We start from the raw sequence: 57,671 nt of genomic DNA, 5'->3' as shown, positions 1-57,671 counted from the left end.
ACGGCTTGAAAATCACCTTTGGAAGAGGCTGGAAATCCAGCCTCCATTCGATCCACACCTAATCGTTCTAGCTGTTTGGCAATTTCTAATTTTTCTAGCTGATTAAGGTTTACACCTGGGGATTGTTCACCGTCTCTCAATGTGGTATCAAAAATTTTAATTTGTGACATGCACTTTCACATCCTTTTGTTTATTTTGAGTTGCTTGCAAAGGCTGTTTAACAAAAGGCATTAACTCTCGTAACTCCTTCCCTACTTTTTCAATTGGATGCTGGTTTTCTTTCACATTAATTGCGTTGAATTGTGGTCGATTTACTTGATTTTCGAGAATCCACTGCTTCGCAAACGTACCTGTTTGCACGTCGTTAAGAATCTCCTTCATACGCTCTTTTGTCTCTTCATTAATTACACGTGGTCCTGACACAAAGTCTCCCCATTGTGCAGTATCAGAGATGGAATAACGCATATTCTCCAGCCCACCTTCATAGAGAAGGTCAACAATTAATTTCATTTCATGCAGACATTCAAAGTATGCAACCTCTGGTTGATATCCTGCTTCGGTTAACGTTTCGAAACCTGCTTTGACGAGACTTGTTAGTCCTCCGCAAAGTACTGCCTGCTCGCCGAATAAGTCCGTTTCCGTCTCTTCTTGGAAGGATGTTTCTAAAATACCAGCTCGTGCTGCTCCAATACCTTGCGCGTAAGCAAGTGCAATGTCAGTAGCATTACCCGATACATCTTGGAACACACCATAAAGTGCCGGAACCCCCGCTCCTTCTTCATACGTTCTGCGTACAAGATGCCCTGGACCTTTAGGTGCGACTAAGAAGACATCCACGTTCGCTGGAGGAACAATTTGATTAAAATGAATATTAAATCCATGTGCAAATGCGATCGCATTTCCAGCTTGTAAATTAGCTTCAATACTCTCTTTATAAACTGCTGTCTGTTTTTCATCCGGTAATAAAATCATCACTACATCCGATTGCTTCACCGCATCTGCTACAGATAATACAGTAAAACCATCTTCTTCTGCTTTCGCTTGTGATTTACCAGGACGTAGACCAACGACAACATCATAGCCGCTTTCTTTTAAGTTAAGGGCATGTGCATGACCTTGTGACCCATAACCAATGACAGCAATTTTCTTATCCTTTAGAACCTCTGTTTTTACATCTTTTTCATAAAGTACTTTTGACATAATATATTCCTCCTCAAAATTATTAATTAAATAGTAAATGAATTTAATTCAGTAACTTGATTGGGCTGCTGCCCGCGTAAAAAGGCAGTTACTCCTGTTTTGGTTAACTCTTTGATTCCGTAGGGGCGAAGTAGCGCAATTAACGCTTCTACTTTATCTGGTCTGCCTGTTACTTGTATTGTCAGACTATCTCTACTTACATCAATAACAGTTGCGCGAAAAGGAGTTATTATCCCTTGAATTTCTGCGCGAAGCTGGCCACTTCCACCTACCTTAATCAGTGCTAATTCTCTTGCTACAATAGCTTTTTCTGTGATATCTGAAACCTTCAGGACGTCGATCTGTTTATTTAACTGTTTCGTTAATTGCTCCAGTTTTTGATGATCACTAACCTCAACTACAAAAGTCATTTTGGAAAGCCCTTCTGTTTCTGATGCACCAACCGAGATACTTTCAATATTGAATTGCCGTTTATGGAGCATGCCGGTAATTCGATTCAGCACCCCACTTCGATCTTGTACCGTAGCGGTAATGATACGCCTCATTTGCTCACCCCAATCATTTCATGAATCCCTTTTCCAGGAGCAATCATTGGATATACACATGTTTGTTGAACTACTTGACAATCAACGACGACAGGCCCGTCAAAACCAATTGCTTCCTCCAGCACTTCCTGAACATCTTCCTCCTTATTCACCCTCATTCCTCTTATGCCATAACTATCGGCTAACTTCACAAAGTCTGGATTTTGGACAAATAAAGATTCAGAATAACGTTCTTCATAAAAGCTCTCCTGCCATTGTCGAACCATCCCTAATGCTTGATTATTTACGATTAAAATCTTGATTGGAAGATTCCGTTCTTTTACGACTGCCAACTCTTGCGCAGTCATTTGGAACCCACCATCCCCCACAACCGATACAACTAATTCACCTGGCGCCCCTAACTGTGCACCAATCGCCGCAGGGAACCCAAAGCCCATTGTTCCTAGCCCTCCGGATGTAACCCAGCGATTTGGTTTTTCAAACGAATAAAATTGTGCTGCCCACATTTGGTGCTGCCCAACATCTGTTGTTACAATCGCTTCTCCATCCGTGATCTGGTGTACACGTTCCAGTAGCCATTGCGGGGAAATCTGTTGATCCGATCGTTCATACCAAAGCGGATAATCCTGCTTATATCGAGCTAACCGCTCCTTCCACACTAGTTGGTCACCAAGTTCTACGGATCTCTTCAGTAACGCTTCTAATGCTTCTTTTGCGTCTGCAACAACCGGGATTTCCGTCTGAACGTTTTTTCCAATTTCTGCAGGATCAATATCAATGTGAGCAACTTTGGCATGCGGTGCAAAATGTTTAAGATTACCAGTTAATCGATCATCAAAACGAGCTCCGATGTTAATTAATAGGTCACATTCGTACAATCCCATATTTGCTGCATACGTTCCATGCATTCCAGCCATTCCAAGCGATAGTTGATGCGAGCCTGGGAAACACCCCAGTCCCAACAATGTATTGGTAACTGGTAAATGATATTTCTCTGCAAATTCAATTAATTCATTCGTGGCTTTTGCAAAAATCACCCCTGCACCAGCTAATACAATCGGTTTCTTGGCACGACTTAATGCATCTGTTAGTTTAATAATTTGTAAAGGGTTCGGTGTTTTATTAGGTTGATATCCCGGTAATTCGAAATGACTTCCATAGACCGCTGTCGAAAGCTCAGCTGAGATATTCTTTGGAATATCCACGACAACCGGTCCTGGTCTGCCAGTTGAAGCAACATGAAATGCTTCTTTTACAATCCCTGGAAGTTCGGATAATTGATTGACCTGATAATTGTATTTTGTAATTGGTGTTGTAATCCCCATAACATCCGCCTCTTGAAAAGCGTCCGTGCCTATAACACTACTTGCCACTTGACCGGTAAATATGACGATAGGCAATGAATCCATCATAGCGTCTGTAATACCAGTAACTAGATTCGTTGCTCCAGGACCAGAAGTTGCAATTACAACCCCGGGTTTACCCGTAACACGAGCATAACCTTCAGCTGCGTGAATGGACCCTTGTTCATGACGAGAAAGCACATGTTCAAACTGAGCATTAGAACGATAAATCGCATCATAGATTGGTAATACAGCACCACCGGGATAACCAAAAATCGTATCGACCTCAGCTTCGACTAATGCGTTAATTAATACATCCGCACCTGTCATTACTTTCTTTGCACTTTCCAATTCATGCTTTGCCTCAACCTTCACTGCTGCATGCCTCCTTTAGTAATCATTTGTATAGAAAATCCTCGTTCTCATGGAACCTAAGGATCATTCAACCTTTTTTCATAAGTTTTTGCTGAAATAAAAAAGACGCCTTCTATCCCATAACTGCACATTCGTTTACAGTGATTGGGGAGAAAAGCGTCTTCTTTTCACGGTACCACCCAGGTTTTTAGTATCCTCGCGAACACTAACTCAACAAGACCAATATATTGGTCTCAATTGATAACAGGTACAGGTAAGCAGTACCTGGCCGGCCTATTAAGTAAACTGTTCAGTCCGGCACTCAGAGATGATGTCAGAATATAGTGTACTTCCGGGCTCACAGCAACCCCGGATCTCTGCAAATACACAAGTTATATTCCTTTTTTCCCGTCATAGCGTTATTTTTATAAAATTGTGAACTTTTTATTTTCATTGTTCTTACAGTCAATTAGGCGCTGTTAAAATTAATAAGTTAATATTGCCGTTAATCATATACCGTTTTCGAACAAGAGTCAACAGATATTTTTAAGTTTTTTGATATTTTTGATTTGCGAATTATTTTGGATGCGCTTACATATTTAGTGTGCATAGCATCTTTGTCTTTATTACATTTTCTTTACAAACCGATATATTGATTTAAACACCTAGTTTTATTATATTTATTAACTTTTTCACTTCGTAATATATCAGTTATTATTTTTTGTTATTTAAACCAATTTACTACAATTAATATATTGATATACAAAAAGGGCCTCTTACCTAGATAAGCCCCTTTTTGTAACCACTATTCTATTTATTTAAGTAATCCGTTACTGCACCAACGGATGAACAAGCAACATTATGTGCGTATTTACCTAACACTCCTTTTCTGTATAAAGGTGGAGCAATCCAGTCTTGTTTTCTTCGTTCCAATTCAGTTTCTGAAATCTCAAAGAAAATTTCCTTCTTTGTTGAATCAATCGTTACAAGGTCTCCCTCTCGTAAAAAGGCAATTGGCCCGCCGGATTGGGCCTCTGGAGCAATATGCCCAACTACTAAACCATGAGTCCCTCCAGAGAATCTACCATCGGTTAATAGAGCTACTTTTTCTCCTAAGCCCTTGCCAACTAGAATGGAAGAAATAGATAACATTTCCGGCATGCCAGGACCACCCTTTGGTCCTACATAACGAATAACAAGCACATCACCTTTATTAATCTGATTATTCATGACTGCTGCTGTAGCCTCTGTTTCCGTGTCAAAAACCCTTGCAGGACCTGTATGCCGACTCACCTTAACACCAGAGACCTTTGCTACCGCTCCTCGAGGAGCAAGATTACCCTTTAGTACGATCAATGGGCCATCTTCTCTTTTTGGCTTATCAAAAGGCATGATAATGTCTTGACCTTCTAATAATGACGGGGCATTTGCTAAGTTCTCCGCTAACGTTTTGCCAGTTACAGTTAGACAGTCCCCATGTAAGTATCCAGCTTCGTATAACAACTTCATAACTGCTTGTACCCCGCCAACACGATGAAGATCTTGCATAACATATTTACCACTTGGTTTTAAATCAGCTAAATGTGGTGTTTTCTCTTGGATACGATTAAAGTCGTCAATCGTTATATCTACTTCAATTGCATGTGCAATTGCTAATAAATGTAAGATTGCATTGGTTGATCCACCCAAAGCCATAACGACGGTAATGGCATTTTCAAAAGCTTCTTTCGTCATGATATCTTTCGGGTAGATACCTTTTTCTAATAATTGATAGACTGCTTGTCCAGCTTTGGAACAATCTTCTGCTTTTGCAGCTGACTCCGCCGGATTTGATGAGCTTCCAGGTAAACTCATTCCAATTGCTTCCATTGCCGATGCCATGGTGTTCGCTGTATACATTCCTCCACAAGCACCTGCGCCTGGGCAAGCATGACATTCGATTGATCGTAATTCACTATCATTGATATCGCCATTATTATGTCTTCCAACACCTTCAAATACAGACACAATATCAATATCTTTTCCATTTACAGAGCCTGGGGCAATCGTACCACCATAAACAAATACAGCTGGTACATCAGCATTTGCTATAGCGATCATACAGCCTGGAATATTTTTATCACAGGCACCAATTGCAACAAAACCATCTAAATTTTCTGCACCAACCACTGTTTCAATCGAGTCACCGATTAAATCCCTGCTTGGTAAGGAGTACCTCATACCTTGCGTTCCCATTGATATCCCATCAGAAACGGTAATTGTATTAAAAATTAAAGGAACACCGCCAGCTTCCCGTGCTCCTTTCTTTGCCTGTACAGCCAAATCATCAATATGTATGTTACATGGGGTAACTTCACTCCATGTACTAGCTATTCCAATCATCGGCTTTTGAAAATCTTCATCTGTTACTCCTACAGCCCTCAGCATGGCACGATTCGGGGCCTTCATTGTCCCTTCACTAAATACTTTACTCTTTATCCGTAAATCTTTTCCCACTGGATTTCCCACCTTTCTTTCGAATTATTATATGCCTAATTATCGAATAGTTCAATGAATTTATTTAATTGGTATTAATTAAAATTTACCACCTCATATAGTTAGAGGGACAAAAAAGGCTTAACGCCATGGATTAGCGTAAGCCTTTTGTTATATGGATATGATCATGCCCTTTTTACACACCCAACCTGGACACAAGTATGGAAAACTGGTGATAACAAAGTACTAGGGGCAATAATTATATAAGTATATGATTAGCTTCATTTTATTCGCTCATCAATTTGTAAGATCCACTTTGATATCATCTCCCCAGCTGCTTGTTGTCTGCTTAATCTTGGGCCTTGACCACTCCATAAATGCATCCATTCTGGTCGATTTTGGTTAGCTGCTTCTCTACGTATCTCTTTCGTCAATGCATTTTGAATTGGATAGCTTGGTAGGTCTTTCTCATATGCTGCCATCTCTGTTATAAATTGATTCTTTATTCCTCTTGCTGGCTTGCCGCTGAAGGCGGAAGTAATTACTGGCTGTTCTTCTGTCGTATGTAAGATCGCTTCTTTATGTTGTTTTTTTGCACCGCTTTCTAGGCAAGTCAGAAAAGCAGTACCCATTTGTACAGCTTGAGCACCCAAAGTAAGTGCTGCCAATATACCTCGACCATCCATTATTCCACCTGCTGCAATAACTGGAATAGATACCTGGTCAACAGCTTGAGGTACAAGTGCCATCGTTCCAATCATCGCATCCTCAAATTCCCCTAAAAATGTTCCACGATGACCTCCTGCTTCACTCCCTTGCATAACCACCATATCCATCCCGTTTACTTCGTTTATCATTGCTTCTTGTACAGTAGTTGCTGTACCAATTAATAACAAATGATGTTGTTTGAGTTTTTGAATGGTTTCTTTATCAGGTACGCCAAATGTAAAACTGCAAATTGGTACCCCTTCTTGTAAAAGAATCTCTAATTGTTTTTCATAATTCGATGAGGAAGGTTGCTTCACTTCTGGTTTGGTTAGTTGTAATGCTTCTCGATAAGGTCGTAACCATTCATTTGCTTGGTTAATAGCTTCTGTATCCACATTCGGAATTTCCGGGATGAATAGATTTACCGCAAAAGGTTGATCTGTAAGTTGTTTAATTTGTTTAATCGCTTGTTGCATCGTTTCTGGAGTCATATATCCTGCCCCTAATGTACCAAGTGCACCACTATTCGAAACAGCAGCTACTAACTCGGGGGTGGTAACACCTCCTGCCATTCCAGCCTGTATGATGGGATACTGGACACCTAGCTTCTTCGTTATTTCACTCCTATACCACATCCATTTCTCCTCCTCTATACATGTGCTTTCCTTTTCCTATTCAGACATATCCTTCATCTCATTATAACGATAAATCCAGGGACGATGAAGTCTTCTTTTTCGATTAACGTAACACAAATATGGAGATAGCCAAATAAATAGCCTCCCGATAATCGGAGGCTATTTATCATACCTGACCCTATTGATCAATCAAAACGATCTGGATTTGAACCACTTCGTTCATTTATATTTAGATTAGTTATTTGCTTCATTTCTTCTTTTGTTAAAGTGAAATCAAAAATCGATGCATTTTCAATTATACGATGTTCTTTTGTTGATTTAGGTATCGTAATAACCTCATTCTGAATATCCCACCGTAAGATAACTTGTGCAGCGGTTTTATTATATTTTTCACCTATTTGTTTTAATACAGGTTCATCAACCAAGCCACCTCTTTTAAGTGGAGACCATGCCTCTAATTGAATGTCATGCTTTTTACAGAAAGCATGGAGAGCTTGTTGAGTTAAATGTGGATGATATTCTACTTGATTTACAGCTGGTTTAATCATGCAACCATCCATTAAATTTTCTAAATGATGTTGATGGAAATTGCTAACACCAATGGCCCTGATTTTCCCCTCTTTATAGAGCTCCTCCATTGCCATCCAAGTGTCCTTGTATAACCCCTTTACTGGCCAATGGATAAGATAAAGATCCAAAAACTCTAAACCTAACCTTTCCATACTATGATGAAAAGCTTTTCTCGTATTCCCATATCCTTGTTGATCATTCCAAACCTTTGTTGTGATAAACAATTCCTCTCTCGGAATACCTGATTCTTGAATCGCTTCACCGACACCCGTTTCATTATCATAGAACGAAGCCGTGTCAATACTGCGATAGCCATGTATAATTGCGTTTTTGACTACATCCTTTACTGTACTTCCATCTTCTACTTTATACACACCTAAACCAAACCCAGGCATTTTCACATTATTATTTAGAGTTATCGTATCTTGCAAATGCTTCATCATATATTCAATCCTCCATTAGTTTTGCTACTTATATTTTAAAGGAAAACATTCATCGTTAAAATGAATAAGTCTATAACGCGATGTGTAGCGTGTTCAGAAACCGGGTACAGTAAATGGTATTAAAGGGTGTGAAACATGTTACCAGAATTATTTCATTCAAATTTATTTATTCTTGCAGTATCGATTATCCTTATCATTAGTATCCTAGGTATTCAATTTTCTGCACGTATCAATTCACCATCTTTGGTCTTTTTTATTATCATCGGCATGATACTTGGAAGTGACACGATTGATGTCTTTGATTTTCGTGATCCGGAAATCGCTCAACTTATTGGAATGATGGCATTAGTTATTATTCTATTTGTTCTTGCTCTATTCCTATGCTTGCTGACTTACAACACAGTCAATTGTATTTCAATATTATTTTCTTTATTGTATTAACTTCTACAGTTATTCAAGGAACAACGATTCCATTATTCGCCAAAAAATTAGGACTATCGCAACCAGTTGGTACAAACCCATTGCATACCTTAGACCTACTATCTGTTGGCAAAAAGGAACTTAGTATCATTGAATATCAAGTTGGTGAACAAAATAAAATTAATGGACAAGTCATTGCAACGATTTCCTCCTGCAGCAAATATTATTATCATTCTAAGAGACGGTGAGACGATTTCACCTACTGCAAAGACCAAACTGTTCCAAGGTGATGTCCTTTATATCTTGGCGCCCGATAATAATAGAGAAGATCTTGATCTTGTGTTACGAGAAGAAAACTAACGAGGCTGTGATGATATAATTAGCTAAGAATATGCAGGTGACTGAAGCAAAAGGTGACTGTGGCCGTGCCCGCGGAAGGCAGACACCTGTAGTCTAAGTCAAACGTATAATAGTCAGGCAGATCATCCATCATTAGGTGATTTGCCTGACTTCTTTCTTTATTACCAGGATTTTGTCCCAACCTCATCTGTTTAAACAAAGATGGACCACAAGAGGAATGTGATAATAAATGCAACCAATCCTTGGAATAATGTTGCAGCTGTTTGTGCTTTGTAGGCTTGTGTTACCGTCATCCCACTAAATTCCTTAACGACCCAGAAATAACTGTCATTCACATGGGAAACAACCATCGCCCCAGCTCCAACGGCCATTACTACTAAAGCAAGTGGAACAGCACCCGTAATCCCCAAATCAGGTAAAAGTGGAGCAATTAATGTAGATGTAATGACAATTGCCGCAGTCGATGAACCCTGTGCCGATTTTAAAGCAGCAGCAATTAAAAATGGAATAATTAGAAACATCGCGCCTGTCCATAACGTGTTTTGACCAAAACTCTGAATATAATCTGCAATTGGTGTGGTGCTAATGACTGTTCCAAATGCACCACCAGCACCGGTTATCAGTAATATTGGAGCCGCTTCTTTAATGCCGATGCCTATCCATTCTGTTAATGTTTCTTCATCATATGAGGGCAGCAGTGCAAAGGCAAATAGTACCCCAACCAATAATGCAACCACCGGTGAACCAAGAAATAAGAAGATAGATGCTAATGTACCATTCCAACCAGCAAATGTTATAATCGAGCTTAATCCAATTAAGATAATCGGTACAATAATTGGAGCAAACGACTTTGCGGCAGAAGGCATCTCGCCAAATGCCTTCACAATAGCCTCATAATCATATGCCTCTTCTTCTTTATCTTCTCCCTCTACTTTCATCTTTGTGCCAACTTTGATTGCCCAAAGATAGCCGGTAAAAATCACCGGAATAACCACAATAATGCCAATGAGAATAATCGTACCCAAATACGCTTCTGCACCAATATTACCAGCTGCCGCAATTGGTCCTGGAGTCGGTGGTACTAAAGTATGCGTAGCAAATAAGCCCGTTGATAAAGCAATAGTCATGGAGGTGACCGCAACCTTTGCTTTTTTTGCCAGTGCTTTTTTTAAAGAAGATAAAATAACAAACCCTGAATCACAAAATACCGGAATACTAACAATCCCGCCAATTAGACTCATTGCCATCTGCGGTCGTTTTTCGCCAACAATTCGCAATACAACTTCAGCCATTCGTAAGGCAGCACCTGACTTTTCTAATATCACACCAATGATTGTTCCGAAGATAATGACCAGACCAATACTGCTCATTAATCCACCAAATCCACTATTCACAGCTTCAACTACATCTGATAATGGAAGACCTGCAACAATGCCAATTGCAAAAGCTGCGATTAGTAAAGATAAAAAGGGATGAAGTTTCATCTTTGCTGTAGCAAAAATAACAAATAAAACACCCAGAATAATAACAAAAATAAGTCCTAATCCTTCCACGTTGTTCCTCTCCTTCTCTCTGATGTTTGTTAGCGTTTTCAATTGTTACATTATTATATTATCATCCATTCTGTATATAGACCAATGGAAGTTTTAATCTTCATCTTTCCGTAAGCATAACAAAAGCACCATCGATAAATCCGATGGTGCTCTCCATTAGCTATGTTTGTGACTGTGTATTGTTTCCAGATACTTCGTTTCTGATTTGGTGTGATCATGTACATCACAATAATATACGATTGTCTCAACCTTTTGAGATATTTGGCATGTGCGCTTGTGTTTCATAAAATTTTTCCAATATGTAAATTCATGGGTACCTGTATCAATAATATTCGTATCTCTACTATATTCTTGCCAATTATGCGACTTGTTGGAATCATCTTCCGTCGTCTCTGTATGAGCAAGTGCAATAGTTGGTAGGCCTAAAAGCAATAGAGCTAAGCCTATAATAACCAGTCTTTTCCGCATGCCATCACCACTTTATTGTAAATTCTTTGCTTGCTATTTAGTTTTAACAATAAAATCAATATTATTCCTATATAGCATGTAAATGTTTTTAAGAAATATTTTGTTTAACACCTGACTTAATAAAATCTTCATTTTTCGTATAAATCGTTAGTCCGGTAGTGTTCTTGGTGTAAGTCGGAAAAAAGATACTTGCTATATATCCAAAAATGCAGGAAGAAAAGAACGCCATCACACTTACCGCAAATGGTGAAAAACTAGTCTGTTGAATAAAGTAGGATGTAATTGCACTTAATATTAGACCAATAAGTACCCCGGGAGCATTTGCTCTTTTTGTAAAAATCCCAAGAGCAAATATTCCGGCAATTGGAACTCCAAATAATCCAGTCATTGCCAAAAAGAGATTCCATGTTTCCGCTTGATTTGTAGATACCAGGTAAAGCGCAGCACTCATACCAAGAATTCCGGTAATGATTATAACAAGTCTTGCTAGTACCACATCATTAAGCCTCCATGTTTTGTCAAAAAAACGTTGTTTAAAGTCGACAGTTATACAGGCAGAGATACTATTTAAACTCGATGATATCGTCGACTGACATGCCGCAAAAATCGCTGCAATTAATAATCCAGCAACACCAACTGGTAAGGTTGTTACGATGAAGTAAGGAACAATCGCAGAAGTATTAAAACCTTCTGGAAGCGCCTCCACATTTGAATAATAACTAAAAAGAACTGTACCCATTCCATAGAATATTGGAATTGTGATTAATGCTAAAATACCATTTGTCCATAATGACCGATTCGTTTCTTTTATTGATTTTGTTGTTTGATAACGTTGAACAACATCTTGACTAGCGGTGTATTGATGTAAATTATTAAAAATTGATCCGATAAAAATAATAGGAATTGCGGCTGCAGCTGCTCCAAATTTAAAATTATCCGTAGTTATTAATTTATCATTGACCAATGCATCGTTTATTACAGTTGACCATCCACCATTGATCGTTAATATACCAAGGACTAAAACTAAAATTGCTCCTCCAAGTAATAAAATCCCTTGAATGACATCGCTCCAAATAACACCTTCCATTCCACCTAAAAAGGTATAAATAATACAGAGTCCACCAACCACAGAAGCGATTACAATTGGATTAATACTAGAAACGGATGTAATTGCAAGCGTAGGCAGATAAATAACAATTGCTACCCTACCTATATGATAAAGCACAAATAATAGACTGCCGACCACCCGTAACGAAGGTCCAAAACGCTCTTCTAAATATTCATAAGCCGTCGTTACGTTGAGTTTTCTAAAAAACGGAATATAAAAATAGATGAGTATTGGTATAATCGCAAAAATTGCAAGATTACCAGCAGCATACGACCAATCACTTAAAAAAGCTTGTTCCGGCGTTGACATAAACGTAATAGCACTTAATGTTGTAGCGTAAATACTAAATCCTGCTGCCCAGGCAGGAATTTTTCCACTTGCTGTAAAAAAAGCATCCGTATTTTTTCCTGAGCGTTTTGTAAAATATACTCCCACACCAAGCATAGCAACTAGATAAACAATTAATACGATCCAATTTACTGCTCCTAAACCTACCTTATCCATTTCGAGTTCCCCCTTGTTTCATTTTTACGGTGCTGCCGCAGCAACACACGCCTAAGCAGCACCGTTTCTGACATCTTATAGATTAAATGTACTTACTAACTTCTTCACTTCTGCTCGTTTCTCAAAGTTGAATGCTTCAAATGGTTTTTTACAGACTCCGGCATCGATACCCGTAATTTTTAAAATTTCTTTCAGTGTTTGATACAAACCTAAATCTAAAATTCTCTCTATTAAATCATTTGTTATATGTTGTATTTCATATGCTTTTGAAACTTGATCTTCTTGACAAAGTGTAAGTATTTGTTTTGCACGTTTTCCATTAATATTAAATGTGCTTCCTATTGCACCATCAATTCCTGAAATGGCACCATAAATTAACATCTCATCAAATCCCGAGTAAATCAGCTTGTTTGGGTACTTTTTTCTTAGACGCTCTAATAAATAGAAATTCCCATCTGTAAATTTAACCCCTATTACGTTCTCGTTTTGGAAAAGTGCTTCAAATTGATCCAATGACATCGAAATACCTGTTAAAGCAGGAATAGCATAAATAATCATATTATTCTTCGTTTCATTGATAATTGTTTCATAGTAATATTTTATCTCATCGAATGAAAACTTATAATAAAATGGAGTAACAGCCGATAAGCTGTCATAGCCTAAATCTGTCGCATATTTCCCTAACGCAACAGCTTCATTTAAATTAATCGACCCTACTTGAGCTATCAGCTTTACTTTCCCTTTATTTTCTTCACTCACTATTCGAAACACTTCTTTTTTTTGCTCGGTAGACATCATAAAATTCTCTCCAGAACTACCATTCACATATAATCCATCCACTTTTTGTTTATCAATATTTTGTCTAATGATCTCACGTAATCCTTGCTCTTTTATGTCTCCGCTTTCATCAAATGGTACGAGTAGAGCAGAAAATATTCCCTTCATGTTGTCCCCTCCGATAATGTATTGATTTATAAACTTAATCAAGTTATAATATGGTCAGACCAATTTTAGTTAAACTCATCATAATTTCCTTATCCATAAAAGTCAACCCTTTTTCGTAAGGGGTTTCCTATTCCAATATGATATGATATGGATAACAATCATCACAAACCTAACTATATCAATGGTTTTGTGAGTGGATGAGGAGATTAGAATGAAAGCAAAAAAACAATCATTAGTGGAAGTAGTTATCGAAAGAATTAAAAAATCCATTATCGACAATAATCTTAAACCAAATGATAAATTTTTGTCCGAAGGAGAATTAGTCGAACAACTACAAGTCAGTAGAACCGTTATTCGAGAAGCGCTAATTTCTCTTCAAGCTCTAGGCATTCTTAAGGTTAAGGCTGGAGGCGGTGTATTTGTTGCAGATACAAAGCTCTATGCAATTACTTCTATCTTAAAACATCATTATGAAACCTACGGTGTAAAAATCAAAGAACTTGTGGAAATACGTAAAATAATTGAGCTCGGAGCGCTTCGTTTAATAATTGAAAAAAACATAGATGTTAATCTAGAAGCATTTTACGGTATTAATCATTCCTATTATCAATCGATCATTAATAATAACAATACAAATCAATATGATAATGATTTCCATCAGTTACTAATAAAAACAACTCAAAACGAAACGTTCTATCATTTCAGCGAAATTATCAATGAATATTTCTTATTGGCAAAGATGGATTTATTTCAAAAAGAGGAAGATCTTATGAAGTCCTACGATGAACATACGCAAATAATTAAAGCAGTTGCTGAAAAGGATTTGACGAAAGCACAGCAAACGATAACACAACACTTCAATCCTATATTCACATTTATAAAACAAATGGAGGAAGAATCGTGAAGATAGAACCAATCCAGAGTATGGAGAGAACCTCACTTAAAAAAACAGTTATTCAGGAGATTAAAAACTATATTATCGAAAACGAATTGTCGTCTGGGAATAAACTTCCCACCGAGCGAAGACTAGCTGAGATGTTTCAAGTCAGCAGGTCTGTTGTACGTGAGGCTTTAAGCTATTTAGAAAATACAGGAGTAATAACGACCACGCAAGGAAAAGGAGCTTACTTAAATGAATCAAATATTGACACTCTTTTAAATAGCTTCTTTTTTCTTTGGCAGATAAACGGCGGCAATATTGAAGATATTATGAGCCTGCGTATTATGTTTGAATCAAGTGCCGTAGAAGAGATTGTAAAACAAGAAAACCGTGAAGAAATGGAAACGATTCAAGCACTCCTAATCAAGAGTAAAGATGCTGATACCATGGAGGAATATAGAAATTTTGATATGTTGTTCCATAAACAATTACTTAAAGCAACAAGAAACCCACTTTTTATACAAATGACCAATATGATTAATAGCTACTTTTTTGAAACCGAGTACATCCAACTTAGTCTAGAAGAATATCAGCAAGTTATTCGTGAGCATCAATCCATCATAGAAGCAATTAAAAACAAAAATGCTGAATTAGCAAAATCATTGTTGAATAATCATATAAAACGAGCAAAACTATAGGGGGCTTTAGATGGAATATTTATCAATCGATATTGGTGGAACGTATATTAAGTACGCCCTCTTAAACGAAAACTTAGAATTAAACGATCATAGGAAGGAACAAACCAAAACTACTAGTAAACAAGTTTTATACCAACAAATAGAACAGATTATTAAAGAGATACAGAACGAATATAACCTATCTGGAATTGGGATCAGTACTGCTGGTATTGTGGATAGATACATTGGCAAGGTTGTTTATGCTGGACCAACTCTCCCTTTCTACAAAGGGATGGAATGGAAACAGCCTTTAACCAAAAAATTCAGTATACCAGTTGTCGTTGAGAATGATGTGAATGCAGCATTATTGGGAGAAATCTGGAAAGGCTCTATGATAAATAAAAACAATATCTTCTGCATCACTATTGGTACTGGAATTGGTGGAGCTTACTACAAAAATCACTTAATAGATGGAGCAAATCAACAAGCGAATTCTGTGGGCTACTTATCATATGACCCTACTACAGGAACAAACTACGAGTCCAGAGCTTCTACCAATGCACTTATTTCAACAATAAAGGAACATCTTGATGATACTGTTACCCCAGAATCGTTATTTGAACGTGCAAAATTGGGGTGTCACAAATGTTTAACTATTATTCGTAACTGGGCAAAGGAAATAGCAAGTGGCTTGGCACAGATTATCCTACTATATGATCCAGAGTATATCGTGATTGGTGGTGGCATTTCCAAACAAGGTGATTATCTATTAAATTTTATTCAAAAAGAAATACATCACTATTTGCCTAAACATTTTCTAAAGACAAAGGTAAGGATGGCTGCTTTACATAATCATGCAGCGTTATATGGCGCCATCTACCCTTTTTTAAAAACAAACGCGGAAGCGTCTTTGCATTAATCTACTTTTAAAAAGGATGAAGAACTTTAGATAAGGAGTTGATCGAATGCTAGCGCAAGTTAAAAATGGATTAATTGTTTCTTGTCAGGCTTTACCTGATGAGCCTCTACATAGCTCCTTTATTATGTCGAAGTTGGCACTTGCTGCTTTTCAGGGTGGTGCCTGTGGGATAAGAGCCAATACCAAAGAAGATATCGTAGAAATAAAAAAGGAAGTACCACTTCCAATAATCGGTATTGTAAAGAGGGATTACCAAGGCAGCTCTGTTTTTATAACAGCAACGAAAAAAGAAATTGATGAATTAATAGAGAGTGGTTGTGAAATGATCGCTATGGATGCTACAGATCGGCGAAGGCCCAAATCAGCGACAATTAGGGATATAATTAAACATACAAATCGATCAGCTCCCCATGTTGAGCTAATGGCGGATATAGCTACCGTTGAAGAAGCTATATCTGCACAAAAATTAGGATTCGATTGTATTTCAACCACACTTCACGGATATACAGAAGGAACAAATGGAAAGAAACTATACGATGATGACTTCTCCTTCTTAAAGAAAGTTATCGAACACGTTTCTATTCCTGTAATCGCAGAGGGGAATATTGTGACTCCTGATATGTACAAACGATGTAAAGAAATTGGCGCTTTTGCATGTGTAGTAGGTGGTGCAATTACTAGACCAAAGGAAATAACGAAACGATTTATCAATGTATGTGGTTAAGTCATACGGCAACTTCTACGAAAACAACCTCTGCTAACTCGGGTATGCAACAAGCAATTCCCCCGATTGGAACAGCACGACCTGTGCCGTTCCTGCAGATTTCTCAACATGCTCAACTGTTTCATTTTCCTGTTTATAAAATCCTATAGAAAGAGACAAGAACCCGAATACAATAATACGTATTCGGGTTTACTGTTATTTTATTTCGAAATTGCTCTTGCACCTGCCTCATCTGACAACGTGCTTCAATCAGCTAGCTTTAACGAGAATTTCTATTCCCTTTCGTATTGGTTACTTTATCTGCCGAACCAACCATTTCAATTTTTACATCTGTTGACACATGGATCGAGCTTTGTGAGAAATAATTTTCCCCCGTTTCCCAATTATCCTTAACCTTTGACCAAAACCCATAATGATATGTGTATAAGAATTCTCCAATCCCAAGTATATCCGTATGCAATTCATCTTGTGCTTTTGCTATTACTTGGTAGGACATGGCCTTTACCTTTTCTTCAATGGCTTTTTTTACCTTTTTCAGGTATGCATCATTTAAAACACTCATATCCCCTATTCTTTCGGTGATTCTTCCCTCTAAATCAATGGTTATAGCAATTTCTGCCGTATTTTTATGCTTATTTACTAGACGGATGGACGGTTTAATATCACTTAATTCAACAGCAACCATTTGACCATCGATCTTAATTTTAATTGGTCCTCCTTGGTTATGTTGTGTTAGGAAGTTTAATCCTTTTGATTCTTCATCCGATAATGAATCAACCATTTTATGGCTCATTCCTTGAAATGCAGCAGCATCTTTATATTGAATGTAATTTTTATCCGTCATGTTTACTTTAGGGATGACAAAACTTTGATTGCCTAGGAGCATCTCTTGAACTTCTCCAATATGTACTGGTTTCATTGATTCTGTATTTTTATATGCATTATCCATGAGCGATTCCAAATACAAAGCGGGAAGATGTTCATTCTCCACTTTTGAGTTTAAGATTTCTTTAGCTCCACCATCTGCAATGACTAACTTTATCGAACGTCTCATCTCATGATCTCGAATAAAGTAATCCACAATATTTGCAATTAAATTGGGCTCTTTCGCTAATTCTTCAGAAAGAATGAGTACTTGCATATGAGAAAAAAACAAGGCATGGCTGGTTATTGTAGACATTTGCCTAGTTAACTCAAACAAGCTTTCTCCAGAAGCTGATATATTGGAATATGCTTTTTTACTGCCACCTCCTCCTTTTAAAGGGGAACCAAACTCGGAAGGAACAGCTGCTTGGTGTGTCAGTTCTAATACATACGAGCCGTCAGGTTTTTTTTCTTTTAAATCAATAGCGGATCCAATAACGAACCCTCTATCTTCAATTTCCACACGATCCCAACAACCTGTTAGGAATATGCAACAACTGAGTACGATAACGATATGCTTTTTGCCCACTCATACCAAATCCCTTACCACGTTAAGCTATAATTCCAGCATTTTTATGGTTAACTTGTCCTCAATGAGAAGGAGATATGCATAGCAAAACAATATAAAAAACTGCACCAAAGCGGGGCAGTCTCTAGCAAAAAAAGTATTCAAAATGCATTCACTTTATATATTTTTTCTTATTCCATGTACGTAAGTGCAATAGCGCCTTTTATCCCCTGCTCATCTGATAACGTTGGAGCTGTGATAAAATCTTCTAGATTACCTAATTCCACATAATTATTCATTAGCTGTGAAAAGTAATTACGAATACGCTGATATAATTCATGCTGTTTCATAACGCCGCCACCAATAATAACTCGTTCGGGAGATAATACAAGCGTATAGTTTATAATCGCTTGTGCGAGGTAAAAAGCTTCTAACTCCCATACCTCCTTGTGACTTGCAAGCAATTCTGCTTTTTTACCATATCGCTTTTCAATGGCTGGGCCGGACGCTAGACCTTCTAAGCATGCACCATGAGAGGGGCAAATGCCAGCGAAATAATCATCCGTATGTTTTTGAATCATGATATGTCCCATCTCTGGATGACTTTTTCCTTGATACGTTACGCCATCTTTAACAAAACCAGCACCAATACCCGTTCCAACAGTAATATATAAGCAGCTCTGATCTTTTTGTGCAACTCCATATTTGTACTCTCCTAAAGCTGCAGCATTTACATCCGTATCTAGAAAAAGCGGGACTTGAACATATTCTTTCATTGCAGTTAGTAAATCAAATTGCCGCCATTGTTGCTTTGGCGTATGCAAAATGGTCCCGTAAGAGGTACTCTTCTTGTCCAAATCCACTGGTCCAAAACTTCCAATTCCAATAGCACGTATAGAGAATTCAGAAAAATAGTCACGTACACGCCTAAGTGTTTCATCCGGAGTTGTTGTAGGAAAGGTTACCTTGTCAATGATTTCCCCTGATCCTTTACCTACTGCACAGACAAACTTTGTACCGCCAGCTTCAATACCACCTGTTAACATACATGCTCGCTCCTCACTAAATGTTTATGTATGGGAGACAATGAATTCTGCATGACCATTCAATTTGATATGTTTGTATGCCGCGATGCAGAATAAAATGGTCTCCTTTTTCAATCGCAAATTGTTTTATCACGCTACATTGTAGAAAATCCAGCGATTGTTCTCTCCCCGCCCATATTCTCTTTTGAGACACGGGCTAAAAAAATCGGATCCTTATCCATACCATATGTCCTGCTCATTACTCAGTAATAGTATAACAAAATCTTACTTAACTTGTTTCATAGATAAACCAGAAGAAAACAATGCCCTGCCTTTATTGCAATTCTTGGATAAAAGCTTGATAGGTAGTAGATTTTATCAGTTGTTGGACAGTTATTTCTGAATTGACAATAGATCCTAACAACTCATACATCTGCTGTAAATCTTCCTTACTATCTTTTTTCACATTTAACAAACATATGAACTGAACAGGCTTTGTCCCCCATAACACCGGCTTTTTTAACGTACATACGGTTAAAAATGTTTCATTTGTCTGCGGTGTGATTGGGTGTGGAATGGCCACTAAATTACCATAGGAAGTTGGCGCAATTTTTTCACGTTGATATATATAATTCAGGAAATCACCTTGAACCATCCCTAACTGAAAGAGCTGATGATATAAAAATTCAAGCACTTCATCTTTTGTCACTAAATCTTCTCTTAAAAACATGAGGTGTTTTTGGAAATAGGTAGTTATTCGTCCTTGATTGTTAATAAACTGTTCAATCCGTTCTAAATCCGAACTTCCCAATATAGCGCTAACTTCGACAACAGGCACAGAAATATTCGATGCAATTGGCACGGAACTAATAATGACGTCAATTTCATGTAACGGATACTCATGTAACTTGTATCGTTCCGTAATTCCAACAACGTCTAGCGTTTGTTTAAATTCTGTTTTTACTTTGTAATAAATAAGCTGTGCTGTTCCAAACCCAGAAGCACAAACAATTAAACAGCGTTTCGGACCTGTATGGAAATTTTTCCTTTCGATTGCAGCACCAATGTGTAAGGCAATATAGCCAATTTCATTTTCATCAATCTCTGAACCTGTTTCCTCTTCAATTACCAACCCTGCTAAAATTCCTGCTTCAAATGCCAAAGGATACTTTCTTTTAATTTCTTCAAGTAATGGGTTTCGTATATTCATGCCATATTTGTATCGATTGATGGCTGGTTTCAAATGCAATCCTAACGCAATAATTAACTCCTTATCATGTTCAATTCCTAAGTTATATTCTCCCTCTACTTTATGCAGCATTTTTCGTATAATAGCTAAGATATTTTCTGAAATCATATGTTCATCGAGTACTTCTGCTTTATTAGGTTCCGATAACATTTTTGTTCCTAGTAAGTGAATAGCTATATAGGCTGTTTCTTCAAGTGGGAATGCAACTTGAAAGTGCTGCTCAACTTTCTTTACGATCCTTGCAGCTACTTGATATTCGTATTGCGTACGAATTTGTTTTACTTCACTAGACTGCAACGTGATATGATTTCCACTACGTATGCGCTGAAACGCAATAGCGATGTGGACAACTAAGTTTTGAATGGCAATATCTGACATACTAATATGATAGTTCCTAATCTGTCGGATAATAACCTGGGAAATAGACTCTACATCTTCCTTTTCGATAGAATCAATGAATTTTTCCATTGGTTGTTCACCACGATCATCGTTTCGCTCAACGATATATTCAGCCATACAAAATCGAATCTTTAATTCTTCACCTTCTAATCGCAATCCATAATTAGGTCGGGATTTTAAATGAATGGAGTAGCGCTGTAAAATACGTTTCACTTGCTTCAAGTCATTTTGCACGGTAGATTTACTAACAAACAGCTCATCAGCTAATTGTTCCAACTTTACATAGTCATTACTAACTAATAGCCTGCGAATAATTTCTGTCTCCCGTTCTTCTGGTGTTTGTGGATGCATTATTCCAATTGGTAATTCATGATAAGCAATCCTATGCAGAAAATCGCGGAACCTCGTCTCGTCAAGTATTGCTAGTTTATACCCTTTTCCCATAATCGTTTCAATCTTTGCGCCATATCCTTGAATCTGGTCATCCAACTTCTTTATATCTCCCCTTGTCGTGCGAGAAGTTACATTATTTAAATCAGCCAAAAAAGCTCCTGTAACAGGAGCATCGGCAATCATCATTTTTTTTAAAATCATTCGCATCCTTAAGGTAAGCATATCTAATTGCTCCTTACTGAAGGTTTAGAAAAGAGGGCGTTCTGGTAGTTGAATGTACTAAATCCACCAGAACGCTGTTTTTTTACTGAAGACCAAAATTACTCAATTCTCTTTATTTTAGTCGATTTGTTAATAGAATGATACTTTTTTAGTATTTGTCTTTTAATGGATATGAAGGCCATTCTTTTTTAAAATCCGTTATGCTCAGCTACGCTTTTTATCCAATGTGCGCTTTTCTTTGGTGTTCGTTTCATGGTTTTGAGATTCACCGAGTAGAAACCGTAACGATTTTTATAAGCATTCATCCAAGACCAATTATCCATGAACGCCCATAAATGATAGCCTTTTACATTACAATCTTCTTGAATCGCTTGATGGACCCATTTTAGATGATCACGGATAAATTCAATGCGATAATCATCCTGAATTTCTCCGTTTTCTATAAAACGCTCCTCATCTTGAACGCCCATCCCATTCTCTGAGATGAAAGACGCAATATTTCCATAGTTCTCTTTTAAATTAATCAAGATATCATAAATACCCTTTTCATAAATCTCCCAACCCCGATACTTATTCATCTTCCTTCCTGGCATTTCATAATTATCGAAAAACCAATCAGGCATAAACGGAGCATATGGATTTGGTAAATGCTCTTTTGCTTTGACTCGACGAGGCTGGTAATAATTTACGCCAAGTAAATCGATCGTATTTCGTTTTAAGAGCTCCTTATCCCCTTCGAATGTTGAAGGCAGTTGACCATGCTCTTTTAGAATAGCAATCAATTCTTCTGGATATTCACCAAGAACAGCTGGGTCTAAAAAGCTACGATTAAAAAATAGATCCGCGATTCGAGAAGCTCTAAGGTCGGCTGGGTTATTGCTTCTTGGATAAGAAGGAGTTAGATTTAAGATAATTCCAATCTTACTTTGTGTAAAGTCAAATTGACGAAATGCTTGCACTGCTTTCGCATGTGCAATCATCGTATGATAAGCTACTTGAACAGCCTTTTTGGCATCAACGATGTTTGGATAATGAAAATCATATAAGTAGCCACCTTCTACTGGTACAATTGGTTCGTTAAACGTAAACCATTTCGTTACACGATCGCCAAACAGCCGAAAACATGTAGCAGCATAATCTACATATTTATCTACTACTTCTCTACTTTCCCAACCACCCTGTTTTTGCAAATCAAATGGCATATCAAAGTGAAAGAGATTGACAAACGGTTCAATATCATTAGCTATTAACTCGTCGATTACCGAATTGTAAAATGTTACAGCTTGTTGATTTAGCTCTCCCTGAGGCATGAGCCTAGACCATGAAAGCGAGATTCGAAAGGTGTTATGTCCAATTTCTTTCATTAACTGTATATCATCTTTATAGGTATGATAAAAATCAGAGGTCTTACTCGGACCGACGTTATCAAAAAATCGATGAGGTTCTTGTTCATACCAATGATCCCAAATGTTTTTTGCTTTGCCGTCTTCGTTTGCCGCCCCTTCTATCTGCGTTGCTGAAGTTGCACTCCCCCACCAAAAACCTTGTGGAAACTGATAATTCACTTCCATTACTGTACCTCCTATTTATATCTGACTACTTATTTCGATAGATTTCAATTATTTCAATCGCAAGATCTCTTACTGTCATAGTTGTCATTAAATGATCCTGTGAATGGATAAGCATGACATTAATCACATTCTCCTCCCCTTTTGCCTCATTTTGAAGGAGTTTTGTTTGATACTCATGTGCCTTACTTAATTCTTCACCCGCTTCTTCTACTAATTCATCCGCTTTAGAAAAATCACCATGTTTAGCTTCTTGAATAGCCTCCATCACATTCGATTTACCATTACCTGCATGCAAAATAATTTGAAATGCAATTTCTGTTGTTTGATCCACGATTTTCACCTCTCATGACTGTTCAATTACGTCGATTTTTTTGTTTCTGCTTTTTTCTCTTTCTCATAGTAGCTTTTATCCATAATTTTCAAGAATGGCCACCAAATAGCAATAACAACAAGTAAATTGAAAGCTTGTAATACACCGCCTTGCCATGCATTCCCAGTTGCTAAAAATCCATTTAAAATAACAGGTGTTGTCCAAGGAACAATGACCCCTGCAGGTGGTGGAACTAATCCTGTAGCCATTGCAACATACGTAATAACGGTAACTACTACTGGTGCAACAAGCCATGGAATAATAATCAATGGATTCATAATAATTGGTAAACCAAAAATAATTGGTTCGTTTACATTAAAAATACCAGCAGGAGCTCCTAGCTTTCCTAATTCTTTCAATTGTCTACTTCTCCCGATGATAAAGATTAGGATAATGACAGCTAATGTCATACCTGACCCACCCATACCAACAAGAAAAGAATCAACAAACTGTTTGGTCACAATGTTTGGCAATTCATTTCCAGCCTGAAATGCAGACAGGTTTTGATCATTTAATGCATACCAAATTGGATCGAAAACGGAATTCACAATGATTTGGCCATGAAGACCAAAGAACCAGAAGAGTTGAATTAATAGTACGGCAATAATCGTTGCGGGTAATCCACTACCTAATTCAGTTAATGGTTGTTGTATAATAGTATAAATAAAATTCTGTAGCGTCTCAAAATTAGTATAACTAAATAGAATACGGATAACTAAAAATACAGATAATGTTAACGTGATTGGAATTAATGCACTAAATGATCTAGAAACAGCACCTGGTACTCCAGCAGGCATTTTGATAGTCCAATCTTTTTTCACAAAAAAGTGATATAATTCTGCAGAGATAAAGGCTGTAAAGATACCAAGGAACATTCCTTCTGCTCCAAGACTCGCTGTAGGAATAACCCCGGAAACACCTTCTAATACTTGCGGAGTTAAGATAAGGAATGCAGCTAATGCCACAACTCCACCGTATATTGCCTCGCCTTCATAATGTTCGGTTAGCTTATAACCGATCCCAACAATGACGAACATCCCCATAATACTCAACGTTGCAGCTGAAGCTGGACCTAAAGCATTTTGGTATGCTGTATATGCCTCCTCACTAATCATCTTATCCAGAAAAGGAAAATTGGCAATAACAACAAAAATGGATCCAAAAATAATCAGTGGTAAAGCAACCATAAATCCATCACGTAAAGCTGATAAATACCGATTATTGTTTAACTTATCAGCAATAGGTAATAAGAAGTTCTCCAACATTTCCATAAACTTCCCATTCATTTAAATCTCCCCCTTTTAAATGGCAGCTAAATAACGATTAAATAATTATCAAACACTTGAAATCGTTATTAACTTTTTATTTATTTCCCTCAAGCATCTCTAATGCTGTTGTTAACACCGCTTCTCCATCGATTCTTCCATATGCAATCGGATCAATGACATCAATAGGGACATTCAACTCTTCCGCGGCCTTCGAAAGCTTCTTCTTCAAAAAGCGCATTTGCGGTCCAATAAGTAGTACATCTGCTTGTTCCATTTCTTTAACCACTTTATCCTGTGCTACTGCCCAAATCCGGACATCTAGTCCTTTTTCAGTAGCTATTTCTTCCATCTTAGAAACTAATAAACTTGTTGACATACCTGCTGAACATGCTAAAACAATATTTTTCAAGAGAATTCCTCCTAGTTGGTAATTAGTTAATTTTAACTATAGTTTAAAAGAATACTACCGGAAACTACACCTATACTTTTTCCGTTACGAAACGGAAATAATTAAGCGCTTACAATTATTTACATAAGTAAAGGATAAAGTTTAATTCATCAATTAGGTGGGTACTAACATATTTAGACAGAAATGAGAAGGAGACAGTTCATGAAAAGGTTAAATCAATATGAAGCAGCTTGGATGGAGGAAGTTTTAGTTGAACATCAATGTCTATTTAAGATGAATGATCAAGTCTAACGAATTTGCATACAACAAACGGCGAATGAAAACCATATAAAAAACAAGCTGCAATAGAAGAGAAAAAGCAATCGCTTATAAATGGCGATGATTTTTCGCTGGAAGCTGTCGTAGATATGATTAATAGCGGGGAACTATAAGGATCAGATACTATTATGAAGAAAAAGGTTGCAGGAACTGGCAAAGAACCAGTTCCTGCATGTTTGTTAAACCTCATGGCAAGCAACAAAATGATTTTCTTCTACTTCACGATACGCAGGCATCCTTTCCGCACAATAGGATTTTGCAATCGGGCATCGTGTATGAAATGGGCAGCCTTTTGGATAATTTGCTGGACTAGGCATGTCCCCTTGTAACTTGATGCGTTCTCGCTTTATTTTAGTTTTCGGGCGAGGAATAGCAGATAATAATGCCTTCGTATATGGGTGAAGGGGATTTGCATAAATTCGACTTGCATCTCCTAATTCAACCTGTGCGCCTAAGTACATAACAAGGACTCGATCACTCATATGTCGGACGACTCCCAGATCATGGGAAATAAATAAATAGCTAAGCTGATATTTTTTCTGTAAATCTTTTAAAAGCTTTATAACTTGAGCTTGTACAGAAACATCAAGAGCAGATACAGCTTCATCGCATACAATCAATGACGGATTTAATGCTAACGCACGTGCAATACCTATGCGCTGCCGTTGCCCCCCACTAAACTCATGTGGATATCGATGATAATGTTCTGCTTTTAATCCAACTTCTTTAAGTAATTCCAAAACACGCTGCTTTCGGTGCTGTTTATTTAAATCGGAATCATGAATAATAAATACTTCTTCTAAGGCGTCTCCCACTTTTTGTCTTGGATTAAGTGATGCAAAAGGATCTTGAAAAATCATCTGCAAATTCCGTTTATATTTTTTCAAATGACGATCTGATAATTGTCCAATAGAGTCCCCTTGAAAATAAATGGTTCCATTGGTCATTTTTTCAAGACCAATAATTACTCTTCCTAAGGTAGACTTACCACAGCCTGATTCCCCAACCACACCTAATGTTTCTCCCTCATGAACAAACAAATCCACACCATTAACCGCTTTTACATGTGCTTTTGTACGCCGAAACACCCCTTTTTTTATTGGGAAATGTTTGGTTACATTGTTAACCTCTAATAACGGTGTTCGACTCACTCTCTGTCACCTCCTGTAACCAACATTTACTAGTATGCATCGGAGACAGATTAAATAATGGAGGTTCTTTCTGTTTACATTTTTCCATAGCAAATGGACATCTGGGATGAAATCGGCATCCTGTTATCTTATCGTCGGGTCCAGGCATAGAACCTTCAATTATTTTTAACTCCTGCATTGGATTATCAACATCTGGAACGGAATGAAGTAACCCTTTTGTATACGGATGTTGGGGAGCTTCAAAAATCGCATCGACATCAGCCGTCTCAACGACTTCCCCTCCATACATTACCATGACACGATCAGCAATTTCAGCAACCACCCCCATATCGTGTGTGACAAAAATAACTCCCATTCCAATCTCTTGTTGCAGCTCATCAATTAAATCCAAAATTTGTGCTTGAATGGTTACATCAAGCGCAGTAGTTGGTTCGTCAGCAATTAATAGATCTGGTTCACAAGCTAATGCGATAGCAATCATCACCCGCTGACGCATACCACCACTTAATTCATGTGGATATTGTTTTAACCTCTCTCTCGGACTAGGAATTCCTACTTTGTTTAATAACTCTATACTTTTTACAGTAGCTGCTTTTTTATTCATTTGCCGATGAATCATTAGTGATTCACGAAGTTGAAAACCAATAGTTAGGACGGGATTAAGCGCAGTCATCGGTTCTTGAAAAATCATGGATACTTTATTTCCTCTTATCTTCTCCATTTGCACTTCTGATTGTTTCGTTAGTTCTTCTTCCCCGAGTAAAATGCTTCCATTCGTTATTCTTCCCTTCGCTGGTAAAAGACCCATGATTGAAAGAGAAGTCAAACTTTTTCCGCAACCTGATTCACCGACAATACACAACGTTTCCCCATGATCCACCGAAAAGGATACATTTCGGACAGCAGTCAAATCTTTATTTGGTGTATGAAACGTTGTTTCTAAATCCGTTACTTGTAATAGTGGATTCATAAGATTCATCCTTTCTATCTACTAACTGGATATAGCGACCACTTTCCGGTAGGATCAACAATTAACCCCTCCATAGACGCATCATAAGCTGCTGTTACAATGCCATGATTCATTACAATCCAAGGAGCTTCCTCCATAGCAATTAAATTTGCTGCGTGTAATTTTTGCTTTCTAACTTCTTGATCAACAGACGAACGTGATTCTTGTACCAATTTATCAAATTCGCTATTTTCGTATCTTGCATAATTGGAAGAACCAATATTATCTGAGTGTAAATTCGGATAGAGTAATTCACTTCCGTCTGCAGTACTATTTGACCAGCCTAGAAAAGTCATCTCGTAGTCTCCCTTTCTAGCACTCTCCAAAAAGCTTGCCCACTCCATTGTTTCAATAGAAACATTTAATCCGATTTCTGATAACTGTGATTGTACAATTTCGGCCATTTTCATATAATTGTCACGGTTGGCAGCAAATAGTGTGATTTCCTGACCAGCGTACCCATTATCTTCTATCAGTTGCTTGGCTTTTTCAGGATTATATGCATACCCTTTTTCCTTAGCATCTTCTTGATAGCCGAAAACATTTGGACCAATAATACTCTCATTGTCTATACCAAGATCATTCAGTTGAGATACGTATGCTTCTTGATCAATACCGTATGCAACCGCTTGTCTAAATGCCAATTCATTAAATGGTTCTTTTTCCATATTAAATCCTAGATAGGATACACGCGTACCTTCCGTTTTTTGTACTTCAACATTTTGAATCGATTCGACACGATTAATATGATCAGATGCGATTGCATCGATAAATTGGACTTCCCCTGTTTCCAACATGGATATAGCGGTTGAAAACTCTGGAACTACTTTGTATGTCACCTTTTCTAATTTTGCTGGATCTCTCCAGTAATCTTCATTTCTAGTTAATGTAATATGATCGCCTTCCACCCACTCATCAAATACAAATGGTCCAGTTCCAACTGGTTCTTTATTGATATCCCCTTCCTGATCAGCTGTTGGGCTAACAATTGCTGCATTCGTATGGCTGAGAGCAGCTAACATCGGTCCGTACGGTTCCTCCGTATTTAATACGACGGTATTTTCATCTTCCACTTCGATCGATTCGATCGGTGCAAGCAAAGATGCTCGAGGCGCGGCTCTATCTGGATCTTTCAATTGTTCAAATGTATACTTCACCGCTTCAGCATTAAACGGAGTACCATCGTGGAAGGTAATCCCTTCTTTTAACTTAATAACCCATGTATTATCATCAGGATTTTCATACGATTCAGCTAATAATGGTTCGATTTCCATTGTTTCTGGATCCTGTGTGAATAATGTTTCATACACTTGATACGTTACATTTGAAGATACAGAGTCATTGGTATCAATTGGAGACAACCCTGCTGCATCTGAAGTAGAGGCATATGTGATTTCTTGTGGGGGTGTTGTGCTTTCTTTTCCACTACTATTCTCACTACTACAAGCAGCAGAAACAATCATTAATACGAGCAAACATATTGGTACAAAACGTTTTCTCATTCATATCTCCCTCTCTCTTTTTTAAACATTCATGTCCATATTTGGATCAAGTGCATCTCTTAATCCATCACCAACTACATTAAAGGCAAAAACGGTTAACATAATACCTAATCCTGGGATAATAGCCATATGCGGCGCTTCCCACATAAAATCCTGCCCTGCTGCTATCATTGCCCCCCATTCAGGCGTAGGTGGTTGCGCTCCTAATCCTAAGTAACTTAATGCAGAGGTTGATAAAATAGCAGTAGCCATTCGCATTGTCGCAAATACAATTAAAGGAGCAGTACAATTAGGAAGAATATGTTTTAATAAGATTCTTCTATCACTTGCCCCTAATGTTTTCATAGCAAGAATATACTCTTGTTGTTTTATGGATAACACACTTCCGCGAACGATACGAGCACAGCCTGGAATGGACCAAATACTTATCGCAATAATGACATTTATTAAACTTGTGCCAAGCATTGCTATAATTAACATGGCTAATAGAATTCCAGGAAATGCAAACAATAAGTCAACAACTCTCATAATCAATCCATCTAACTTTCGGTAATAACCTGCTAGTAGACCAAGACCAATTCCGCCGATCAATCCGATTGCTACGGAGCTTAAACTCACCACTAGAGATAGCCTCGCTCCATGAACCAATCTCGACCACATATCTCTCCCATAATTATCTGTTCCTAAGATGTGGCCATCTGCCCCAGCTGCTAATTTGGTACCACTTAAATCCTGTTCATAGGGACCATAACTCGATAACCAAGGAGCAAATACCGCTGCAATAAAAATGCTTGCGATGATTACAATCCCAATCGCAGCTAATTTGTTTTTAACTAAATCCCGAAATATGGTGATCAATCGATGTTCCTTCCATGATTTCTCTTGTTTTTCCTTAAGCCCAGCTACCGATGACATTGTTTACCTCCTTTCTAACTTAATAACTTATTCTTGGGTCAATGAGTGCATAGATAATATCTACTACCAAATTGACAACTACAAATATGCCGGCAACTAATAATACCGTTCCTTGTACAATAGGAAAATCTCTTGCTGCTATCGCATCAATCATTAATCTGCCAACACCATTAATGGCGAAAACCTGCTCCGTAATAATCGTTCCCCCTAGTAGCCCACCAAAGTTAATGCCAATGACAGTAATTACCGGAATCATTGCATTCTTAAGTGCATGTATCCATATTAACGAATGCTTGCGAACCCCTTTTGCTCTGGCTGTACGAATATAGTCTGATCGAATTACCTCAAGCATAGATGACCTAGTCATCCTCGCAATAAGTGCTGCAGATGCCGTACCTAAAGTAATTGCAGGTAAAATTAACTCTTTCATGCCTTCTACTGTGTAAAAAGGGGAATTCAATCCACCTACTGGAAGTATTTGTAGGTTTACGGAGAAAATTAATATAAGCATTGCACCAAGCCAAAAATTAGGAATAGAAACACCAGCTAAAGCGAAAGTTGTACTTGTCACATCAATCCAGCTATTCTGCTTTCTTGCTGAAATCATACCTGCAACGATTCCAATAATAATAGCCACAATCATACTAGCGGTTGCAAGCTTTATTGTCGCAGGAAATCGAGTAATAATTGCTTCTGTAACTGCTTGATTCGTTTGATATGAGTAGCCGAAATCTCCTTGCAACACTCCAGCTAAATAGTCAAAATATTGAACAACTACAGGCCGATTTAGTCCTAAATTTTCCCGAATAGCCTCCAAATCTGATGCGGTTGCATTAGGACCACCAATGATAGTTGCAGGATCTCCTGGTGCAAGATGCATGCTCATAAAAACCAAAAACGAAATACCGAATAACAGCAATAGTAATTGTAAAAACCGTCGAATAATTAATCCGACCATTCATTCCTCCCCTTTCAATTGTTTCATTTTTCTTATTTTTCTATATAAATTAAATATTATTCTATTTCACAATTCGACAGTTGTCAATATTATCAGCTGTCGATTTAACCATTTTTTTAAATAATTACTTTCTTTTTTAAGGAAATATCCCTATAATTATTTCGTTTATGTCATTAGCACTATATTGTTGTTTATAGCTGCCATAACATGTTTAAATACCTTCAATTACATCGGAAACGTGGATAAAAAAGCACTAATCTTCATTATATATAGCGATTCTGCACTGGCTGAAGTCTACATGAAATGAAGATTTTATCGTTACCACTGATCCCTTTATCATGATCCTGAAAATAGTACACGAAATCACTACAGAGTTAAATAAGTAGATTTTGCATAATGTTTTTAACTTGAATTTGTTACAGTTTTCTCTCCTGATACTACAATTCATTGTTATATGGCTGTTCCCATAGCTTATGTACGCTACGAATTAAATCAAATCAACTAAATTTAAACAGAAAAGGAGTTTTAATATGTCACAGTTTTCTCTTGAAATACGTCAACAAATGATGGGAGTTGTTATGATATGAATGAATAGGGGACTCAAGAATCCTCACAAAACTGGAGATACTCTTAATCGGGGTCTATAGACGCCTGGTTGGCCAGAAATCACGGTCGAAAATATATATCGTAATTATTGTAGGAGCTGTGATATTGCTTCAACAAGTCACCGATCCTAATCCCGGGTTTATGGGTCATGCTCTCTCTGCATTATCCGCTTTGGACGGATTAGGATCCTTTGGAGCAGCCTTCATCATACGTATTCGATCCGCTTTTTCTTTTGACTTTCGTAAAGTATCCTGGCGGTGGCTCTTGCTGGGGTTGGCTCTCGGAGTGGCTATTAGTTACGTATCCACCATCGCAATCTACTATATGGGCTACACTTCAATGGATACCCAAGAAAGTTATCGCACCAGATATGATTTCCTTATTTATCCATATAATGGCCACAATCGTCTCTGTACTCTTTATGTGAATTAGTCATTTGTTTTAAATTTGTTTTAAAACGGATAAAAATAGTACGAATAGTATTAGCGATAATCACACCAAGGATATGTTATCCTCAATTGAAGAATAGTCGATAAAAGTTCCTTAGAACCATACCACTTAACCATTAAGTCGTTAGGTTTATTTTAGTTGGACCAATAAAATCCGAACTACCCTTCCCCACTATAATTTCGTATACTCGGAATGATAGTTCGGATAGATCTGCCTTTTAATCAAAAATAACCGACTATGTTGTGTTAACGCATGAGGGCTATTCTATGTTGATTTACAAATGCAATGGCGACATCCTGATTCACTACTGTTTTCTTTAATTGTCGTTGAGTTGTTCCGACACCCGGTACAATTGATGAAACTGCATCAGATGCATTTATTAATCCATAACCGTATCCATTATTGGGCGATTCAGGAAATTCGCTATCCGTCAATGGGTTAGCTGTCGATATAATCGCTTGTTCTATCTCATCGACGGTTAAACTACTATCTGCTTGTTTCATTAATGCTACTACTCCAGAAACTGCAGGGCCAGCCATGGAAGTTCCATTCCATCCGCCTTCATAGCCACCACCTGGTACACTAGAACGGATGTTTACACCTGGTGCTGAAATTTCAGGCTTTATTTCTTCATAAGGGGACGGTCCTTGTAAAGAAAAGCTACCTAGTTGATCATTCAAGTCCGTTGCACCAGTTGCAAATGATTCAGGGTAATTCGCTGGTACTGCTACCGATTCCGGTCCACCTGGATTCGTAAGCGTCGTGTTGCCTGCTGAAAATTCAGGGAATATTTCTGCAGCTCTCCAATTTTGTACAACATCACGGTACCATTCATCAAGACCTGAACCGCCCCCCCAGGAATTATTAACAATATCTGGAGCCATTTCTACATGTGCATTTCCTTCAGCATCCGTCGGGGCTAATATCCATTCCGCTGCTTCTAATAAATCTGCATCTGTACCTCCAGTGGCAGAAAATGCTTTTACTGCGATCCAATCTGCTCCAGGAGCAACGCCAATTTGGTTAGAGCCATCAGCTTCACTTCCAACCATTGTACCGGTTACGTGTGTACCATGGCCTTGATCATCATAAGGCGCTGCTTCACCTGCTGTTGCATCAAACCAGTTAAAATCATGACTTACCTCTCCTGAAGCTGCATCATAGCCACGGTATTTTTCTTTTAATGCCGGATGATCCCATTGAACCCCCGTATCTATACTAGCAACAGTTACACCAGAACCATCAAATCCCATATCCCATACAGCGGGAGCACCGATACGCTCAACATTCCATTCTACATTAGCAATGCGTGAAGCAGGCGCTTCTGCATCTTGCCTAACTGTTGTAAATAATTCCCTTGTTTCATTAGGCAACACCTTTTCTACTTCCTCAAAACCGGCGATTTTATTAGCTGTGTCTTTTGTTGCTGTTACTGCCATCCCATTTACAATATGGTACGACTTAAATGATTCTACATTACCTTTTTTAGCTTCTTCTGCTAGAAACTGCCTCACATTTTGCTGCGTATCCAACGATGTTTCCTTTAATTCGGTTAAGACAGCAGACCGTTGGGTTAGCTCAGCCTTCTCAGCAGTTACTTGTGCCCTTTGACTGGAAACTTTTGCTTGTTTAGCCACCCTCATCGTATCGGCTTTTTCACGAAATTTGACTAGGAAGGTTATTTTACTATCATCATTAAATTCGTTCACTAACCGCTTACTAACTTTTGCTTGTACCACCTGATTGGATTTAGTACTTGTTTCTGCATTTACTACTGCTGGTGTGAATAATGAGAAAGTCATGATTGCCGATGCAGCTATGCTAAAAACTGCTTTCATTCGATGTCTCCGTTTTATTCTCACAGCTATTCCTCCCATCGTTTTTAGATCAGATAAGAACCTTGATAAAGAACACCTGCTGTCTACCCTCCTTACAAATTTTGGCCCTTAGCTGACAGTGGTGCTTTTCTGAACGATCTAGGTTGTAATGAAAAGTATAGTAAAAGCAGCGAGAAAAAAGCTGTCGATTGCAGTCGAAAGAAAAGCCGTTATTGATAAATTAGTAGATTCGTAGCAAAATTCTCATGTTTTATCCTAGGTAATTATAATGAATTTCACTTATTAGATTTGCTTCAAATCAAATGTATACCTTGTTTTCAAGCTTTATTCGCAGCTTCAAAGCTCAATCATAAATTAGTATATTTTTACAAAAATGAATAATAACACCTATACTTCCTTTGGAATCTACTATTTTTCCTCTTCATTTATAAGCCTTTTCTCGTAAATTTCCCTAAATACAGGAAGCAAATGTTTTTATCCATGGACTATTAGGGAATATAATAAAAATAATGAAGTGTTCTATTACTAAGTAAAGGAGTTTTTATCATGACTGATTCGATTGTTGTTACAAATCCTGCTAATGGGGAAACGATTAAAGAGATTAAAAAGCACAGCAAAGAAGATGTTCAGATTGCTCTTAAGAAAGGACACGACTATTTTTCAACATGGTCGAAGGTCAACGCCCATCAACGTGCGAAACTATTAAACGCATGGGCGAAAAAAATTCGCGATGCCAAAGATGATCTTGCCGAACAAATGACGCTTGAAAATGGGAAACCATTAAAAGAGTCGTATGGAGAAGTAGAGTACGCTGCAAGTTATATTGATTGGTATGCTGAAGAAGCAAAGCGAATATATGGACGAACAATCCCTGCAAATACCGAATCAAAGCGTATTATAATTAGTAAACAGCCCGTTGGTTTGGTAGCAGCCATTACCCCCTGGAATTTCCCAGCGGCTATGATGACGCGTAAAGCTGCACCAGCACTTGCAGCAGGTTGTACATTTATTGTAAAACCGGCTTCTGAGACACCATTAACTGGTATACGAATCATAGAATTAGCACATGAAGCTGGTATTCCAGAAGAAGCTATTCAATATGTTACTGGATCAGGTAGCGTCATTGGAGATTTATTTACGGAAAGTGAATATGTTCGAAAAATTACATTTACTGGATCTACGTCAGTGGGTAAAGAATTAATAAAAAATAGTGCAGATACAGTAAAGCATGTAACAATGGAACTGGGTGGTCATGCACCATTAATTGTCGCCAAAGATGCAGATATCGAGTTGGCCGCCAAACAAACCGTTGCAACTAAGTTTCGCAATGCTGGACAGACTTGCGTTTGCGCCAACCGGATTATTGTCCATGAAGATGTCGTTGACGATTTCTCTAAAAAATTGATTGCAGAAGTAAAACAACTGCAGGTCGGAAATGGATTAAACGAAGGTGTTGATATTGGACCAATTATAAACCAAGGCGGTTATGAAAAAATCATTTCTCATATTACAGATGCAAAGAAAAAAGGTGCCCAGGTGCTGTTAGGTGACCATTTCGATGCGAATAAAGAGAAAGGCTACTTTTTTGTTCATCCAACCGTGCTTACAAATGTAACCAAAGAAATGGATATCATGCACGAGGAAACGTTTGGTCCAGTTGCTCCTATAACCACCTTTACTGAAATTGAGGAAGCCGTTTCTATTGCAAATCATACACCATTCGGCCTTGCCGCTTACTTTTTTACAAATGATTACCGAACAGGTACGTATCTCCATGAACAATTAGACTATGGAATTATTGGCTGGAATGATGGCGGTCCATCTGCAGCACACGCACCATTCGGTGGTATGAAAGAAAGTGGGCTAGGACGTGAAGGCGGCCTAGAAGGCATTGAACCATATTTAGAGACAAAGTACTTGTCCATTGGAAATTTAGAATAAGGTTGTCACTAGATGTTGAACGCCAATTCAATGAGCTTCCATTTCGCTCATTGAATTGGCGTTTTCTTACAAAAAGTAAAATAGCTTAATCGTGTTTCGTTGCTTTTACAGAAACCAATTCCTTGCAATAGTGGGATTTGGTCACATGGAATTTCGATTTGAATACGCATTTTTGACAAATTGTTCTATTGATGTTGTAAATCTACTACAATACGTGAGTCATATGTTGGCGTTTCTATATCTACGGAAGGTTGCTTTAAATGAAATTCTGCCAAAAAATCTTCTCCCTCTACCCGATAATCAACATGCTCTATTACCGGGCTGTTCGAGACTGGTATACTTCCGCCTTCCTGAGCTAACTCACCATCTATCTCTCCATATGGAATGGTTAATAACAAGCGATGATCATCTTCTTCCAAAGTATAATTGGTCACAGATTTATTTAAATCCAGTACGATTCGTGTATAAGCATCGTGTATACCAAAACGGATGTTTTTAATTAACGTAGCAGATATATCAACGTTACGTACTGCTTTTTCTTCTCGAAAGGTTGCAATAATTTCACCGGTACCTTCTTTGATTGCATAAAATTGATTATCTTCAACATTCCCTAATCCGTTTGAGACTTCCCAATTAATTTCTTCCGGGTTTATTTCTAGTTCCCCTCCCTTCTTATCAAAACCTTGTAAGGTTAGAGGGATTGTTTGCCCAACTGCAGCGGATAAATCCAATGGTAAGATACCAAGTACGGTTTTTTCTTTATAAGGCTTTACCCCTTCTGGATAAGGTCCATAAAGTAAGTATTGATTACGTACATGGTCAACCCAATTCGTCAATTCCTCTTGCCAACTATTGATAATCCTCTCCACCGGTTCCCCTTCTTCAATCATTTCAGCCGCATCTGAATCGCCAATTAGATTCACGTATTTTTCTGTCATCGAAAATTGCGCTGGATCTTGATTACGCATCGTATCTAAAAGCTGTAGTCCTAAGTTAACTAACTCTATTTTCTTAGGGTTTGTTATATGCACTTGGACACCACCGATTCGTTCCCCTTCATATGTTCCAAACATCGGTGTAAAATAAGCGGACCGAAATCGGACACCTTCTAGGCTCTTGGCATTCATTTCTTCCGCTAATTGCTCGCCATTAATCCATGGAGCACCTACTAGTTCAAACGGTTTGGTTGTTCCCAGACCAGTTGTTAATGTTGTATCATCCAGTAGTTCTGTTCCTGCATACAGATAAGCGGTTTCTTGAGTGGGAATATTTGGTGAAGGTTGAATCCATGGCAATGCAGTATCTTCAAAATGCATAAAACGCTTCCAACCTTTCATTTTTGCTACCTTTAACGATACACCCAAACTATATTCGTGATTCCACATCGTTGCTAGTTCCCCTACTGTCATTCCATGGCGAACCGGTAGCAAAAACCTCCCCATAAAACTAACCGCATCCGCTGAACGAACAGGACCCTCTACTCGCTCACCGCCAATCGGATTTGGTCGATCTAGGACAATGATCTCTTTACCTTGCTCCGCAGCTGCTTCCATTGCAAAACCAAGGGTATAAATATACGTATACACATTCGAACCGATATCTTGAATATCGAATAGCAACACATCAACATTTTCAAGCATCTCTTCTGTCGGTTTCCAGGTTGGACCATACAAACTGTAAACAGGTAATCCAGTCTTTTCATCAATGTACGACTCCACATACTCTCCAGCTTCTCTATCTCCACGAATTCCATGTTCTGGACCAAATAGAGCGGTTAAATTCACTTCTGAATGTTCATGTAAAAGGTCAATGGAACTTTTTAAATCTTGATCGATTCCTGTTGGATTGGTAATTAAACCTACGCGCTTTCCAGCTATCCAATCCAAATGATCTTCTAACAAAACCTCAATTCCTGGTTTTACTTTCTTCTTCCCATTATGACTCAGTTCTTTTTGTCCAAGTACCGTATGTTGCTGTAATAGAACGGAAACAATTGCAATTGCTGATAAACATAGTATCTTAATCTTCACCAAAACACTCCCATCCATCTAAATAGCGAACATTTATACGTTTTCTGTTTGATCTCCTTGCTCTTCGTGGACAAGCTGACGATCATACATCTTAAAGAAAGGATAATAAATAGCCATCGCTACAATTATATTTACAATCATAAGAATGCCACCCCGAAAATCACCTGTTGTCAAAATACCTGAAAACGGCGGTGGTGTTGTCCAAGGAACAATCACATATGGCTTTCCAACCAAACCAATCGACATCGAAACATAGGTAATAATTCCAACCGCAAGCGGTGCAAGAATAAACGGGATAACAAGGATTGGATTCATTACCACCGGAGCACCAAAAATAACTGGTTCACTAATATTAAACGCACTTGCCCATACGGAACCTTTTCCTAAACTTTTCAAATGCTTGGATCGAGCTCGCCATACAAATAACAATGTCAAAGCCAAAGCCATACCAGAACCGCCTACTGCCCACCAAATTGCCATAAACGGCTGACCAACAATATGCGGCAGTGCTTCTCCCGCCTGATGAGCTGCGACATTCTCTTCCGTCAAACTATACCAAATAGGTGCCATTACACTAGCAACGACAGAAATACCATGAATGCCAAAAGACCATAATAAGTGAATTAAGATAATCGCTACAATTGCCCCCCAAAAACTTCCCCCGAGCAGCTGTAATGGTTCTCTTAACACAGCACCAACGATACCATGCAAGGATAAGTCCCAAGTTGTTTTTAATACCAAATCGATGCCCCAAACAATAGCAATGATTGCTGCTCCTGGAATTAACGCTGTAAAAGCCCGCCAAACAGACGGTGGTACGCCATCAGGCATACGAATGACCATATTTCTACTTTCAAAAAAGCGGTATACTTCCACCGTAAATAATGCCAATAAAATAGCAATAAATAGTCCTTCACTTCCCATCAAATGAAGTGGAATATTCCCGTTTTCTGTTAATGGTGTCGCTACAAAAAACGCTGCAATACTAAGTACCCCTGCTGACAAACCATCCATGTTATAACTTTTGGCTAAATGATATGCAATCGCAAACACGGCAATCAGTCCCAACAAACCGAATGTTGCATTAACTGGGATATTAAGTGTTGTGGCATATGGCTTCATGAATGCTGCCCATGATTCAACAGGTGGCGAAGAAATGATCAAAAAAATACTTCCAATAATTAATAAAGGCATCGTGGCAATAATTCCATCTCGGATTGCCCGTAAATAACGCTGTTCAGCCAACCTCGCAGCAACCGGCAAAAAGTAACGTTCCATAAATGCTTGATACCTATTCAATAGTCTACACTCCTTTCTAACGTAATATCTCCAAAGCTTGTTCCAGTATCTCTTCTCCATTCAGCGTTCCATATGCTTTCATATTAATCATAGCTATAGGCACATTAGCTTCTGCTGCTTTTTCGGCAAGTTCTTTTTGTTTGTAGCGAATTTGCGGTCCCAGCAAAATAAGATCTGAGGTAGCTAACTGCTTTTCCATTTCATCAACCGAATGTGCTTCAATTTGGATATTAATTGCTTTTTCCTCTGCCACCTTTTCCATTCTATCTACAAGCATACTTGTACTCATTCCTAATGCACATACCAGGGTAATTTTCATATATCTCACCTCCTAAGTAAGAATTGGTTGAAAATAAGCCTCATTCGCTATAAACATATCCTGTAGCAATTCATGCGCTTTTTCAGCTGATGGAATTAATGGATGAAGCGTTAAAGCTTGTAGAGCAGTACCTATTTCTCTAGTAACTGCTGCCTCTACGGTTAATTCTTCATAAGCCTTAACAACCTGCAGTAACCCTCTGATTTGTGGTGGAATATCTCCTGTTTGCAAGGGTGTTATTTGATGATTTTCAACAAGACAATTGACTTCGACACAGGCATCGTTAGGTAAGCATGGAATAGCACCATTGTTACGCACATTCACTGTGTGAATGTGCTTAACATCCAAGTGAATGGATTTAATTAGATTAATCGCTGCTTCTGAATAATACGCACCGCCTCGTCTATCTAGTACTTCTGGCTTTTCTGTGGTAGATGGGTCCGCATAAATAGTAAACAATTCCTGTTCTACTTGTTGCACTTGATCAGCTCTTGTTTCTCCTTGCTTATATTCCTCTAATTGCTTCGCCAGGATTTGATCTGTCTGATAATAGTATTTATGGTAGCTACATGGAATGGCATCTAGTGATTGTAAGAAAATAGGATCCCATCCCATGTTTGGTATGTTTTTAGCTTGATAACTATCAGATGTTCCTGTTAACACATCATTTAATCGTGATATCCCTTTAATTGAAAAATCAGTAATCCAAATCAAATGATTAATACCAACAAACTGGAGACTCACATCCTTGATTGGTACTTGATAGTCTTTAGCAAATTTTTTATAAAAGTTGATTGGATTGTTACATAATCCAACTACTTTCACATGACGATGCTTGAGAATTGCCTCGGTTATAATACCTGCTGGATTCGTAAAATTAAGTAACCATGCATCTGGAGCAAGTTCCTCGATATCTTCACAAATATCCAACATTACTGGAATTGTCCGTAATGCTTTCATAAAACCACCTGCTCCCGTGGTTTCCTGCCCAATAACACCATGCTTAATGGATAAGTATTCATCACTTTTTCGCATCGTTAGTTGCCCTACTCTAATCTGGGTGATAATATAGGACGCGTTTTCTATTGCTTCACGGCGATCTAATGTGGCAACTATCTTAATCGGACATCCTGCTTTTTCTACCATTCGCTTCGCCAATGCTTCAATAATTTCTAATTTTTCTCTGCCTTCAAGAATATCTACCAACCAAACCTCTGAAACTGGTAATACATCATGGTTGTCAATCAAGCCTTCAATTAATTCTGGGGTGTACGATGATCCACCTCCAATGACCACAATTTTTAGTGGTTTCATAGTAATCCATCCTTTCTAGTCAACGTCCTTGATACAGTTTATTAAGGATGATTGTAATTTAGTAGATATTTAATCAAATGGAACACATATGTTTAGCAGCTGGGGAAATTTTATCTATTCCATTAAAAAAAACGTTGAATCAGTTTTTCTGATCCAACGTTTCAACCAACGATGTTATTTTCTCCACGCTTCATAATCCAGATGTTTATATTTATCCAAGTACCTGGTTGGCATTTTTAAGGCATCTTTTCGGAAAGGTGGAGCGAGCTGCGTACCATCAACAAAAATATTCAGAACTGCCGGCTTTCTCATTTCTAACACTTCTTTTATCACGGGTTCCATCTCGTTTGGATTATTTATCGTATAGCCAAGAGCTCCCATTGACTTCGCTACTTCAGCAAAATCGGGAGCTTGAATATTGGATCCGACAAATCGATTATCATAATAGTCGACTTGGTTCTTTTTCTCAGCAGCCCAGGATTTATTATTAAATACACAAGCAATTACCGGTATATTCTGTTCAACGGCTGTGCTTACCTCATGCAAACTCATTCCCCATGCACCATCCCCAATAATAGCAACCACAGGTGAATCCGGTTCTGCTAATTGCGCCCCTAATGCCGCTGGATAAGCGAAGCCCGTATTACCAAATGTCAATGCAGCAATATGACGTCTGGTCTGGTTAAATTTTAAATACGCATTCGCTGTGGAAGAGACATTTCCAATATCTGTGGAAATGATCGTATTTTCAGGTAAAGCTCTTGTTAATTCTAATAATGCACGACGTGGATTGATTGGATTCCCGTCTTCCATCGCTAAATCAATTAATTCTTGCTCCCACGCAGTCTTCAATTTGCTTATATCATCTAATCGATGCTGATTTTTAGGTCTGTCTTGGGCCTTCTGACTTAATTGATGATAAATAGCATCACTAGTTGCTTTTGCATCCCCTATAATGCCAATCTCAACCGGATGCGTTCTCGCAATATGACGCGGATTAATATCGATTTGAATAATTTTGGCAGCCTTCGGAAAATAATCAATATCATAACAAGGCAATGTACCGAATACCGATAATCTTGTGCCAATTGCTAAAACCACATCTGCTTTTTGCAGCGTATACATGGCTGCTTTTGATCCCATATAACCGATTGGTCCCACAGCTAAGTGATGATCTGCAGGGAAAGCATCATTGTGCATATATGACACAGCAACAGGGGCTGTTAGATGTTCTGCGATTTTCTTTACCGTATCAACACCCTCTGCATCTACCACACCACGACCAGACAAAATTACTGGATTACTTGCATTTTTAAGTAAATTAACGGCTGCTTGAATCGACGCGGGGTCGCCACTTCCTCTATTATCTACTCGATATTGGCGAGGTTCTAGAATTTCATCTTCTAATTCCCCATAGAATAAATCTCTCGGAATATCATACAATACCGGCCCTCTTTCAGCATAGGCAATTCGAAAGGCTGTACGTAAACAATCTGCTACCCTGCTTTTATGTGTAACTCGAACCGTTTCTTTTGTGATATCTTCAAAAATGGATACTTGATTTGCTTCTTGGAAGCCATCCCAGCCAACTGTCGGCGTTCCTGCAGATGGTGAAATAACCACCATTGGCGTATGCGCTTGGTTGGCTGCTGCAACGGAAGTCACCATATTTGTAATACCAGGTCCATTCTGTCCAATCACCACACCAGCTGTACCGGAAACCCTTGTATATGCGTCTGCCATATGTGCAGCGCTTTGCTCATGCCTTACCGGAAGAAACCGAATGCCTGCAGTTGGGAAAAGATCGAGCATATCCATAAATGCAGATCCGACAATGCCATATACTTCTCGAATTCCTTCCGCTACCAAAGTCTCTACAATTGCTTCACTAGGTGTCATTCTCACCTTTTTACGGACTACGTTTTTAACTTCTTCCTGTTGTTTTACCATTTCCATTCCTCCTTCATAATGCATGAAGCATCCTTTGCTTCTAGAATATCTTTCTTTGCTAATTCACCTAAACGTACGATTTCAGTCGCATAGTTTAACAGAATTCCTGCTGATGGTGTTAACTTGACTTGTTTTGTAGAGCGTTCGAATAATCGCGTATCTAATTCCATTTCGAGTTCTTTTATTTGTATCGTTACACTCGGCTGCGTCACATGTAATATTTTCGCTGCTTCTGAAAAGCTCCTTTTATCAGCTACTGCTAGAAATGTCTTCAATCTTTCATAATTCATAGATTTTCCTCCATGAAAAATAATGATTCATAGTGACGTCCGTACCAGTTGAAGAAGCCATTTATACTGTTTGAGATTTCGCTTGCTTTTCTAATTTTTCACCGAGGGATAAATAGAGCATTTCAATATCCCGTCTCTCTGGAATTCTCCGGTTCGTTACAATCCCATTCCCATTTAATGCATCCTCCACAAGTGTATGCCGCTCCTGTTTTAACTCATCTAGATCGATATAAGCAAGCGCATCTTGCCAAATCCCGAACTGGTTATTGTATTGCTCGATTCTTTGCACTGCCTTTTCAGCTAATAAATGTTGATTTTCTCTATCCTGCTCGCCTAAAAGAATTGCAATTTGTGAAAGTCTCTCTACCGCTGAATCAAGACTAAATCGCAGCACAAATGGCAGCAATAAAGCAACACTCAATCCATGGGGGATATGAAAGTGTGCTCCTAAAGGTCTGCCAGCTGCATGTGCGAGATTCGTAGATGCATTTGAAAAGGCGATTCCAGCAAAACAACTTGCCATTTGCATTGTTTCGCGCGCTTGTAAGTTCTCCCCATTCTGATAAACAATAGGTAAATGCTTCCCGATTTTTTCAATGGCAAAGGTAGCATAAAAATCTGTAACAGGAGTAGCTTTTGTTGATATATATGCTTCAATAGCATGCGTTAATGCATCTAATCCTGTATAGGCTGTAAATTTCTTTGGTAAGCTTATTGTTAATTCCGGATCTAAAATGGAAGTATCTGGAACTAAATCTTTATGGCCCGGATTCATTTTGACATATGTCTCTGTGTTTTTAATCACCATTATCTTGGTTGCTTCTGATCCTGTGCCAGATGTTGTTGGAACCGCAATTAATGGAAGTCTATTTAACTGATGTTGATGGGGTATTTCCTCCCAATCCAGGTGTGGAGAGGCAGCGAACAACGAAACAGCTTTCGCTAAATCAATCGCACTTCCACCTCCGATTGCTATCACACCATTTGCTTTTACTTGATGTAATCGGTCAACAGCTTCTGATACATGTTCGGTTGTGGGTTCTCCCTGAAAGTCAGTAAAAAAGGTTAGATGAACACCTTTACTTAACTGCTTTCGTATCTTTTGGTCATAATTTAGAGGCGGAGAAACTAAAAAATGATCGATGATAATAAACAAATGACGAACACCTAGTTCCGAAGCAAGTCTATCTAGATGTGCTAGCTTGCCTTCTCCTAACATCATTTGCCTCGGTAAATATGTTGTGGACATCTTCTCCCTCCTTCGGTTTACAAAAATAGTCCTCTTCTCTTGTTTTTACCTCAAAACATCAACTAACCACATACTTATTGCTGGAATATAAGTAATGAATAGTAAGATAACCACCAGGGTAACTAACAGTGGACCAATTCCTTTGATCACCTCCTCAATACGCAATTTGGCAACACTTGCTGCCACAAACAAGTTCACTCCAACAGGTGGGGTAATAAATCCTATCGCTAAATTAAAGATCATCATCAAACCAAAATGGATAGGATGAACGCCTATTTCCATTGCCATTGGTAAAAGGATTGGTGTTAGAATAACAATTGCCGCTAACGCTTCAATTACAAGACCAACGAGTAATAGCAGGATATTTAATAATAGCAAGATGATGATTTGATTCTCACTAATCCCTAATACAAAGTTGGCAACGGTCTCGGCAACTCTTTCCAATGTAATCAGTTTTCCGAAAATACTTGCCATAACAATAAGTAAGATAATAATCGAAGAAGTCATGCCGGCTTTTACTACATTTTCATAGACTGCTTTCATTGATAAATCTTTATATACAAACATCCCAATGATTAACCCATATAAAACGGCAACTGCTGCTGCTTCTGTCGGTGTCATAATGCCACCGTAGATACCTCCAAGAATAAAAATTGGTACCAATAATGCGAGCTTTGCATCCCATGCTGCACGTAATACGCTCTTGAATTGAAAGGATGTTTGATTCCCTCTCCACCCTTTTTTCTTGGCAATTACATAGGTAACCACCATTAGTGCGACCCCAGAAAGGATCCCTGGTAGGATCCCAGCCATAAACAGCTGGGAGATAGATTGCTGTGAAACAACACCATATATCACTAAAGGATTACTTGGTGGAATAATGACGCCAATTGTTCCTGCGGCAGCCACGATTGCAGTTGCAAAGCCGGGATGATACCCTTGTTTAATCATTGCAGGTATTAATAACGTACCAATAGCCGCAACAGTTGCTGGTCCCGACCCACTAATTGCCGAGAAAAACATACTCGTTACAATTGCTACTAATGCCAGACCACCCGGAAGGAAGCCTAATAATTCATCCGATAAATGAAGTAACTTTTTAATCATACTGCTGCTTCCCATAATGACACCTGCCGCAATAAAAAAAGGAACAGCCATAATTGGAAAATTATCAATGCTTGTGAATGCGGTTTGTGGAAAAAAATCAATCGGGATCGCATCGGTAACTAATACGGTTGCTAGCGTACTAATTCCAAGCGCAAAAGCGATTGGCATACCAATTAGAATAAACAATAGAAAATAGCCAAATAGTAAAATAGCAATAGAGGAATGAGTTAGAAATAGGGAAGGTATGATAAAAAGGGCAGCTATTAGACAAGTCATCCATCCCTCTTTTACAGTCATCCCTTTCATATCTTGCCATAGGTTCTGTAATAGTCGGATTGATATAAACAGAAACCCAACTGGAATTGCACTATAGGGTATTGCCATCGGTATCGACAGAGCAGGTGTTGTCTGCGCGGTTTCCAATTGAAATAAAATCATATCAACCCCGTAATGAATTAAAATATAGCTAAAATAAAGCATGAAGATAACGGTTACTGTTGAAATCGATTTTTGTATTCCACTCGATAACTTATCAACAGCAATCGTTACTTGGATAGACTCTCTATTCTTTACAGATAAACTAGCACCAATAAAGGAAACAAAAACAAACAAATATCTAGCTACTTCTTCTGTCCATGTTGTAATATTGGCAATTTCAATGAAAGGCAGTAAATAGCGATTAATCACCTGTAAATTAATTAAAATTGTAAAAACAAGAAACCCAATCACAATCAGTACTTCTTCCAATCTCCTATCCAAGCCCTTTAAAAAACGATTCCACGGATTTCTTTTATTCTTAGAAGTAGAAAGTTGTATACCCTTGACTACAGAAGACCCTTGGCTCATTCCCTTTCCATCCCTTCAGCAGAATCTATTTGTTTACTCAAAGATTTCTTGCTTTGTCTTACCAAGTGTTTCAAGAATTAAGTCAACATATGCAGGATCAGCGACACCAGGCTTGACAAAACGATCCCAAACCGGTTTTACAGCTTGTTTCCATTTCCGCATCTCTTCCTCATTCGGTTCGACAATTTCTATCCCGTAATCAATAAATTGTTGTTTCGCCTCTTCCTCTCTTTCATTTGCTAATTTCCGCTGCCATATCATCGCCTCATCTCCAGCTTCCATAATAAGCTGTTGATTTGCTTGAGTTAGCTCATCAAATTTTTCTTTATTCATCACGACAATGTCGGAGCTATAGTTATAGTTAACTTCGGTAGCATAACGAAGCACCTCCTGGTGTTTTGAATCCCATAATAAGGAGTAGCTATTCCCTTCTCCTTCAACCGTTCCTTGCTGCAGGGCAGTAAATACTTCAGACCATGAAACAGGGGTAGGAGTTGCACCAAGTGCATCAAAATCAGCCTGTTCAATCTTGGAGTTCGTTGTCCGAACCTTCATCCCTTTTAAATCGGATGGCTCTTGAATTGGCTTCACGTTATTAACAATTTGCCGAAATCCATAGTCTGGAAAGAAGATAACTTGAAATCCCGATTTCTTCATTTCATTACGAATAACATCTCCAGGTTCTCCATCAATTGCTTGATATACCTCGTCCTTGTTTTCAAAAATGTATGGTAAATCCCAAGCTGTAAAATAGTTTGTAAAGCTTGTCATATTCGGTGTCGATGAACTAGCAAATGCAATACCTCCTTTTTGTGCACTCTCTATCACTTCTCGATCATTTCCGATTAGTGCATCATGATACGTTTGAATCTGAATTTGCCCATTTGATTTTTCTTCTACAAGTTCTGCAAACTTATCGATCCCTTTAGAAACAGGGTGGTTAGCAGATTTCGATTGGGCAACCCGAAAAGTAATTACATCGGCATCTGTTGAACCAGCACTTTGATTCATTGCAAGGTTTCCAAGTACAAATAAGGTGATAAATATAAGTACAACAAAAACCGAATTCATAAAATGCTTCAACCCTTCTCACCCCCATGTTGATAACGCTTACAAATTAATTACATTCAACCTCTCCTCTGTCTACTATCACGCCTCGTCTTAATCCGAAATCGATACATATCCGGTCGATACAAACCTAGATATGCTTCAATGGGTTCGCCATACTGATCGTAAATAACTCTTTCCGCACTTAATACTTGGGAGGAAGGCTCTATATTTAAATGTACCGCGTCCGCCTTTATTACCTTCTCTGTAGAAATAAACTGCTCTGCTTCTGTCAATGTAATATGTAATTCATTCTCTAATAAGTCATAAATGGTTGCATTATTTAAATTATACGTTTGAAGTTCCAATCCAACCTGAATTGGATAATAATGCTTCTCTATCGCAACGGGCTTTGCATCTGCATATCGTAAACGTTTGATCGTGTAAAGTTCTTCTCCGAAAAAATGGGCTAATGTATCTGCCTTCTGCTTTCCAGCGAATAGCAATTTACTCCCTGGTTTCATTCCCATTCTTTTTACCGTATCTGTGAAACTGTTTAGGGAAGAGAGCCATTCCTCAATTGGGGGCTTCTCTGCAATAAAAGTTCCCTTTCCGTGTATTTTTTTCAATACACCATCCTGGACTAATTTGGTTACAGCCTCTCTAACTGTAGTTCTACTTACGGAGAACATATCCATCAGATCCCGTTCACTAGGAATCTTATCTGTATACGTCCCATTATATATTTGTTTTTCTAAAACATTTCCAATTTGTATATGCAACGGGATAGGTAATTCTGCATCAATCATCGGTTTCCCTCCATTTCATGCTCATCATGACGTACCTACCAGTTAATTTAAATAAAATTTGGCAAGATTAATTTGTTTTTATTAAAACAGGTATCCTACAATAAATCAATAATTAACCCTAATTTGAATTATAAGAATATTTTATAAGTATTTATACGCAATCTAAGAAGCAAATCTTCCTTCACATGAAATCGGAATAGATCATTCCTTTGCTATATTTATTTCCTTATAAAAACACCTCCATGTCGTTACGCATACTCGACGGTTTGGAGGTGTTTAGATTTATTCTCTTTCTATAATTTAATAATATTAGATTCTTCTTTTTCTATATTTCCTGATTTTTGTAGGGTAACTTGCTCGCCATCGTTTAAATTCGTAAATACAATCGGCGTAATGATCTTCAAACCCTTACTTTGAATGAATGAGAGATCGGCGTTTAATATTGGCTGACCTGCTTTGACATGCTCTCCTTCTGATACCAATGCCTCAAAACCTTCCCCTTCTAAGTTTACGGTATCAATACCAAGATGAATAAGTATTTCTTTTCCTCCATTTGATTGCATACCAATGGCATGTTTCGTTGGAAAAACATTTACGATTTTTCCATCTACCGGTGCAACAACAAGTCCATCTTTTGGTACAATTGCAAAGCCATCTCCCATCATTTTCTCAGAAAATACTTTATCAGGTACCTCTGTAATCGCTAGGATTTCACCTGATAACGGGGCGACGAATGTATCCGCGAACGGTTCATTCTGCATCGCATCTGGATTCACTTCTTCAATTTGTTGCTGAATTTCAGCTTGTTGATCTACCTCTGCTTCTCGTGGTGTTTTTCCAGAAATAATATCTTGCATTTGTCCCTTAATCGTTTCCGAGCGTGGTCCGAATATAGCTTGAATATTATTGCCAACTTCTAATACACCTGAAGCACCTAATCGTTTTAATTCTTCTTTATCTACGTTATTGATCGTATTTACCGAAACCCTCAGTCTGGTAATACATGCATCCAAATGGGAGATGTTTTTCTCTCCACCCATGGCTTCTAGAACATTATAAGCTAAATCACCATTTTTACTATTTCCACTTTCTATTTCTTCCGTATCTTCTTCACGACCAGGCGTCATTAAGTTGAATTTCTTGATGAAGAAGCGGAAAATGACGTAATAGATTACTGCGAAAATAAGACCAAGTACAATTGTAATCCACCACGGCTCTTGATTTGGCAGAATACCAAATAATGCAAAATCGATGGCCCCGCCAGAAAACGTGTAACCCACATTCACACTAAACAAGGTCATGAGCACAAAGGACAAACCATCTAACACCGCATGCAAGAAAAATAGTAACGGCGATACAAACATAAATGAGAATTCCAATGGTTCGGTAATTCCTGTTAAGAAAGATGTTAAAGCTGCAGAGCCTAATAATCCAGCTACTAATTTTTTCTTTTCAGGTCGAGCAGCATGATACATTGCTAATGCTGCTGCTGGTAGACCAAACATCATAATTGGGAATTCACCAGCCATGAAATTACCAGCTGTAATTTCTACACCGTCTTTCAATTGGGCAAAGAAGATCGTCATATCCCCACGTACCAAATTTCCAGCTTCTGTAGTATAAGAACCGAACTCATACCAGAAAGGCGCATGGAAGATATGATGCAGACCAAATGGAATAAGCAATCGTTTTATAAAACCGAAAAAGAAGACGGCTAGATACGTTCCTTCTTCAATTAACCAATAAGATGCACTGTTCATTGCTTCTTGGACAGGAGGCCAGATGAACAGTAATATAAAACCTGCTACAAACGAAAAGGCGGCTGTTGCGATTGGCACAAATCGTTTTCCTGCGAAGAAACCAAGGAATGAAGGCATTTCAATATCGTGATAGCGATTGTAACAAAAGGCAGCAATCAGACCAATGATAATCCCGCCAAATACCCCTGTTTGCAGGGTTGGAATGCCTAATACAGAAGCAAAACTAGGATCATTTTCGATCATTTCCGGTGTCACACCGATCCAAGACCCCATCACTTGATTTAGTACTAAATAGCCAACAAGCGCGGCAAGTCCAGCAGCTCCATCACTTGCTAAACCAATTGCAACACCAACTGCGAAAATTAGTGCTAAGTTATCAAAAACAATGCCACCAGCATCTTCCATTACGGTAGCCACAAGTTGAATCCATTCTGTTCCTAAGAATGGCAAGTACTCGAGCATCGTTTCCTGCTGTGCAGCATTACCCAATCCTAAAAGCAAACCGGCTGCAGGTAATAATGCAACTGGAAGCATCAATGCTTTACCTACTTTTTGCAGCACGCCAAATGCTTTTTTAAACATATTATATTCCTCCTTTTTCTCAACCATTCTTTCGAAAAAACCATTAAAAAAAGCATGAGCAGAACTTACAAATAAGCTAACAAGGACATCCATTCCTTATCTACTTATTATCCTTTCCACTCATGCCTGATCGTATCAGTAACACGTTAGATATCATTCGTATTTTTGATTTAAGCGTTGTAAATGCACGGTTAAGTAAACCGCTTCCGCTTCATATACGGGTTTTTTCATTGTTTGTTGCATAATTTTTACCAACTTCCATGCTAGATTATAGCATGTCGGATATTCTCTTTTCAATAGAGAAGCAATTTTTTCTGGTTCTTCAATTCGTTCTCCTTTCAAAACCCGTTCAATCGTATAACGAATATGCCTTACCAAGCGGATGTACTCAATCCCTTCTCGATTGACCCGGATGCTTAGCTGGCTTTCAATGATATCAATAAATTGAGTAACAAGTTGTGAATATTTGTTAATATCAGAAAGTTTTTTATCCGTAATCGCACTATGCACATGTAATGCGATAAAACCAACTTCTCCTTCCGGCAAGTTAATAGCTAAATGATGATTAATATAATCAACCATCTCCGCAGCAATCTCATATTCAAACGGATAGAGCACTTTTGTCTCGGCTAGAAATGGATTACGAATTTCTAATCCATTTTTCAAACGATTTACAGCAAAAAGAATATGATCCGTTAATGCAACGTGAATCGCTTCATTTAGCATTTCCTGTGACCTGTTTCGAATAATACCAATGGCTTCTATAATTGATTGTAATAGGGGTTCATCTATATTTGGCAGTAATTTTTTATAGTTTTCTTGCTCTTTTGCATTACGTAAAACAAATAACTTCTCTATTGCCTTTTCATCTATATTCTCTTTTTTCTTATGGTGAAAACCAATTCCATTGCCGATTAATACGACTTCTGATTGACCTTGATCCAGGGCAATTAATACATTATTATTTAAGACTTTTTTTACCGTAAACGTATTCAAAGTGGTCCGTCCCCTCAAGTCGGTGTTTTGCAATACGTATGATTATAACATGATTCCCGATTTAGGCAAAACGATCTAGCTATCTAAAAAATACCAATTAATTATAATGAAAAGCTATCCGTAGCTTTAAAATTTATTAAAAGTACGAAAAGCATCCGAAGTCTATGCTCGATCGGATGCTCTGATAATCTTTCATTTACTCCCAAAAACGATTTTGATAAAAGTAATTCGGTTTATTGGTTGTATTATCAAATGGTTTATGAAAGATATGCGTCGTGGCAGGGGAAAGCGGTGGGATTAACCAAGCCCATTTTCCAGTCACAACTCTGCCTTGTTTCGCTTCTTGCTTCTCAAATATTTCAAATTGTTTCGCAGCGGTATGATGATCTACAATGGATACGCCTGCTTTTTTGTATGATTCAAGAACAGCAGCATTTAGCTCAACAAGCGCCCGATCTTTCCATAATGTACTTAAATGTTTTGTGCTTAGACCTAATTGTCTAGCAACAATGGGGAGCAAGTTATAACGATCTTCATCAGCGAAATTCCTAGCACCTATTTCTGTTCCCATATACCACCCATTAAATGGGGACGCTACATAATTTAGACCACCTATTTCTAAACGCATATCAGAAATAATTGGTACGGCATACCATTTCACATTTTTTCCAGCAAAAATGTCTACTGTTGGATGGTTAATGGGAACTTCAGTGACTACCTCCTCTGGGATCTCCCGCCATTGTGGTGATTGATCATTTACCTGAATTACCAATGGCAGTATATCGAAAGACGTTCCTTTTCCTTCCCAACCTAACTTTTGACATTGCTTCGTAAATTCTAATGACGCTGGATCACCAATAACCCCATTCTCTGTTTCATAGCCAGCATAGCGAAGCAATTGATGATTCCAAATTTTAATCGGCTGCTCACCAGTTTGATATTGTTCGGGTTGGAAAATGGTAATGAATGGTTTAACTTTCCCATGATTCGTTGCTTTGTTTATATGATCAATGAGATACGTAAATACTTCTTCGCTTGTCGAAGCATCTCTTGCATCAATCACTTCCATACGTTCCCAGAATAGACGACCGATGCAACGATTGGAATTACGCCAAGCCAATTTTGCTCCATAAGCGATTTCATCATACGTCTGTCTATACATTCCATTCGCCTGTATTTCTTGTTTCACTTCGTTGCATCTTAGTTGGAAATCATCTGATGATGTTTCTAGTTCAGAATGGTACTGTTTAAGGAATGTCAATGCTTCTTCCCAAAGTTGTTGTTTATCCATGTCCTATTGCCCCCGACTTTTGTCTCTTTCTAGTGTATCAAAGCGCAGCTCATTTTTTGTGACAAAGTACGTACAATATAATTCTGAAAAAGCGTAACACAACATTTTACCTGAATAAATAGAAAGGCTTAAGCGCCTATATAAACTATAAATACAAAAAAGTTGAGTGACTATGTCTATCATGGTAAGATTTTAATTATAGATATTAAGAGTCTTTAATAACTATATTAAGCGGAGATGGATTGAGATTGAGGAAGTGAACCTAACTCAACAAGTAATCTATCTTTCTTCACTTTTAAACAAATTAGATTGGAGATGATTCGGTGATTTTAGATTGTGCTGTAATTGGTGGGGTCCAGCAGGGATGAACGCTTCTTTAGTTTTAGGAAGATCAAGACGTAAAACCATTTTATTTGATGATAATCAACCTCGGAACGCTGTAACTAACGAATCACATGGCTTCCTTACTCGTGATGGTATCACCCCTTCTGAATTTAGAAGACTGGGGCAGGAAGATTTAAAAAAGTATCCAGATGTTACCATCAAAAAACAGCGCGTAACAGAAGTGCATAAAGTTCAGCAACTATTTACGATGCAGACAGAGGCTGGAGAAGTTTATCGATCAAAGAAATTAATTTTGGCAACAGGCTTGAAAGAAACACTACCAAATGTAAAGCAGATGCAACAGTTCTATGGTACTAGTATATTCAGCTGTCCATTTTGCGATGGTTGGGAATTAAGAGATCGCCGATTGGCTATTATTGCAGACAATACCCATGCCTTTCATATGGCTAAAGTTGCTTTTAATTGGAGTAAAGATCTGATTCTTTGTACAAATGGTAATTACATTCTTTGCAGTGAACAACAGGATTTGCTAGAGAAAAAAGGAATACATGTATACGTGGAATCAATTACATCTTTAGTTGGAGAAAACGGCTATTTGGAAAAGATCATCTTTGCTGATGGTACAGAGATTCTGCGTGATGGGGGATTCGTTGTGCCAGAAATGAAACAGGCTTCTTCTATTGGTGAATCCTTAGGCTGTGAATTAAATGAGCAAGGTGGAATAATAACAGATCGTATCGGACGTACAAATGTCGACGGTGTATTTGCCAGCGGAGACATGGCAATTGCAGGTCCAGCCCAATTAGTAATTGCTGCTTCAGAAGGTCATAAAGCTGCTATTGGAGTCAATGCAGCGTTTATTGAGGAAGATTTCTGATCCAAATAAAATGGCAAGATTCATTACAATCCGCGTTTTTCCAACTTTATAGAAGATGTAATGACTGGACTGTCGATAATCAAACAGTGGAAATCGTTGAAACTCCAGTGGGAACAACATAGCTCGTAGATCGACTCTAGTAAGCGATTTGCGCTTACTAGAGTTAGCTAGGGCCATGCCCGGCAGAAAGGGAAACGATTTCCACTGTGATACAATTATCCGTCTTTTTACGTTCCAGCTACTAATGCTAATCAAATATTTTCTTCTTCACTGTATGCTTGGCCACCTCGTTACGGTCAACACCATATCCTATTCCAGGATGATCATTTACTGTAAGGATACCATTTTCAGCTATCACCTCTGGTTGGATAATATCTTTGTTCCAATACCTTGATGAGGAAGCGGTATCCCCTGGTAATGTAAAATTGGCCAACGAAGCAATTGCAATATTATGTGCGCGGCCAATACCGGATTCTAACATCCCACCACACCATAGAGGAATGCCTGCCTGCTCACATAAATTATGAATTCGTTTCGATTCAGTCAATCCGCCAACGCGGCCAATCTTTAGATTGATAATTTTACAACTTCCTAATTCAATGGCTTGACGAGCGTCTTCATGGGAGTGAATACTTTCATCTAAACAAACTGGGGTACTGATTTGCTTTTGTAATTTTGCATGATCGATCAAATCCCCTGCCATTAATGGTTGCTCAATCATCATTAAATCAAATTCATCCAATGCTTTCAACACGTCTATATCATCCAATGTATAGGCAGAGTTTGCATCTACCATTAACGGAATATCTGGAAAATGCTTACGAACTTCACGAATCATCTCAACGTCTTTTCCTGGTTTAATTTTGAGCTTGATTCGTTTATAGCCTTCATCCACTTTTGCTTGTATGGACTCCATTAGCTTTTCATAACTATTCTCGATCCCCAAACTAATACCAACTTCAATTCTAGACTTCGTTCCTCCTAGACTTTTCGCTAAAGATTCTCCGTTTTGCTTCGCATATAAATCCCAAACCGCACCTTCTAAAGCTGATTTGGCCATATGATTACGCTTATAGGGCTTGAATAGTTCTTGTAAATTATCCGGGTGATCAATTTTTTGACCTACTACTAGCGGGATCAGAAACTCCTCCAGCATATACCAGCTTTGCAGAGTGAATTCTTCGCTATATAATGGCCGTTCAGAGGTGACCCCTTCTCCCCAGCCGGAAAGTCCATCCTCGCTTCTCACCTCAACTAATAAGAACTCACGATCTTGCTCGGTTCCAAAACTCGTCGTAAACGGGTTTTTCATGCGCATTTTCATTTTATACATGATAACTTCCTTGATTTTCATAACCATCATTCTCCTTTTTAAATTGGTCCCCAACCCATTAAGACAGCAATTGTAAGATAAATAATTCCAATTAGACACCATATAATTACTAGCGGCATCACAAATTTAATCCATTTCACCCAGGATACCCCTGCGATGGCTAGGTTGGCCATTAATATTCCAGAAATGGGGGTGATGACGTTTGAAAATCCATCTCCCATTTTATAGGCTTGCACGGCTACTTGGCGAGGGATTTCCATAATATCTGCAAGTGGTGTCATAATCGGCATTACAATTACAGCTTGACCACTACCTGATGAGACGAGAATATTAAATAAGAAGTTTGCTACAAACATAACTAACGCGCCCATCACATTCGTAAATGGTTCCATAATCGTTGCCATGCCTTGGACAATCGTATCTAATATCTGTCCATTTTCCATTATAACGACAATGGAACGAGCCATTCCAATGATTAATGCTCCATAGACAAGCCCTTTACATCCTTCAAAGAATTGTACAACGAGCGCATTCGGATTAATTTTGGCTATAACTGCAGTTCCAATAGCAATGACGAGAAACATCGCTGCCATTTCGTTTAACGACCACTTGTATTGAAATACACCAAAAATATAAATTCCAATTCCAATAGCTAACCATAATAAGACGAGTTTATGTATACCTGTTAACTCGGAAGGTGCTGTATCCACACTTTTCTCATCATATTTCGGAAAGCGATTTTCGCCTAAAACACTGCGCATTGGATCTTTTTTGACACGATTGGCATACCACCATATATAACCAATGGTAGAGGCAAGCACCGTTACATAGATCAGTATCCGAAAACCAATTCCCGAAAACAAGGGTACTTGTGCAATTTCCTGCGCCATTCCTGTCGTTAAAGGATCAAGAAAGGCAGTATTAAAACCGGCATATGCGCCAAGATAAATAATAGAAACTCCAACAATTGCATCCAATTTCATGGATCGAGCAAGAATAATACCAATTGGAATAAAAGCAATCACTGCATTTACAATAATACCTAATGCGCCAAAAATTGAAAACAGCGTACATACAATAATTATCAGCAAATACTCTCTATTTTTCGTCTGATTAATGGTTTTCATAATTAACGCATCAATTGCTCCAGTATATTCAATTACCGCAAAAGCTCCTCCAATAATAAGTACGAGGAAAATTAACCCTGCTGAATCAATCATCCCTTGTTGAATCGATGTGAAAATGTCAATAAAGGATGTGGGCTGTTGATCTGTTTGCTGATAACTATCTGGCACCACCGTCGTGATATCATTCACTGTTTCTCTTTCAAATGTCCCGGCTGGTATCAAATACGTTGCAATGGCCGCTACAATTAGTATGATAAATAGAATAATATACGCATCTGGGAGCGCTAGCTTTCTTTGTTTGCTATTCCTCTTTTTGTTCTCCATTCAATCCCTCCTCTTTCAATTTTCGAAATATTAACAACTTGCATTGTATTATAATAAAGGATATAATTTATTTCAATATAAAATATTGTAAAAACTTTAAAAAGAATAAGGAGAATAACCTTGACTGCTGATTTTATTCGAAAAACGGAGGCCAACTTTTCAAAACTAACGAAGGGATTAAAGGTAGTTGCGGATGCGTTATTATCTGATCCAATGATTTTTGCAATTCATCCTGCAAAAAAAGTAGGAGATATACTTGGTGTTAGTGAAACAATGGTAATCCGTTTTTGTCATTCTATCGAATATAATGGCTATACTTCCTTACAAAAAGAGGTCCGTCAACACTTACTAGAGTTAAGCCAAACATCTAACCATGATATGAAAATAGAAGCCAATTACTTTGCTGAAAGTGTACAGAAGGATATCAAGATGATTGAAAATAATTTAGAGAAGTTGTCCATCCATGACATGGAAAAAATAGTAGAAACGATTATCGACTGTGAAAAGATAGTCGTTGCTGGATATCATCATTCCTTCACATTTGCACACTGGCTTTATTTTAACTTAAATTATATTGTTGGAAATGCTGACTTGTATCGGCCAGAGACAGATGCAGGATTGCTCGATTTATTACCCAATAAAGCCTGTATCATTGTTTTTTCATTTTACCGATATGCGATAGATACGATTCGCTTAGCAGAAGAAGCAAAAGCAAAAGGAATTACTGTCATTACCATTACTGACTCACGAGTGTCACCAGTTGTGGAATTTGCAGATATTTGTATCTCCTTATCTATTAATCAGCATACATTATTTAGTAAAGGACCTGTGACATTAGCAGTAATCAACGCAATTCTGTTTGAATTAGTGGAGCGAGTGGAGAACAGAGGGAAGATTCAATCAACCTATAAATACTTTA

General features: G+C 38.1%; 49 protein-coding genes and 1 pseudogene (2 of these 50 only partly in view). 11 read left to right on the top strand and 39 right to left on the bottom strand.

Going from position 1 to position 57,671, the window contains the following annotated elements:
- From BN990_RS05405 to BN990_RS05375, 7 genes are all read right to left on the bottom strand, one after another.
- On the bottom strand, nucleotides 1-170 hold the 5' end (the start) of the coding sequence (locus BN990_RS05405) for a 2-isopropylmalate synthase (RefSeq protein WP_038242836.1). Its footprint begins 1,378 nt before the window's first position; the window shows 170 of its 1,548 coding nt (coding positions 1-170); it begins with the start codon at nucleotides 168-170; the stop codon falls past the left edge of the window.
- Nucleotides 157-1,200, bottom strand: coding sequence for a ketol-acid reductoisomerase (gene ilvC / locus BN990_RS05400; RefSeq protein WP_021289255.1), 1,044 nt, complete (start codon nucleotides 1,198-1,200; stop codon nucleotides 157-159). The genes BN990_RS05405 and ilvC overlap by 14 nt, the downstream gene beginning before the upstream one ends.
- A 26-nt stretch (nucleotides 1,201-1,226) precedes the next feature.
- Nucleotides 1,227-1,745, bottom strand: coding sequence for an acetolactate synthase small subunit (gene ilvN, locus BN990_RS05395; RefSeq protein WP_021289256.1), 519 nt, complete (start codon nucleotides 1,743-1,745; stop codon nucleotides 1,227-1,229).
- On the bottom strand, nucleotides 1,742-3,463 hold the full coding sequence (gene ilvB / locus BN990_RS05390; protein ID WP_038242830.1) for a biosynthetic-type acetolactate synthase large subunit: 1,722 nt from the start codon (nucleotides 3,461-3,463) through the stop codon (nucleotides 1,742-1,744). The genes ilvN and ilvB overlap by 4 nt, the downstream gene beginning before the upstream one ends.
- 789 nt (nucleotides 3,464-4,252) lie before the next feature.
- Nucleotides 4,253-5,938, bottom strand: a complete 1,686-nt coding sequence (gene ilvD / locus BN990_RS05385; RefSeq protein WP_038242828.1) for a dihydroxy-acid dehydratase — start codon at nucleotides 5,936-5,938, stop codon at nucleotides 4,253-4,255.
- Between the two features lie 260 nt (nucleotides 5,939-6,198).
- Nucleotides 6,199-7,260, bottom strand: coding sequence for an NAD(P)H-dependent flavin oxidoreductase (locus tag BN990_RS05380; protein ID WP_038242827.1), 1,062 nt, complete (start codon nucleotides 7,258-7,260; stop codon nucleotides 6,199-6,201).
- 185 nt (nucleotides 7,261-7,445) lie between these two features.
- A complete protein-coding gene (locus BN990_RS05375; RefSeq protein ID WP_158295220.1) occupies nucleotides 7,446-8,273 on the bottom strand; it encodes an aldo/keto reductase in 828 nt (275 codons plus the stop codon).
- A 135-nt stretch (nucleotides 8,274-8,408) separates the two neighbouring features.
- Here BN990_RS05375 and BN990_RS05370 point away from each other — a divergent pair, with 135 nt between their 5' ends.
- The 3 genes from BN990_RS05370 to BN990_RS23580 are packed head-to-tail and all read left to right on the top strand — an operon-like array spanning nucleotide 8,409 to nucleotide 9,053.
- On the top strand, nucleotides 8,409-8,714 hold the full coding sequence (locus tag BN990_RS05370; RefSeq protein WP_038242825.1) for a hypothetical protein: 306 nt from the start codon (nucleotides 8,409-8,411) through the stop codon (nucleotides 8,712-8,714).
- The gene (locus tag BN990_RS22805; protein ID WP_148530685.1) at nucleotides 8,681-8,941 is read left to right on the top strand and encodes a hypothetical protein; all 261 of its coding nucleotides are present in this window, start codon (nucleotides 8,681-8,683) and stop codon (nucleotides 8,939-8,941) included. Before BN990_RS05370 ends, BN990_RS22805 begins: the two co-directional genes overlap by 34 nt.
- Nucleotides 8,877-9,053, top strand: a complete 177-nt coding sequence (locus BN990_RS23580) for a TrkA C-terminal domain-containing protein (protein WP_148530684.1) — start codon at nucleotides 8,877-8,879, stop codon at nucleotides 9,051-9,053. Before BN990_RS22805 ends, BN990_RS23580 begins: the two co-directional genes overlap by 65 nt.
- A 191-nt stretch (nucleotides 9,054-9,244) precedes the next feature.
- Here the strand turns inward: BN990_RS23580 and BN990_RS05360 are convergent, their stop codons facing one another.
- The 4 genes from BN990_RS05360 to BN990_RS05345 form a co-directional block, all read right to left on the bottom strand.
- Nucleotides 9,245-10,606 carry a GntP family permease gene (locus tag BN990_RS05360; RefSeq protein WP_074436633.1) on the bottom strand — a complete coding sequence of 454 codons (1,362 nt, stop codon included), beginning with the start codon at nucleotides 10,604-10,606 and terminating at the stop codon, nucleotides 9,245-9,247.
- 156 nt (nucleotides 10,607-10,762) lie between these two features.
- Nucleotides 10,763-11,074, bottom strand: coding sequence for a hypothetical protein (locus tag BN990_RS05355; protein ID WP_021289264.1), 312 nt, complete (start codon nucleotides 11,072-11,074; stop codon nucleotides 10,763-10,765).
- An 88-nt stretch (nucleotides 11,075-11,162) separates the two neighbouring features.
- Nucleotides 11,163-12,686 carry a sodium:solute symporter family protein gene (locus BN990_RS05350; protein WP_021289265.1) on the bottom strand — a complete coding sequence of 508 codons (1,524 nt, stop codon included), beginning with the start codon at nucleotides 12,684-12,686 and terminating at the stop codon, nucleotides 11,163-11,165.
- A gap of 75 nt (nucleotides 12,687-12,761) precedes the next feature.
- The gene (locus tag BN990_RS05345; protein WP_038242823.1) at nucleotides 12,762-13,631 is read right to left on the bottom strand and encodes an N-acetylneuraminate lyase; all 870 of its coding nucleotides are present in this window, start codon (nucleotides 13,629-13,631) and stop codon (nucleotides 12,762-12,764) included.
- Nucleotides 13,632-13,842: 211 nt separating this feature from the next.
- Here BN990_RS05345 and BN990_RS05340 point away from each other — a divergent pair, with 211 nt between their 5' ends.
- Genes BN990_RS05340 through BN990_RS05325 form a run of 4 tightly spaced genes read left to right on the top strand, consistent with a single transcriptional unit; the run spans nucleotide 13,843 to nucleotide 16,831 of the window.
- Nucleotides 13,843-14,535: a FadR/GntR family transcriptional regulator gene (locus tag BN990_RS05340; protein WP_021289267.1), complete on the top strand. Its 693-nt coding sequence runs from the start codon at nucleotides 13,843-13,845 to the stop codon at nucleotides 14,533-14,535.
- Nucleotides 14,532-15,209 (top strand): FadR/GntR family transcriptional regulator, encoded by a 678-nt coding sequence (locus BN990_RS05335; protein WP_021289268.1) that lies wholly within the window; start codon nucleotides 14,532-14,534, stop codon nucleotides 15,207-15,209. The genes BN990_RS05340 and BN990_RS05335 overlap by 4 nt, the downstream gene beginning before the upstream one ends.
- A gap of 10 nt (nucleotides 15,210-15,219) precedes the next feature.
- Nucleotides 15,220-16,107, top strand: coding sequence for an ROK family protein (locus tag BN990_RS05330; RefSeq protein ID WP_038242822.1), 888 nt, complete (start codon nucleotides 15,220-15,222; stop codon nucleotides 16,105-16,107).
- Between the two features lie 46 nt (nucleotides 16,108-16,153).
- Nucleotides 16,154-16,831 (top strand): N-acetylmannosamine-6-phosphate 2-epimerase, encoded by a 678-nt coding sequence (locus BN990_RS05325; protein ID WP_021289270.1) that lies wholly within the window; start codon nucleotides 16,154-16,156, stop codon nucleotides 16,829-16,831.
- Nucleotides 16,832-17,090: 259 nt separating this feature from the next.
- Here BN990_RS05325 and BN990_RS05320 read toward each other — a convergent pair whose 3' ends face one another.
- From BN990_RS05320 to nikB, 12 genes are all read right to left on the bottom strand, one after another.
- Nucleotides 17,091-18,284, bottom strand: a complete 1,194-nt coding sequence (locus tag BN990_RS05320; RefSeq protein ID WP_074436630.1) for a Ger(x)C family spore germination protein — start codon at nucleotides 18,282-18,284, stop codon at nucleotides 17,091-17,093.
- A 170-nt stretch (nucleotides 18,285-18,454) separates the two neighbouring features.
- Nucleotides 18,455-19,309: an ROK family protein gene (locus BN990_RS05315; protein WP_021289273.1), complete on the bottom strand. Its 855-nt coding sequence runs from the start codon at nucleotides 19,307-19,309 to the stop codon at nucleotides 18,455-18,457.
- A gap of 313 nt (nucleotides 19,310-19,622) precedes the next feature.
- On the bottom strand, nucleotides 19,623-21,551 hold the full coding sequence (locus BN990_RS05310) for a BglG family transcription antiterminator (RefSeq protein ID WP_021289274.1): 1,929 nt from the start codon (nucleotides 21,549-21,551) through the stop codon (nucleotides 19,623-19,625).
- 188 nt (nucleotides 21,552-21,739) lie between these two features.
- Nucleotides 21,740-23,122 (bottom strand): glycoside hydrolase family 1 protein, encoded by a 1,383-nt coding sequence (locus tag BN990_RS05305; RefSeq protein WP_021289275.1) that lies wholly within the window; start codon nucleotides 23,120-23,122, stop codon nucleotides 21,740-21,742.
- 25 nt (nucleotides 23,123-23,147) lie between these two features.
- Complete coding sequence (locus BN990_RS05300) at nucleotides 23,148-23,453, bottom strand: PTS lactose/cellobiose transporter subunit IIA (protein WP_021289276.1); 306 nt, start codon at nucleotides 23,451-23,453, stop codon at nucleotides 23,148-23,150.
- A gap of 26 nt (nucleotides 23,454-23,479) precedes the next feature.
- Nucleotides 23,480-24,778 carry a PTS cellobiose transporter subunit IIC gene (gene celB, locus BN990_RS05295; RefSeq protein WP_021289277.1) on the bottom strand — a complete coding sequence of 433 codons (1,299 nt, stop codon included), beginning with the start codon at nucleotides 24,776-24,778 and terminating at the stop codon, nucleotides 23,480-23,482.
- Between the two features lie 76 nt (nucleotides 24,779-24,854).
- Entirely contained in the window at nucleotides 24,855-25,169 is a 315-nt protein-coding gene (locus BN990_RS05290) for a PTS sugar transporter subunit IIB (RefSeq protein ID WP_021289278.1), read from the bottom strand.
- Nucleotides 25,170-25,666: 497 nt separating this feature from the next.
- The gene (locus BN990_RS05285; protein WP_021289280.1) at nucleotides 25,667-26,638 is read right to left on the bottom strand and encodes an ABC transporter ATP-binding protein; all 972 of its coding nucleotides are present in this window, start codon (nucleotides 26,636-26,638) and stop codon (nucleotides 25,667-25,669) included.
- Nucleotides 26,610-27,608: an ABC transporter ATP-binding protein gene (locus BN990_RS05280; protein WP_021289281.1), complete on the bottom strand. Its 999-nt coding sequence runs from the start codon at nucleotides 27,606-27,608 to the stop codon at nucleotides 26,610-26,612. Before BN990_RS05280 ends, BN990_RS05285 begins: the two co-directional genes overlap by 29 nt.
- A 14-nt stretch (nucleotides 27,609-27,622) precedes the next feature.
- Entirely contained in the window at nucleotides 27,623-29,149 is a 1,527-nt protein-coding gene (locus BN990_RS05275; RefSeq protein WP_021289282.1) for a glutathione ABC transporter substrate-binding protein, read from the bottom strand.
- A gap of 21 nt (nucleotides 29,150-29,170) precedes the next feature.
- A complete protein-coding gene (locus tag BN990_RS05270; RefSeq protein WP_038242818.1) occupies nucleotides 29,171-30,064 on the bottom strand; it encodes an ABC transporter permease in 894 nt (297 codons plus the stop codon).
- A 19-nt stretch (nucleotides 30,065-30,083) separates the two neighbouring features.
- Complete coding sequence (gene nikB / locus BN990_RS05265) at nucleotides 30,084-31,022, bottom strand: nickel ABC transporter permease (protein WP_021289284.1); 939 nt, start codon at nucleotides 31,020-31,022, stop codon at nucleotides 30,084-30,086.
- A 711-nt stretch (nucleotides 31,023-31,733) separates the two neighbouring features.
- On the opposite strand from nikB, the gene BN990_RS05260 reads away from it, so the two are divergent.
- The gene (locus BN990_RS05260; protein WP_038242816.1) at nucleotides 31,734-32,060 is read left to right on the top strand and encodes a hypothetical protein; all 327 of its coding nucleotides are present in this window, start codon (nucleotides 31,734-31,736) and stop codon (nucleotides 32,058-32,060) included.
- Nucleotides 32,061-32,389: 329 nt separating this feature from the next.
- Here the strand turns inward: BN990_RS05260 and BN990_RS05255 are convergent.
- A pseudogene (locus BN990_RS05255) lies at nucleotides 32,390-33,955 on the bottom strand (S8 family serine peptidase); the annotation flags it as partial.
- Between the two features lie 507 nt (nucleotides 33,956-34,462).
- On the opposite strand from BN990_RS05255, the gene BN990_RS05250 reads away from it, so the two are divergent.
- Nucleotides 34,463-35,857, top strand: a complete 1,395-nt coding sequence (locus tag BN990_RS05250) for an NAD-dependent succinate-semialdehyde dehydrogenase (RefSeq protein WP_038242814.1) — start codon at nucleotides 34,463-34,465, stop codon at nucleotides 35,855-35,857.
- A 185-nt stretch (nucleotides 35,858-36,042) separates the two neighbouring features.
- On the opposite strand, the gene BN990_RS05245 is transcribed toward BN990_RS05250, so the two are convergent.
- The 13 genes from BN990_RS05245 to BN990_RS05185 form a co-directional block, all read right to left on the bottom strand.
- Nucleotides 36,043-37,887, bottom strand: a complete 1,845-nt coding sequence (locus tag BN990_RS05245; protein WP_158295218.1) for an exo-beta-N-acetylmuramidase NamZ domain-containing protein — start codon at nucleotides 37,885-37,887, stop codon at nucleotides 36,043-36,045.
- Between the two features lie 33 nt (nucleotides 37,888-37,920).
- On the bottom strand, nucleotides 37,921-39,186 hold the full coding sequence (gene celB / locus BN990_RS05240; protein WP_021289289.1) for a PTS cellobiose transporter subunit IIC: 1,266 nt from the start codon (nucleotides 39,184-39,186) through the stop codon (nucleotides 37,921-37,923).
- A 16-nt stretch (nucleotides 39,187-39,202) separates the two neighbouring features.
- Nucleotides 39,203-39,505 carry a PTS sugar transporter subunit IIB gene (locus tag BN990_RS05235; protein WP_038242812.1) on the bottom strand — a complete coding sequence of 101 codons (303 nt, stop codon included), beginning with the start codon at nucleotides 39,503-39,505 and terminating at the stop codon, nucleotides 39,203-39,205.
- Nucleotides 39,506-39,517: 12 nt separating this feature from the next.
- Nucleotides 39,518-40,819, bottom strand: a complete 1,302-nt coding sequence (locus BN990_RS05230; RefSeq protein ID WP_038242811.1) for a 6-phospho-beta-glucosidase — start codon at nucleotides 40,817-40,819, stop codon at nucleotides 39,518-39,520.
- Between the two features lie 174 nt (nucleotides 40,820-40,993).
- Nucleotides 40,994-42,769, bottom strand: coding sequence for a sulfoacetaldehyde acetyltransferase (gene xsc / locus BN990_RS05225; protein ID WP_021289292.1), 1,776 nt, complete (start codon nucleotides 42,767-42,769; stop codon nucleotides 40,994-40,996).
- Nucleotides 42,763-43,059 (bottom strand): LysR family transcriptional regulator, encoded by a 297-nt coding sequence (locus BN990_RS05220; RefSeq protein WP_021289293.1) that lies wholly within the window; start codon nucleotides 43,057-43,059, stop codon nucleotides 42,763-42,765. The genes xsc and BN990_RS05220 overlap by 7 nt, the downstream gene beginning before the upstream one ends.
- A gap of 61 nt (nucleotides 43,060-43,120) precedes the next feature.
- Nucleotides 43,121-44,308: an iron-containing alcohol dehydrogenase gene (locus BN990_RS05215; RefSeq protein ID WP_021289294.1), complete on the bottom strand. Its 1,188-nt coding sequence runs from the start codon at nucleotides 44,306-44,308 to the stop codon at nucleotides 43,121-43,123.
- A 45-nt stretch (nucleotides 44,309-44,353) separates the two neighbouring features.
- Nucleotides 44,354-46,261: a TRAP transporter large permease gene (locus BN990_RS05210; protein ID WP_051739028.1), complete on the bottom strand. Its 1,908-nt coding sequence runs from the start codon at nucleotides 46,259-46,261 to the stop codon at nucleotides 44,354-44,356.
- Nucleotides 46,262-46,294: 33 nt separating this feature from the next.
- Complete coding sequence (locus BN990_RS05205; protein ID WP_021289296.1) at nucleotides 46,295-47,344, bottom strand: TRAP transporter substrate-binding protein; 1,050 nt, start codon at nucleotides 47,342-47,344, stop codon at nucleotides 46,295-46,297.
- A gap of 44 nt (nucleotides 47,345-47,388) precedes the next feature.
- A complete protein-coding gene (locus BN990_RS05200; protein ID WP_038242809.1) occupies nucleotides 47,389-48,117 on the bottom strand; it encodes a GntR family transcriptional regulator in 729 nt (242 codons plus the stop codon).
- 293 nt (nucleotides 48,118-48,410) lie between these two features.
- Entirely contained in the window at nucleotides 48,411-50,459 is a 2,049-nt protein-coding gene (gene ptsG / locus BN990_RS05195) for a glucose-specific PTS transporter subunit IIBC (protein WP_021289298.1), read from the bottom strand.
- 153 nt (nucleotides 50,460-50,612) lie between these two features.
- Nucleotides 50,613-51,455 carry a glucose PTS transporter transcription antiterminator GlcT gene (gene glcT, locus BN990_RS05190; RefSeq protein WP_038242808.1) on the bottom strand — a complete coding sequence of 281 codons (843 nt, stop codon included), beginning with the start codon at nucleotides 51,453-51,455 and terminating at the stop codon, nucleotides 50,613-50,615.
- 196 nt (nucleotides 51,456-51,651) lie between these two features.
- Nucleotides 51,652-52,746 carry a nitric oxide synthase oxygenase gene (locus BN990_RS05185; RefSeq protein ID WP_021289300.1) on the bottom strand — a complete coding sequence of 365 codons (1,095 nt, stop codon included), beginning with the start codon at nucleotides 52,744-52,746 and terminating at the stop codon, nucleotides 51,652-51,654.
- A 364-nt stretch (nucleotides 52,747-53,110) separates the two neighbouring features.
- Here BN990_RS05185 and BN990_RS05180 point away from each other — a divergent pair, with 364 nt between their 5' ends.
- Nucleotides 53,111-53,968: an NAD(P)/FAD-dependent oxidoreductase gene (locus tag BN990_RS05180; RefSeq protein ID WP_306465032.1), complete on the top strand. Its 858-nt coding sequence runs from the start codon at nucleotides 53,111-53,113 to the stop codon at nucleotides 53,966-53,968.
- A gap of 247 nt (nucleotides 53,969-54,215) precedes the next feature.
- Here the strand turns inward: BN990_RS05180 and menC are convergent, their stop codons facing one another.
- On the bottom strand, nucleotides 54,216-55,322 hold the full coding sequence (menC, locus tag BN990_RS05175; RefSeq protein WP_021289302.1) for an o-succinylbenzoate synthase: 1,107 nt from the start codon (nucleotides 55,320-55,322) through the stop codon (nucleotides 54,216-54,218).
- Between the two features lie 17 nt (nucleotides 55,323-55,339).
- On the bottom strand, nucleotides 55,340-56,752 hold the full coding sequence (locus tag BN990_RS05170) for a YfcC family protein (RefSeq protein ID WP_021289303.1): 1,413 nt from the start codon (nucleotides 56,750-56,752) through the stop codon (nucleotides 55,340-55,342).
- Between the two features lie 120 nt (nucleotides 56,753-56,872).
- Between BN990_RS05170 and BN990_RS05165 the strand changes: the two genes are divergently transcribed.
- A protein-coding gene (locus BN990_RS05165; protein ID WP_038242807.1) for a MurR/RpiR family transcriptional regulator crosses the window boundary here: on the top strand, nucleotides 56,873-57,671 show its 5' portion. The gene runs 17 nt beyond the window's last position; only the first 799 of its 816 coding nucleotides appear in the window; the start codon lies at nucleotides 56,873-56,875; the stop codon falls past the right edge of the window.

Origin of the sequence: Virgibacillus salexigens (genome assembly GCF_000723585.1) — a bacterium.
Lineage (GTDB): Bacteria > Bacillota > Bacilli > Bacillales > Amphibacillaceae > Virgibacillus > Virgibacillus salexigens.
This window is presented reverse-complemented; position numbering and strand designations above follow the sequence as displayed.

Coding starts and splice junctions, on each gene's coding strand:
- ilvC (WP_021289255.1), bottom strand. CDS start 1,200: ATGTCAAAAGTACTTTATGAAAAAGATGTAAAAACAGAGGTTCTAAAG.
- ilvN (WP_021289256.1), bottom strand. CDS start 1,745: ATGAGGCGTATCATTACCGCTACGGTACAAGATCGAAGTGGGGTGCTG.
- BN990_RS05380 (WP_038242827.1), bottom strand. CDS start 7,260: ATGTGGTATAGGAGTGAAATAACGAAGAAGCTAGGTGTCCAGTATCCC.
- BN990_RS05375 (WP_158295220.1), bottom strand. CDS start 8,273: ATGATGAAGCATTTGCAAGATACGATAACTCTAAATAATAATGTGAAA.
- BN990_RS05370 (WP_038242825.1), top strand. CDS start 8,409: ATGTTACCAGAATTATTTCATTCAAATTTATTTATTCTTGCAGTATCG.
- BN990_RS23580 (WP_148530684.1), top strand. CDS start 8,877: ATGGACAAGTCATTGCAACGATTTCCTCCTGCAGCAAATATTATTATC.
- BN990_RS05355 (WP_021289264.1), bottom strand. CDS start 11,074: ATGCGGAAAAGACTGGTTATTATAGGCTTAGCTCTATTGCTTTTAGGC.
- BN990_RS05350 (WP_021289265.1), bottom strand. CDS start 12,686: ATGGATAAGGTAGGTTTAGGAGCAGTAAATTGGATCGTATTAATTGTT.
- BN990_RS05345 (WP_038242823.1), bottom strand. CDS start 13,631: ATGAAGGGAATATTTTCTGCTCTACTCGTACCATTTGATGAAAGCGGA.
- BN990_RS05340 (WP_021289267.1), top strand. CDS start 13,843: ATGAAAGCAAAAAAACAATCATTAGTGGAAGTAGTTATCGAAAGAATT.
- BN990_RS05330 (WP_038242822.1), top strand. CDS start 15,220: ATGGAATATTTATCAATCGATATTGGTGGAACGTATATTAAGTACGCC.
- BN990_RS05325 (WP_021289270.1), top strand. CDS start 16,154: ATGCTAGCGCAAGTTAAAAATGGATTAATTGTTTCTTGTCAGGCTTTA.
- BN990_RS05315 (WP_021289273.1), bottom strand. CDS start 19,309: ATGTTAACAGGTGGTATTGAAGCTGGCGGTACAAAGTTTGTCTGTGCA.
- BN990_RS05310 (WP_021289274.1), bottom strand. CDS start 21,551: ATGCTTACCTTAAGGATGCGAATGATTTTAAAAAAAATGATGATTGCC.
- BN990_RS05305 (WP_021289275.1), bottom strand. CDS start 23,122: ATGGAAGTGAATTATCAGTTTCCACAAGGTTTTTGGTGGGGGAGTGCA.
- celB (WP_021289277.1), bottom strand. CDS start 24,778: ATGAATGGGAAGTTTATGGAAATGTTGGAGAACTTCTTATTACCTATT.
- BN990_RS05280 (WP_021289281.1), bottom strand. CDS start 27,608: ATGAATCCACTATTACAAGTAACGGATTTAGAAACAACGTTTCATACA.
- BN990_RS05275 (WP_021289282.1), bottom strand. CDS start 29,149: ATGAGAAAACGTTTTGTACCAATATGTTTGCTCGTATTAATGATTGTT.
- BN990_RS05270 (WP_038242818.1), bottom strand. CDS start 30,064: ATGTCATCGGTAGCTGGGCTTAAGGAAAAACAAGAGAAATCATGGAAG.
- nikB (WP_021289284.1), bottom strand. CDS start 31,022: ATGGTCGGATTAATTATTCGACGGTTTTTACAATTACTATTGCTGTTA.
- BN990_RS05250 (WP_038242814.1), top strand. CDS start 34,463: ATGACTGATTCGATTGTTGTTACAAATCCTGCTAATGGGGAAACGATT.
- BN990_RS05235 (WP_038242812.1), bottom strand. CDS start 39,505: ATGAAAATTACCCTGGTATGTGCATTAGGAATGAGTACAAGTATGCTT.
- BN990_RS05230 (WP_038242811.1), bottom strand. CDS start 40,819: ATGAAACCACTAAAAATTGTGGTCATTGGAGGTGGATCATCGTACACC.
- xsc (WP_021289292.1), bottom strand. CDS start 42,769: ATGGTAAAACAACAGGAAGAAGTTAAAAACGTAGTCCGTAAAAAGGTG.
- BN990_RS05220 (WP_021289293.1), bottom strand. CDS start 43,059: ATGAATTATGAAAGATTGAAGACATTTCTAGCAGTAGCTGATAAAAGG.
- BN990_RS05215 (WP_021289294.1), bottom strand. CDS start 44,308: ATGTCCACAACATATTTACCGAGGCAAATGATGTTAGGAGAAGGCAAG.
- BN990_RS05210 (WP_051739028.1), bottom strand. CDS start 46,261: ATGAGCCAAGGGTCTTCTGTAGTCAAGGGTATACAACTTTCTACTTCT.
- BN990_RS05200 (WP_038242809.1), bottom strand. CDS start 48,117: ATGATTGATGCAGAATTACCTATCCCGTTGCATATACAAATTGGAAAT.
- ptsG (WP_021289298.1), bottom strand. CDS start 50,459: ATGTTTAAAAAAGCATTTGGCGTGCTGCAAAAAGTAGGTAAAGCATTG.
- BN990_RS05185 (WP_021289300.1), bottom strand. CDS start 52,746: ATGGATAAACAACAACTTTGGGAAGAAGCATTGACATTCCTTAAACAG.
- BN990_RS05180 (WP_306465032.1), top strand. CDS start 53,111: ATGAACGCTTCTTTAGTTTTAGGAAGATCAAGACGTAAAACCATTTTA.
- menC (WP_021289302.1), bottom strand. CDS start 55,322: ATGAAAATCAAGGAAGTTATCATGTATAAAATGAAAATGCGCATGAAA.
- BN990_RS05170 (WP_021289303.1), bottom strand. CDS start 56,752: ATGGAGAACAAAAAGAGGAATAGCAAACAAAGAAAGCTAGCGCTCCCA.